Origin of the sequence: Dactylosporangium aurantiacum (assembly GCF_000716715.1) — a bacterium.
Taxonomy (GTDB): Bacteria; Actinomycetota; Actinomycetes; order Mycobacteriales; family Micromonosporaceae; genus Dactylosporangium; species Dactylosporangium aurantiacum.
Genome location: NZ_JNYJ01000009.1, coordinates 113241 through 169729 on the forward strand (window position 1 = coordinate 113241; position 56489 = coordinate 169729).

The 56489-nt window shown below is 74.0% G+C and carries 52 protein-coding genes (2 of these 52 cut by a window edge); 28 read left to right on the forward strand and 24 right to left on the reverse strand.

Translation table 11 applies throughout. The features are described 5' to 3' along the window. The 16 genes from OP18_RS12875 to OP18_RS12950 all read left to right on the forward strand — a co-directional run. A protein-coding gene (locus tag OP18_RS12875) for an STAS domain-containing protein (RefSeq protein ID WP_033359069.1) crosses the window boundary here: on the forward strand, nucleotides 1-57 show its final stretch. The gene continues 810 nt to the left of window position 1, outside the view; only the last 57 of its 867 coding nucleotides appear in the window; its start codon lies beyond the left edge, outside the window; the stop codon is at nucleotides 55-57. Then, on the forward strand, nucleotides 57-464 hold the full coding sequence (locus OP18_RS12880) for an STAS domain-containing protein (RefSeq protein ID WP_052386635.1): 408 nt from the start codon (nucleotides 57-59) through the stop codon (nucleotides 462-464). Before OP18_RS12875 ends, OP18_RS12880 begins: the two co-directional genes overlap by 1 nt. After that, nucleotides 461-862: an ATP-binding protein gene (locus OP18_RS12885; RefSeq protein WP_033359070.1), complete on the forward strand. Its 402-nt coding sequence runs from the start codon at nucleotides 461-463 to the stop codon at nucleotides 860-862. The genes OP18_RS12880 and OP18_RS12885 overlap by 4 nt, the downstream gene beginning before the upstream one ends. Further along, nucleotides 859-1878, forward strand: a complete 1020-nt coding sequence (locus OP18_RS12890; protein ID WP_245635362.1) for an ATP-binding protein — start codon at nucleotides 859-861, stop codon at nucleotides 1876-1878. Before OP18_RS12885 ends, OP18_RS12890 begins: the two co-directional genes overlap by 4 nt. Nucleotides 1879-1910: 32 nt before the next feature. Beyond that, nucleotides 1911-3599 carry an ATP-binding protein gene (locus OP18_RS12895; protein ID WP_313900911.1) on the forward strand — a complete coding sequence of 563 codons (1689 nt, stop codon included), beginning with the start codon at nucleotides 1911-1913 and terminating at the stop codon, nucleotides 3597-3599. 52 nt (nucleotides 3600-3651) lie between these two features. Continuing rightward, nucleotides 3652-5223, forward strand: coding sequence for a fused response regulator/phosphatase (locus tag OP18_RS12900; RefSeq protein WP_033359071.1), 1572 nt, complete (start codon nucleotides 3652-3654; stop codon nucleotides 5221-5223). Between the two features lie 61 nt (nucleotides 5224-5284). Beyond that, on the forward strand, nucleotides 5285-5545 hold the full coding sequence (locus OP18_RS12905) for a hypothetical protein (RefSeq protein ID WP_033359072.1): 261 nt from the start codon (nucleotides 5285-5287) through the stop codon (nucleotides 5543-5545). A gap of 77 nt (nucleotides 5546-5622) precedes the next feature. Continuing rightward, nucleotides 5623-6378 carry a polyphosphate--glucose phosphotransferase gene (ppgK, locus tag OP18_RS12910; protein WP_033359073.1) on the forward strand — a complete coding sequence of 252 codons (756 nt, stop codon included), beginning with the start codon at nucleotides 5623-5625 and terminating at the stop codon, nucleotides 6376-6378. Nucleotides 6379-6425: 47 nt separating this feature from the next. After that, nucleotides 6426-8075 (forward strand): serine/threonine-protein kinase, encoded by a 1650-nt coding sequence (locus tag OP18_RS52385; RefSeq protein WP_052386636.1) that lies wholly within the window; start codon nucleotides 6426-6428, stop codon nucleotides 8073-8075. A 235-nt stretch (nucleotides 8076-8310) separates the two neighbouring features. Beyond that, nucleotides 8311-9312 carry a LacI family DNA-binding transcriptional regulator gene (locus tag OP18_RS12920; protein ID WP_033359074.1) on the forward strand — a complete coding sequence of 334 codons (1002 nt, stop codon included), beginning with the start codon at nucleotides 8311-8313 and terminating at the stop codon, nucleotides 9310-9312. Nucleotides 9313-9438: 126 nt separating this feature from the next. Next, a complete protein-coding gene (locus tag OP18_RS12925) occupies nucleotides 9439-11112 on the forward strand; it encodes an ABC transporter substrate-binding protein (RefSeq protein ID WP_033359075.1) in 1674 nt (557 codons plus the stop codon). Nucleotides 11113-11205: 93 nt separating this feature from the next. After that, nucleotides 11206-12339, forward strand: coding sequence for an ABC transporter ATP-binding protein (locus OP18_RS12930; protein ID WP_052386637.1), 1134 nt, complete (start codon nucleotides 11206-11208; stop codon nucleotides 12337-12339). Continuing rightward, nucleotides 12336-13316, forward strand: a complete 981-nt coding sequence (locus OP18_RS12935; RefSeq protein WP_033359076.1) for an ABC transporter permease — start codon at nucleotides 12336-12338, stop codon at nucleotides 13314-13316. The genes OP18_RS12930 and OP18_RS12935 overlap by 4 nt, the downstream gene beginning before the upstream one ends. A gap of 1 nt (nucleotide 13317) precedes the next feature. Further along, nucleotides 13318-14445, forward strand: a complete 1128-nt coding sequence (locus OP18_RS12940; protein ID WP_156089483.1) for an ABC transporter permease — start codon at nucleotides 13318-13320, stop codon at nucleotides 14443-14445. After that, nucleotides 14442-15455: an ABC transporter ATP-binding protein gene (locus OP18_RS12945; RefSeq protein WP_081970699.1), complete on the forward strand. Its 1014-nt coding sequence runs from the start codon at nucleotides 14442-14444 to the stop codon at nucleotides 15453-15455. The genes OP18_RS12940 and OP18_RS12945 overlap by 4 nt, the downstream gene beginning before the upstream one ends. 45 nt (nucleotides 15456-15500) lie before the next feature. After that, nucleotides 15501-16895, forward strand: coding sequence for a GH1 family beta-glucosidase (locus tag OP18_RS12950; protein WP_033359077.1), 1395 nt, complete (start codon nucleotides 15501-15503; stop codon nucleotides 16893-16895). 4 nt (nucleotides 16896-16899) lie between these two features. Here the strand turns inward: OP18_RS12950 and dinB are convergent, their stop codons facing one another. The 4 genes from dinB to OP18_RS12965 all read right to left on the reverse strand — a co-directional run bounded on the left by dinB (nucleotide 16900) and on the right by OP18_RS12965 (nucleotide 21548). Next, the gene (dinB, locus tag OP18_RS12955; protein ID WP_081970718.1) at nucleotides 16900-18090 is read right to left on the reverse strand and encodes a DNA polymerase IV; all 1191 of its coding nucleotides are present in this window, start codon (nucleotides 18088-18090) and stop codon (nucleotides 16900-16902) included. 25 nt (nucleotides 18091-18115) lie between these two features. Further along, nucleotides 18116-18289: a hypothetical protein gene (locus OP18_RS57090; RefSeq protein WP_156089484.1), complete on the reverse strand. Its 174-nt coding sequence runs from the start codon at nucleotides 18287-18289 to the stop codon at nucleotides 18116-18118. Between the two features lie 179 nt (nucleotides 18290-18468). Next, nucleotides 18469-19899, reverse strand: a complete 1431-nt coding sequence (locus OP18_RS12960; RefSeq protein WP_033359079.1) for an ATP-binding protein — start codon at nucleotides 19897-19899, stop codon at nucleotides 18469-18471. Further along, nucleotides 19896-21548, reverse strand: a complete 1653-nt coding sequence (locus OP18_RS12965; protein WP_033359080.1) for an NAD(P)/FAD-dependent oxidoreductase — start codon at nucleotides 21546-21548, stop codon at nucleotides 19896-19898. Before OP18_RS12965 ends, OP18_RS12960 begins: the two co-directional genes overlap by 4 nt. Before the next feature lie 101 nt (nucleotides 21549-21649). Between OP18_RS12965 and OP18_RS12970 the strand changes: the two genes are divergently transcribed. The 3 genes from OP18_RS12970 (at nucleotide 21650) to OP18_RS12980 (ending at nucleotide 24311) form a co-directional block, all read left to right on the forward strand. Then, on the forward strand, nucleotides 21650-21940 hold the full coding sequence (locus OP18_RS12970; RefSeq protein WP_033359232.1) for a ubiquitin carboxyl-terminal hydrolase 14: 291 nt from the start codon (nucleotides 21650-21652) through the stop codon (nucleotides 21938-21940). 255 nt (nucleotides 21941-22195) lie between these two features. After that, entirely contained in the window at nucleotides 22196-22792 is a 597-nt protein-coding gene (locus OP18_RS57095) for a hypothetical protein (RefSeq protein ID WP_052386639.1), read from the forward strand. A 625-nt stretch (nucleotides 22793-23417) separates the two neighbouring features. Further along, nucleotides 23418-24311, forward strand: coding sequence for a maleylpyruvate isomerase family mycothiol-dependent enzyme (locus tag OP18_RS12980; RefSeq protein ID WP_211273523.1), 894 nt, complete (start codon nucleotides 23418-23420; stop codon nucleotides 24309-24311). Between the two features lie 33 nt (nucleotides 24312-24344). Here OP18_RS12980 and OP18_RS12985 read toward each other — a convergent pair whose 3' ends face one another. Both OP18_RS12985 and OP18_RS12990 read right to left on the reverse strand, forming a co-directional pair. Continuing rightward, nucleotides 24345-25217: an NAD(+)/NADH kinase gene (locus OP18_RS12985; RefSeq protein ID WP_156089485.1), complete on the reverse strand. Its 873-nt coding sequence runs from the start codon at nucleotides 25215-25217 to the stop codon at nucleotides 24345-24347. A gap of 19 nt (nucleotides 25218-25236) precedes the next feature. Then, complete coding sequence (locus OP18_RS12990; RefSeq protein ID WP_162189786.1) at nucleotides 25237-25845, reverse strand: DUF1275 family protein; 609 nt, start codon at nucleotides 25843-25845, stop codon at nucleotides 25237-25239. Nucleotides 25846-25985: 140 nt separating this feature from the next. Here OP18_RS12990 and OP18_RS12995 point away from each other — a divergent pair, with 140 nt between their 5' ends. Then, nucleotides 25986-26456 (forward strand): ATP-binding protein, encoded by a 471-nt coding sequence (locus tag OP18_RS12995; protein WP_052386640.1) that lies wholly within the window; start codon nucleotides 25986-25988, stop codon nucleotides 26454-26456. 27 nt (nucleotides 26457-26483) lie between these two features. On the opposite strand, the gene OP18_RS13000 is transcribed toward OP18_RS12995, so the two are convergent. The 3 genes from OP18_RS13000 to OP18_RS13010 are packed head-to-tail and all read right to left on the reverse strand — an operon-like array spanning nucleotide 26484 to nucleotide 28589. Further along, a complete protein-coding gene (locus OP18_RS13000; protein ID WP_162189787.1) occupies nucleotides 26484-27668 on the reverse strand; it encodes an MFS transporter in 1185 nt (394 codons plus the stop codon). Between the two features lie 55 nt (nucleotides 27669-27723). Then, on the reverse strand, nucleotides 27724-28134 hold the full coding sequence (locus OP18_RS13005) for a VOC family protein (RefSeq protein WP_033359235.1): 411 nt from the start codon (nucleotides 28132-28134) through the stop codon (nucleotides 27724-27726). A gap of 5 nt (nucleotides 28135-28139) precedes the next feature. Then, complete coding sequence (locus OP18_RS13010; RefSeq protein WP_033359085.1) at nucleotides 28140-28589, reverse strand: helix-turn-helix transcriptional regulator; 450 nt, start codon at nucleotides 28587-28589, stop codon at nucleotides 28140-28142. A gap of 36 nt (nucleotides 28590-28625) precedes the next feature. Here OP18_RS13010 and OP18_RS13015 point away from each other — a divergent pair, with 36 nt between their 5' ends. Continuing rightward, entirely contained in the window at nucleotides 28626-29438 is an 813-nt protein-coding gene (locus tag OP18_RS13015) for a class I SAM-dependent methyltransferase (RefSeq protein ID WP_033359086.1), read from the forward strand. Here the strand turns inward: OP18_RS13015 and OP18_RS13020 are convergent. The 6 genes from OP18_RS13020 to OP18_RS13045 are packed head-to-tail and all read right to left on the reverse strand — an operon-like array spanning nucleotide 29419 to nucleotide 35592. Continuing rightward, nucleotides 29419-30768, reverse strand: a complete 1350-nt coding sequence (locus tag OP18_RS13020) for an aldehyde dehydrogenase family protein (protein ID WP_033359087.1) — start codon at nucleotides 30766-30768, stop codon at nucleotides 29419-29421. The two genes, OP18_RS13015 and OP18_RS13020, sit on opposite strands and share 20 nt — an antisense overlap. Beyond that, entirely contained in the window at nucleotides 30765-32501 is a 1737-nt protein-coding gene (locus tag OP18_RS13025; protein WP_033359088.1) for an asparagine synthetase B family protein, read from the reverse strand. Before OP18_RS13025 ends, OP18_RS13020 begins: the two co-directional genes overlap by 4 nt. 32 nt (nucleotides 32502-32533) lie before the next feature. Next, on the reverse strand, nucleotides 32534-33034 hold the full coding sequence (locus tag OP18_RS13030; RefSeq protein WP_033359089.1) for a hypothetical protein: 501 nt from the start codon (nucleotides 33032-33034) through the stop codon (nucleotides 32534-32536). Nucleotides 33035-33044: 10 nt separating this feature from the next. Next, nucleotides 33045-33845, reverse strand: coding sequence for a hypothetical protein (locus OP18_RS13035; protein WP_033359090.1), 801 nt, complete (start codon nucleotides 33843-33845; stop codon nucleotides 33045-33047). A gap of 43 nt (nucleotides 33846-33888) precedes the next feature. Then, nucleotides 33889-34902, reverse strand: a complete 1014-nt coding sequence (locus OP18_RS13040) for a hypothetical protein (protein WP_033359091.1) — start codon at nucleotides 34900-34902, stop codon at nucleotides 33889-33891. A gap of 36 nt (nucleotides 34903-34938) precedes the next feature. Beyond that, on the reverse strand, nucleotides 34939-35592 hold the full coding sequence (locus OP18_RS13045; protein WP_033359092.1) for a cupin domain-containing protein: 654 nt from the start codon (nucleotides 35590-35592) through the stop codon (nucleotides 34939-34941). Between the two features lie 118 nt (nucleotides 35593-35710). Here OP18_RS13045 and OP18_RS13050 point away from each other — a divergent pair, with 118 nt between their 5' ends. Further along, nucleotides 35711-37333, forward strand: a complete 1623-nt coding sequence (locus OP18_RS13050; protein ID WP_052386642.1) for an ankyrin repeat domain-containing protein — start codon at nucleotides 35711-35713, stop codon at nucleotides 37331-37333. 82 nt (nucleotides 37334-37415) lie between these two features. Here OP18_RS13050 and OP18_RS51155 read toward each other — a convergent pair whose 3' ends face one another. Beyond that, nucleotides 37416-38036 (reverse strand): hypothetical protein, encoded by a 621-nt coding sequence (locus OP18_RS51155; RefSeq protein WP_043787485.1) that lies wholly within the window; start codon nucleotides 38034-38036, stop codon nucleotides 37416-37418. Nucleotides 38037-38132: 96 nt separating this feature from the next. Here OP18_RS51155 and OP18_RS13060 point away from each other — a divergent pair, with 96 nt between their 5' ends. Further along, complete coding sequence (locus OP18_RS13060) at nucleotides 38133-38894, forward strand: SDR family NAD(P)-dependent oxidoreductase (RefSeq protein WP_033359093.1); 762 nt, start codon at nucleotides 38133-38135, stop codon at nucleotides 38892-38894. 17 nt (nucleotides 38895-38911) lie between these two features. Here the strand turns inward: OP18_RS13060 and gntF are convergent, their stop codons facing one another. Both gntF and OP18_RS13070 read right to left on the reverse strand, forming a co-directional pair. Further along, nucleotides 38912-40171, reverse strand: coding sequence for a guanitoxin biosynthesis pre-guanitoxin forming N-methyltransferase GntF (gene gntF / locus OP18_RS61810; RefSeq protein ID WP_033359094.1), 1260 nt, complete (start codon nucleotides 40169-40171; stop codon nucleotides 38912-38914). After that, nucleotides 40168-41715 carry an AMP-binding protein gene (locus tag OP18_RS13070; protein ID WP_033359095.1) on the reverse strand — a complete coding sequence of 516 codons (1548 nt, stop codon included), beginning with the start codon at nucleotides 41713-41715 and terminating at the stop codon, nucleotides 40168-40170. Before OP18_RS13070 ends, gntF begins: the two co-directional genes overlap by 4 nt. A 130-nt stretch (nucleotides 41716-41845) precedes the next feature. Here OP18_RS13070 and OP18_RS52395 point away from each other — a divergent pair, with 130 nt between their 5' ends. Then, a complete protein-coding gene (locus tag OP18_RS52395) occupies nucleotides 41846-45088 on the forward strand; it encodes an ATP-binding protein (protein ID WP_156089487.1) in 3243 nt (1080 codons plus the stop codon). Nucleotides 45089-45165: 77 nt separating this feature from the next. Beyond that, nucleotides 45166-46329 carry a cytochrome P450 gene (locus OP18_RS13080; RefSeq protein WP_389253977.1) on the forward strand — a complete coding sequence of 388 codons (1164 nt, stop codon included), beginning with the start codon at nucleotides 45166-45168 and terminating at the stop codon, nucleotides 46327-46329. Nucleotides 46330-46332: 3 nt separating this feature from the next. Here the strand turns inward: OP18_RS13080 and OP18_RS13085 are convergent, their stop codons facing one another. Beyond that, nucleotides 46333-46767 carry a redoxin domain-containing protein gene (locus OP18_RS13085; RefSeq protein ID WP_052386645.1) on the reverse strand — a complete coding sequence of 145 codons (435 nt, stop codon included), beginning with the start codon at nucleotides 46765-46767 and terminating at the stop codon, nucleotides 46333-46335. 80 nt (nucleotides 46768-46847) lie between these two features. On the opposite strand from OP18_RS13085, the gene OP18_RS52400 reads away from it, so the two are divergent. Together OP18_RS52400 and OP18_RS13095 are read left to right on the forward strand one after the other, a co-directional pair. Beyond that, on the forward strand, nucleotides 46848-47324 hold the full coding sequence (locus tag OP18_RS52400; RefSeq protein WP_081970703.1) for a MarR family winged helix-turn-helix transcriptional regulator: 477 nt from the start codon (nucleotides 46848-46850) through the stop codon (nucleotides 47322-47324). Nucleotides 47325-47367: 43 nt separating this feature from the next. Further along, complete coding sequence (locus OP18_RS13095; RefSeq protein WP_033359096.1) at nucleotides 47368-47850, forward strand: hypothetical protein; 483 nt, start codon at nucleotides 47368-47370, stop codon at nucleotides 47848-47850. On the opposite strand, the gene OP18_RS13100 is transcribed toward OP18_RS13095, so the two are convergent. The 4 genes from OP18_RS13100 to OP18_RS13115 all read right to left on the reverse strand — a co-directional run bounded on the left by OP18_RS13100 (nucleotide 47805) and on the right by OP18_RS13115 (nucleotide 53134). Continuing rightward, nucleotides 47805-49049, reverse strand: a complete 1245-nt coding sequence (locus OP18_RS13100) for an ATP-binding protein (protein ID WP_052386674.1) — start codon at nucleotides 49047-49049, stop codon at nucleotides 47805-47807. The two genes, OP18_RS13095 and OP18_RS13100, sit on opposite strands and share 46 nt — an antisense overlap. A gap of 140 nt (nucleotides 49050-49189) precedes the next feature. Further along, on the reverse strand, nucleotides 49190-50386 hold the full coding sequence (locus OP18_RS13105; protein WP_052386647.1) for an amidohydrolase family protein: 1197 nt from the start codon (nucleotides 50384-50386) through the stop codon (nucleotides 49190-49192). Between the two features lie 22 nt (nucleotides 50387-50408). Further along, nucleotides 50409-51086 (reverse strand): response regulator, encoded by a 678-nt coding sequence (locus OP18_RS13110; RefSeq protein ID WP_211273524.1) that lies wholly within the window; start codon nucleotides 51084-51086, stop codon nucleotides 50409-50411. After that, nucleotides 51083-53134, reverse strand: coding sequence for a sensor histidine kinase (locus OP18_RS13115; RefSeq protein WP_162189788.1), 2052 nt, complete (start codon nucleotides 53132-53134; stop codon nucleotides 51083-51085). Before OP18_RS13115 ends, OP18_RS13110 begins: the two co-directional genes overlap by 4 nt. Nucleotides 53135-53313: 179 nt before the next feature. On the opposite strand from OP18_RS13115, the gene OP18_RS13120 reads away from it, so the two are divergent. Continuing rightward, complete coding sequence (locus OP18_RS13120) at nucleotides 53314-54039, forward strand: hypothetical protein (protein WP_033359098.1); 726 nt, start codon at nucleotides 53314-53316, stop codon at nucleotides 54037-54039. An 81-nt stretch (nucleotides 54040-54120) separates the two neighbouring features. Here OP18_RS13120 and OP18_RS13125 read toward each other — a convergent pair whose 3' ends face one another. Continuing rightward, nucleotides 54121-56489: the 3' portion of a GH92 family glycosyl hydrolase gene (locus OP18_RS13125; RefSeq protein ID WP_033359099.1), read on the reverse strand. 760 nt of this gene lie beyond the right edge of the window; the window shows 2369 of its 3129 coding nt (coding positions 761-3129); its start codon lies beyond the right edge, outside the window; it ends in the stop codon at nucleotides 54121-54123.

Genomic DNA, 56489 nt, shown 5'->3' on the forward strand with positions numbered 1-56489 from the left:
ATGCGTGCCAGCGGTGTGGAGGTCATCCGCCGGGCGAGCCGGGACAAGGCGGTCTGATGGACCGCGTCCCCGTCCTGAAGATCGGCGAGATCCTGCTCGTGTCGATCCAGATCGACCTCGACGACCAGTCCGCGCTGCAGCTGCAGGAGGACCTGTCCGACCGGATCGTCGAGACCGGCGCGCACGGCGTCATCATCGACATCTCGGCGCTGGAGATCGTCGACTCGTTCATCGGCCGGATGCTGTCGACGATCGCGGCCGTGTCCCGGGTCCTGGACGCCGAGACCGTCGTGGTGGGCATGCGCCCCGCGGTGGCGATCACCCTGGTGGAGCTGGGCCTGTCGCTCAACGGCGTGCGCACCGCGCTCAACGTCGACAAGGCCCTGGAGATCCTCGCCGACGCCCGCCAGATCCGCGGCGTCGGCCTGCTGCGAGTCAGCGGATCGGACGACGTACCCGAATGACGGAGCCGCAGGTGCTGCCGATCGCCGACGACAAGGACGTGGTCCGCGTGCGTCAGGCGGTCCGGGTGATCGCGCTCGCCGCGAAGCTGCCGCTGGTCGATCAGACGAAGCTCGTCACCGCGGCCAGTGAGCTGGCCCGCAACACGCTGATCCACGGCGGCGGCGGGCACGCGACCGTCGCGCAGGTGCACAACGGCCGCCGGGCGGGGGTGCGCGCCGAGTTCGTCGACACCGGGCCCGGCATCGCCGACCTGGGGCTGGCCTTCACCGACGGGTACACCACCGGCAGCGGTCTCGGCCTGGGCCTGAGCGGATCCCGCCGGCTCGTCGACGAGTTCGACATCGTCACCGCGCCCGGCGAGGGCACCAGGATCACGGTGACGAAGTGGGCCCGGTGACGACCCCGATCGAGGTGCCTCTGGTCGAGGAGCTCGGCTGGATCCCGGTCGACGACACCGCCGCGGCCAGCATCGCCCGGCGGGTCGCGGTGGACTGCGCCCGCCGGCTCGGCTTCAGCGAGGAGCGGACCGGCGAGGTCGCCATCGTCGCCGCCGAGCTGGCCAGCAACCTGCACCGGCACGCCGACGCCGGCGCGCTGTCGGTGCGCTGCCTGCGCACCCGCGCCGGCGGCGGGGTCGAGCTCGTCGCGGTCGACGCCGGCCCCGGCATGGCCGACCTCGTGTTCAGCGGCGTCGACGGCACGTCGACCGCCGGCACGCTCGGCATCGGCCTCGGCGCTGTGCGGCGCCTGTCCACGTCCTCCGGCGGTTACTCGCTGCCGGGCCGGGGCACCGTGCTCACCGCGCAGCTGTGGCAGGACCACCGCCCGGGCCCGCCGGCCGTGCCGGCCGTCGCGGGCCTGACCAGGCCGCTCACCGGCGAGCCGGTGTCCGGGGACCGGTGGGCGGCGCGCCGCGACGGTGCCGCGCTGCTGCTGCTCGTCGCCGACGGTCTCGGCCACGGCGCCCTCGCGGCCACCGCGGCGACCGCATCCGTCGACGCGTTCCTGGGCAGCTCCTTGGACGCGCCGGCGGCCATCCTGGAGCACCTGCACCGGGTCGTGTCGCACACCCGCGGCGCGGCGGTGTCCGTCGTCCGGGTGGACGGCGGCACGCTGCGCTTCGCCGGCCTGGGCAACGTGGCCGGCACGATCGCCACCCCGGACGGCGAGCGGCGCGGCATGGTGAGCATGCCGGGGATCGTCGGGCACCAGTCCCGCGGGATCCGCGAGTTCGCGTACGACCTGCCCCCGCAGGCCGTCGTGGTGCTGCACTCCGACGGCGTGTCGGACCGCTGGTCGCTGCGCGACTACCCGGGGCTCAGCCGGCAGGACCCGCTGCTCGTCGCGGCCACGCTGCTGCGCGACGCCGGCGTGCGCCGCGACGACGCCTGCGTGGCGGTGGTGCGGCCGTGAGCATGACCGGCCGGGGCGGCGGAGGTGACGGCGTGACCGCGGGTGCCGCCGGGGTGCCGGAGCCGCTGCTGCGGCTGGTGCTGCACACCGACCAGGATGTCTTCGTGCTGCGCCAGCGGGGCCGCGAGGCCGCCGCCGCCGTCGGCATGGAGCACCAGGACCAGGTCAGGGTCGCTACGGCGCTCAGCGAGATCGGCCGCCACGCCATCGGTGCCGTGGTGACCTTCGCCGTGGAGGTTTCCGGCCGGGCCCGGCTGGTCATCGTGGTAGCAGCGGACGGCATCGGGATCAGTCCGCCGGAGGGAACGGCGGCCGCGGGCCGGCTGATGGACGAGGTGCACGTGGAACGGGACCGGATCAGCCTGACGCGCAGGCTGCCCGCCCAGGTCGGACCGGACCGGCTGGCCGAGGCACGCGACACGCTGGGCAGGAGCCAGCCGACGACCGCGTTGGACGAGCTCAGCGTGCAGAACCGGCAGCTGGTCGCGGCCCTGGAGGAGGTCCAGGCGCACCGCGACGAGCTGCTCACCCTCAACGCGGAGCTGGAGGACACCAACCGCGGCGTGATGGCGCTGTACACGCAGCTGTCGGAGGAGCTGGAGCAGACCAACCAGGGGGTCGTCGCCCTGTACGCGGAGCTGGACGAACGCTCAGCCCAGCTGCGCGAGGCGAACGAGGCGAAGAGCCGGTTCCTGGCCAACGTGTCGCACGAGCTGCGCGCGCCGGTCACCGCGATCATCGGCCTGGTGCGGCTGCTGCTCGACCCGCGCTCGGAGCCGCTGACCGCCGAGCAGACCCACCAGCTGGAGCTGGTGCAGGGCTCCGCCGCGGACCTGCTGGCCCGGGTGAACGACCTGCTGGACCTGGCGAAGGCCGAGTCGAACCGGATCGAGCCCAGCTGGGCGCCGGTCGACCTGGCCGCGGTCTTCGGCCAGCTGCGCGGCACGCTGCGCCCCCTGGCGAAGCCCGGGGTGCAGCTCGACGTCGCCGACCCCGACGCGGTCGACCTGGTCACCGACGAGGTGCTGCTGACCCAGATCCTGCGCAACCTGCTCACCAACGCGTTGAAGTTCACCGACGCCGGCACCGTGAGCATGGGCGCGCTGGTGCTCGACGGCCGGCTGCACATCGCGGTCGCCGACACCGGCATCGGCATCCCGTTCGCCGAGCAGCGCCGCGTCTTCGAGGAGTTCCACCAGGTGCGCGGCGCCCACCAGGTGGGCGGCACGGGGCTGGGCCTGCCCTACGCGCGCCGCCTGGCGACCCTGCTCGGCGGCGGGCTGAGCATGGTCAGCGAGCCGGGGGAGGGCAGCACGTTCACCCTCGACCTGCCGCTGCGCCCGCAGCCGGAGGACGACGGGGACCTGCCGCACGTGCCGTCGGTGCTCGTCGTCGACGACGAGGCGGCGGCCCGGCAGGTGCTGCGCGAGCACCTCACCGGCATCGCCGGGCAGGTCCACGAGGCCGCCGACGCCAGGGCCGCCCTGGCGATCGCGTCCCGCGAGCGGCCGTCGGTGATCTTCCTGGACCTGCGGATGCCCGACGGTGACGGCGGCGACCTGATCGCCCGGATGGCCGCGGTGCCGCAGACCGCCGGCATCCCGGTCGTGGTCGTGACGGGCGCCGACGTGACGCGGGTGGACGGCGCCGCCGCGGTCCTGGCGAAGTCGTCGCTGACCCGGCGGCTCGTCGCCGACGCGGTCGCCCAGGTCATCACATGAGCGGCCGGCAGCGGCGCGGCCGGCAGGAGCGGCCCGCGGCGGAGATGATGCCATGAGCGAGGACGCCGCTGACATCCTTGTGGTCGACGACAGCCCGTCGAAGCGGTACGTGATCACCAGCTGGCTGCGCCGCGACGGGCACCGGGTCGTCGAGGCGGCGACCGGCACGGAGGCCCTGGCCCTGCTGCACGGCGGTCCGGACGGCGTCGCCCCGGGCACCGAGCTGGTCGTGCTCGACGTGCGGCTGCCCGACATCGACGGTTTCGAGGTCGCCGAGCGGATCAAGGAGGACCCGCGGACCACCGCGGTCCCGGTCATCCACATCTCCGCGACCGCGGTGCACGCGGTGGACCGCACCCAGGGCCTCAACCGGGGCGCGGACGCCTACCTCGCCGAGCCGATCGACCCGGACGAGCTGCTGGCCACGGTCCGGGCGAAGCTGCGGGAGTACCGGGCCCGCCGCCGCGCCGAGCGCCTCGCCGGGCGGCTCACCCGGCTGGTGGACACCACGACCGCGTTCAACGCCACGACGAGCCTGCCGGACCTGCTGCTGGCCGCCGCCACCGGCGCCGCGCGGGTCTTCGACGGCCCGGCCGCCGTCGCCGCCTCGTCGGAGGAGACCGGCCCGATCGCGGTGCAGGTCGACGCCGTGGCCGGCGAGCCGCAGGTGCGTGCGGCGATGCGCGAGGCGTACGACTACGATCCGCTCGACGGGCAGGCCGGCACCGTGCTGTTCCGGCAGGAGACCGGCCCGTGGTGGCCCGGCGCGGTGTGGCGGCTGGTGGCCCGCGCCAAGCCGGGCCGGGAGCCGCTGCACGTGGCGGTGCCCGCCGACGGGTTCCTCGACGACGACGCGGACCTGCTGCGCCAGTTCGGCCAGGCGGTCGCGCTCGCGGTGGAGGCGCTGCGCAGCTACGACGAGGAGCGGCGCACCGCGATCATGCTGCAGCAGAGCATGCTGCCGCAGCGGCTGCCGACCGTGCCCGGGGTGCAGCTGGCGGTGCGGTACCGGCCGGCGAGCGAGCACGCGTCCGTCGGCGGCGACTTCTACGAGATCATGGTGGTCGACGGGCAGCTCGTCGCGGCGATCGGCGACGTCGCGGGGCACTCGCTGCGGGCCGCGACGATCATGGCGGAGGTCCGGCACGCGTTGCGCGCGTACCTGGTCGAGGACGCCTCGCCGGGGCCGAGCATGGAGCGGCTCAACCGGATGATGCTGCGGCTGCTGCCGGAGGAGATCGCCACGATGTGCCTGCTGAGCATGGACCCGGCCAGCGGGCGGGTCCGGCTCACCAACGCGGGGCACCCGCCGCCGCTGCGGGTCCTCGACGGGCAGGTCACCCAGGTCCTGGGCCGGGTCGCGCTGCTGGGCGTGCCGACGCCGCACGACACCGAGACGCCGCTGACGCTGGCGCCGGGGGAGACCCTGGTGATGGTCACCGACGGGCTCATCGAGTCGCGCGGGCACACGTTCAACGAGGGCCTGGAGGCGCTGTGCGTCGCGGTCGCCGACGCCGAGGCGGACCTGGAGCAGTTCTGCGACCGGCTGCTCGCCGACCTCGGGGCCGGCTCCCGCGACGACGACGTGGCCCTGCTCGTGATCCGCCGGGTGGATTTCCCCTGAACCGGTTGCACGGCGGCCCGTCACCGCACAGGCTGCGGTGAGACGAACGGGGGGCTTCATCATGGCGGTCTGTGAGACCTGCGGCAACGACTACTACATGGCGTTCGAGATCCGGACGGTCGGCGGCGGCGTGCACGTCTTCGACTCCTTCGAGTGCGCGATCCACCGGCTCGCGCCGGTCTGCGAGCACTGCGGCACCAGGATCATCGGGCACGGCGCGGAGGTGTCCGGGAGCTTCTACTGCAGCGCGCACTGCGCCCGCACCGCCGACCAGACGCTCGGGCTGGAGATCCGCGACACGGTGGGGGCGTACCCCGCGTGAGCGTGCCCGGTGCCCCGCATGATTGGGTTTCCAAGCAGCAGGGCATTCGATGAGGCACGCGTCGCGGAGGAGCAGCAGTGGTGGTCCTGGGTATCGACATCGGCGGTTCGGGCATCAAGGGGGCGCCGGTCGACCTGGCGACCGGTGAGTTCACCGCCGAACGGCACCGCATCGAGACCCCGCAGCCCGCGGACACCACTGCCGTCGTGCGGACGGTCGCGGAGGTCGTCGCGCACTTCCCGCCGGCGAGCAGCGTCGGCATCACGTTCCCGGCGGTGGTCCAGCACGGCGTGACGAAGACCGCCGCCAACGTCGACGCCTCGTGGGTCGACGCGCCCGCGGAGCAGCTGTTCAGCGACGCGCTGGGCCGGCCGGTGACGGTCCTCAACGACGCCGACGCCGCCGGGGTCGCCGAGATGGAGTACGGCGCCGGCAAGGGCGTCGGCGGGCTGGTGGTCATGGTGACCCTCGGCACGGGCATCGGCAGCGCCCTGTTCATCGACGGGCGGCTGGTGCCCAACACCGAGTTCGGCCACCTGCAGCTGACCGGGCTGCACCTGCACGGCGGCGACGCGGAGGACTACGCCTCCGACCGTGTCCGCGAGGCCGAGGACCTGAGCTGGCCGGACTGGGCCGAGCGGGTCCAGGTGTACCTGCGGCATCTGCACGCGCTGCTGTGGCCGGATCTGATCATCATCGGCGGCGGCGTGAGCAAGAAGACCGACAAGTGGCTGCACCACGTGTCGGTGCCCACGAAGGTCGTCCCGGCGGCCCTGCAGAACAACGCCGGCATCGTCGGCGCGGCGCTGCTGGCCTCCAGACGGGCGCATTGACGCCGGCACCGGCCGCCGGGGTGCGCGCATAGGGCACGATGGGTCCCATGGGGGACGCGCCCGCGCCGTTGCGTGCCGGGGACCCGACCGCGGTCGGGTCCTACCGGCTGCTCGGCGTGCTCGGCGTCGGCGGCATGGGCACCGTCTACCTCGCCGCCGGGCCTGACGAGCGCCGGGTCGCGCTGAAGGTCATCAATCCGGTGTGGCACGGCGACCCGCAGTTCCGGCAGCGGTTCGCGGCCGAGGCCGCCGCCGCGTCGCGGGTCGCCGGCTTCTGCACCGCGCGGGTGCTCGACGTGGCCCTGGACGGGCCGGTGCCGCACCTGGTGACCGAGTACGTCCCGGGGCCGTCCCTGCACGACTACGCGACCGTCAACGGCCCGCTCGGCGGGCAGGTCGAGGCGGTCGCCGTGGGCGTCGCCGCGGCGCTGACCGCGATCCACGCCGTCGGGCTCGTGCACGCCGACCTGAGCCCGCGCAACGTGCTGCTGTCGCCGTTCGGCCCGAAGGTCATCGACTTCGGCGTGGCCCGCCCGTCGCGCCACAGCGGCCCGGTCGGGCAGCTGTTCGGCACGCCCGGCTGGCTCGCGCCCGAGCAGGAGCGGGGCGCCCCGCCGAGCCAGGCGTCCGACGTGTACGCGTGGGGCGTCCTCGTCGCGTGGGCGGGCACGGGCGTCATGCCGGCCGGTGCGGTGCCGGCGGGGCTGGCGCCGGGGCTCGCCGAGATCGTCGGCCGGGCGCTGCGGCACGACCCGGCCGCCCGCCCGTCGGCCCGCCAGATCCTCCTGGCGCTCGTCGGCGACGACGACCCCGCCGCGGTGCACGTCACCTCCCCCCGCGCCGATCCGGGCCGCCACGGCGGTCCTGGGGGCCCTGCCGGCGCCACCGCGACGGTGCGGGGCGCGGCGCCGCCCAGGCCGGCGGGTCGCCGGCCGGGCCGGTTCGCGCCCGGCGCGGCGCCCGTCGTGCCGGTGTCGCCGACCGCGGTGCACGGCGCGCACCCGGCCGGGGTGCCGGTGTCGCCGGTGCCGGTGAGCCCGACGATGCTCGACCCGGCCGCCGGGACGGGGTTCGCGGCCGGTCACGGCGGCGCGGGAGGGCCGCGGCTGCCGCTGCCGCCGGTGCCCCCGCCGCCGCGCGGGCGCCCGCGCCGCGTCGGGCAGGCGGTGAGCGCCGTGGTCGCGGTGCTCATCGTGCTCGGCTGCCTGTGGGGCGTGTTCAACCTCGCCGGCTCCGCCGGCTCCGGCGACCCGCAGGCCGGGCCGAGCAGCGCGGCGCCGGCGAGCAAGGCGCCGTCGCGCCGGCCGAGCCCGGTGGCGACCGACGGCGGGGTCCGCTTCACCGTCGTCGGCTTCGAGTGCGGCGCCGCCCAGGTCGGGCAGTGGCCGGTGGTCAAGCAGGCGCAGGGCCAGTTCTGCCTGGTGGAGCTGAAGGTGGAGAACCTCGGCACCGGCGGCACCCGCATCTGGCAGGGCTCGCAGCGGCTGCGGGACACCGAGGGCAACGAGCACAAGCCCGACGAGTGGTCGTGGCTCTACAACGAGGCGACCCGGCCGCTCTACGGCGAGATCAAAGCGGGCAAACCGGTCGTCGGCACGCTCGTCTTCGACGTGCCGAAGGGTCTCAGCTTCGACGTGCTGGTCGTCAAGCAGCAGCCGCTGAGCTCCGGCACGGTCATCCGCCTGCCCGGCCGGTAGAGCGCTTTCGCGACAGCCCCGCGACGCCGGGGCGAGCGCCCGCGCGCCGGCGTGCTGCCGAGCAAACACCACGGCCGGAGCGCTTGGCAAGCTTTTCCCGGACGTTAACTTTCGTTACCACCGTGTTATTGACACCACAGTCCGCGATCAGATTTAGTGTGCCGGAACCGGTTGCGGAACCGGTTCCAGAAAACGCTCTCTTGCCAGAAAGCGCTCTCACAGAGAGGATCGCGGCGTGCCGATCACCATCGCCGATGTCGCGTCCCGTGCCGGGGTCAGCAAGACCACCGTCTCGCGGGTGCTCAACGGCAAAGGAGAGGTCGACGAGTCGACCGCGGCACGGGTGCGGAGGGTCATCGACGAGCTGGGCTACACGCCCAGCGCGCGGGCGGTCAACCTCGCCCGTGGGCACACCAGGGTCATCGGGATGTTGGTGCCGTCGCTGATCTGGCCGTGGATGGGCGAGATCGTGCAGGGAGCGGTGGATGTCGTCGAGGCGGAGGGTTACGGGTTGCTGCTGTTCACGTGCAACCGTGGCGCCGAGTCCATGCGGCAGTTCTCCGCGCAGGTCTCCGGCAAGGCCTTCGACGGCCTGCTGGCGATCGAGCCGGAGGGCACCCTGGACTACCTCGCCGACCTGTACGCCGGCGGCCTGCCGGTGGTGCTCATCGACGACCGCGGGGACAAACCGCTCATGCCGTCGGTGGGGACCACCAACCGGGCCGGCGGGGCGCTCGCCGCCCGGCACCTGCTCGAGATCGGCCGGCGGCGCCCGCTCGTCATCACCGGATCCGAGAAGTTCGGCTGCACCCAGGACCGGCTCGGCGGCTTCGTGGACGTGTTCGCGGCCGCCGGACACCCGGTCGACCCGCGGTTCGTGATGGAGGGCGATTTCACGTACGACTGCGGCGCCCAGGCGATCCGGCAGGCGCTGGGTCTGGGCCTCGAGTTCGACGCCGTCTTCGCCCACAACGACCTGTCCGCCGCCGGTGCCCTCCAGGCGCTGCGCCAGGCGGGCCGCACGGTGCCGGGAGATGTCGCCCTCGTGGGCTTCGACGACATCGTCCACGCCGCGCACACCGAGCCCCCGCTCACGACCATCCGGCAGCCGATGCGGCAGATGGGCGAGACGGCGGCCCGGAGGCTCATCGCACACTTCGACGGCACGCCGTTGACGAGTGAGCCCAACATCCTGTCCACCACGCTCGTCGTGCGGTCCTCGACCGTGCCGGCGTAGCCCGAGCGCACCACCCAGCACCACCGACACCGCACCAAAGGGCGGGACCTGCCGCAAGAAGGCCCCGTCGTCATACCCCGAATGACCGCCCCACCTGTCGATCCAGGTACGTAAGGAGACACCCCCGTGCATACCAGACGCTCCGTTGTGCTCGGCCTCGCCGGGTTGCTCGCGACCGGCGCGCTCGCCGCTTGCGGCGAGTCGAAGAACGAGCAGAACGCCAAGCAGGGTGTGACGGTTCTCAACGTCGGCATGCCGAACGGCCCGCAGACCGAGAACCAGAACCCGTTCCTGAGCACGTCCGCGTCCTCGAAGTCGGGCTACAAGTGGGCCCTCTACGAGCCGCTGATGATGTGGAACCCGGTCAAGCCGGCCGACCCGATGAAGCCGTGGCTCGCCACGAAGGCGGAGTGGTCGAAGGACTACAAGTCGGTCAAGGTCACCGTCCGTGACAACGCGGAGTGGGGCGACGGCCAGAAGGTCACCGCCGAGGACGTCGCGTTCACCTACAAGCTGGTCCGCGACAACGACGCCCTCAACACCGGTGGTCTCACCATCGTCGACGCCACCGTCAGCGGCTCGGACGTGACCATCACGTTCAAGAACCCGCAGTTCGTCAGCCAGCACAAGGCCATCGCCCAGGTGCCGATCGTCCCGAAGCACATCTGGGAGAAGGTGTCGGACCCGAAGGCGGAGCTGGCCAAGGACCCGATCGGCTCGGGCCCGTACAAGCTGAAGTCCTTCACCCCGCAGACCGCCACCCTGGTGGCCAAGGACAAGGGCTACTGGCAGGCGCTGCCGGCCGTCAAGGAGCTGCGCTACACCTCCTACACCGACAACAACGCGCAGACCACCGCGCTGGCCAACGGTGAGTCGGAGTGGAGCTTCGTCTTCATCCCCAACGTGAAGACCGTCTTCCTCGACAAGGACGCCGCGCACCACAAGATCTGGGCCCCGCCGGTCCTGGGCATCCACGGCCTGTACATCAACACCACCAAGGCGCCGTTCGACGACAAGAACCTGCGCGTGGCCATGAGCATGGTCATCGACCGTGACGACATCTTCAACACGGCCGAGGCCGGCTACTTCCACCCGCTGGTGAAGAGCGTGACCGGTCTGCCCAGCCCCGCCGGCGACGCGTTCCTCGCGCCGGAGTTCAAGGGCAAGGACTACAAGATCGACGTCGAGGGCGCCAAGGCACTGCTGACCGCGAACGGCTACAAGTTCGAGGGCACCACCCTCAAGGACAAGACCGGCAAGGCCGTCACGCTCACGCTGACCGACCCCGCCGGCTGGTCGGACTACCAGACCTCGCTGGAGATCGTGAAGTCGAACCTCGCCAAGATCGGTATCGAGGCGACGGTCGAGAAGGCCAACCAGGACGCGTGGTTCAAGAACGTCGAGGCCGGTCAGTTCGACGCGGGCTTCCGGTGGACCAACGGCGGCAACACGCCGTACGACATCTACCAGACGATCATGGACGGCGACCTGCTCAAGCCGATCGGCACCGCGAGCCCGGCCGGTAACTTCGGCCGCTTCAACAACCCCGAGGCCACCAAGGCGCTGCGCGACTACCAGTCGGCGACCGAGGACTCGGTCCGGGTGCAGGCGATGAACACCCTGCAGAAGATCTTCGTGGAGCAGATGCCGATGATCCCCGTCGGCGCCGACAATGTCGGTGGTGCCTACTCCACCAAGAACTGGACCGGATGGCCGGACGACGCCAACCCCTACGGCGCCGCCCAGCCCACCCAGGCCAACGCGCTCGACGTGATCCTGCACCTCAAGCCGGCCTCCTGACCGGTCGCAAGTGACACCGCTCCCCGGGTGGCCCGCGCGGGCCACCCGGGGAGCGGCACCCCGTGACCACACCCCTAAGACAGGAACATCGGCATGACGTTGAGCGAAAGCGCGGCGGCGCCGGTCGGCGAGGTGGTGCTGGAGGCCGTCGGCCTGACCAAGCATTTCCCCGTCCGCAGGCGGCTGCGTGACCTCTTCTCCGGCACCAAGGCAGCGGTCCACGCGGTGGACGACGTCTCCTTCACCCTGCGACGGGGCAGGGTCACGGCACTGGTCGGCGAGTCCGGCTCCGGCAAGTCCACCGTCGCCCGGCTGCTCGCGCAGCTCTACCCGCGCACCGGCGGCGACATCCTGCTGCACGGCAAGTCGACCACCGTCAAGGGCGGCCGCGGCTTCCGCAGCTACGTCAAGCGCGTGCAGCTCATCTTCCAGGACCCCTTCGGCTCGCTCAACCCCGTGCACACCGTGCGCTACCACCTGACCCGGTCGCTGAAGATCCACGGCAACGCCGGCAGGACCGCCGCCGACCTCGAGGCGGCCCTGGCCAACCTGCTCACCCGGGTCAGCCTCACCCCGCCCGAGCGGTACGTGGACAAGTTCCCGCACGAGCTGTCCGGCGGCCAGCGCCAGCGCGTCGCGATCGCCCGCGCCCTCGGCGCCGACCCGGAGGCCCTGCTCGCCGATGAGCCGGTCTCCATGCTGGACGTGTCGATCCGGCTGGGCATCCTGAACCTGCTGCGGGACCTCAAGGAGCGGCTGAACCTCGCCATCCTGTACATCACGCACGACATCGCCTCGGCCCGCTACTTCGCCGACGAGACGATGGTGATGTACGCCGGCCGCATGGTCGAGGGCGGCGACAGCGAGACCGTCACCCAGAACCCCGCGCACCCCTACACGCGGCTGCTGATCGAGTCCGCACCCGACCCGGACCGCATCGAGGGCATCGCCGACCCGACGGTCATGGACCGCGGCAACGGCGAGCCGCCGAGCCTGATCCGGCCGCCGGCCGGCTGCCGGTTCAACCCGCGCTGCCCGCACGCCATGCCCCGCTGCAAGGTCGACCTGCCGCCGCGGCTGGAGATCGGTGACCGCGAGGGACACTGGGCCGCCTGCTGGCTGTACGACGCGGAGACCGTCGCCAAGGAGGGCATCGGCTCGGCCGCCGAGGGCAGCTCCGACATCCCCACGCCGCCGGCGCTGACGCTGACGGAGGAGGCACGATGAAGTTCCTGCTGCAACGCTTCGCCTTCTACCTGTTCACGCTGTGGGCGGCGATCACCCTCAACTTCTTCATCCCGCGGGTCATGCCCGGCGACCCGGTCAGCTCCCTGATCTCCAAGAACCAGGGCAAGCTGTCCAGCGACGCGATCCACTCCCTCGAGGTGCTGTTCGGCCTCGACAAGAACCAGAGCCTGTGGGACCAGTACCTCAACTACTGGAAGCAGCTGCTGCACGGCGACCTGGGCCTGTCGTTCACGTTCTTCCCCACGTCGGTGTCCGAGGTGATCGGCCAGAGCCTGCCGTGGACGGTCGGCCTGGTCGGCATCACCACCATCCTCAGCTTCCTCATCGGCACCGCCCTCGGCGTCGGCGCCGGCTGGAAGCGCGGCTCCTGGATCGACAGCCTGCTGCCGGCCACCACGTTCCTGTCGTCGGTGCCGTACTTCTGGCTCGGCCTCGTCGCCATCGCGCTGCTCGCCGGGCCGGGCAGCTGGTTCCCGTCCTCCGGCGGCTTCACCCCCGGACTGGTGCCGGCCTGGGACGCGTACTTCATCCCCAGCGCGATCAACCACAGCATCCTGCCGGCCGCCACGATCCTCATCTCCTCGATGAGCGGCTGGATCCTCGGCATGCGCAACATGATGGTCACCGTGTCGTCGGAGGACTACATCACCGTCGCGCACGCCAAGGGCCTGTCCGACCGTCGGGTCGCGTTCAGCTACGCCGCCCGCAACGCGCTGCTGCCCAACGTGTCCGGCTTCGCGCTGTCGCTGGGCTTCATCGTCGGCGGCACCCTGCTGGTGGAGATCGTGTTCTCCTACCCGGGCGTCGGCTACCAGCTCTTCCAGGGTGTGCAGGCCTACGACTACCCGCTGATGCAGGGCATCTTCCTGGTCATCACGATCTCGGTGCTGGTGGCCAACCTGCTGGCCGACGTGGCCTACCTGCTGCTCGACCCGCGCACCCGAAAGAGTGGTTGAGATGACCGTCACCCCGTCCAGCATCGAGCAGGTGATCCCGGGTCAGGGCTCGATGGCCCAGCCGAGCGTGAAGCCCGCGTCGAAGGCGAAGCGCAAGCGGCTCCGGTTCGTCTCCAACGGCAAGGCCGCGACCGGCCTCATCGTCCTGGGCATCTACGTGCTGATCGCGATCATCGGACCGTGGATCTCCCCGTACGACCCGGACCTGATCACCGCGGACAAGCTGCAGGCGCCGTCCGGGTCGCACTGGTTCGGCACCGACCACCTCGGCAAGGACATCTTCAGCCAGATCCTGGTCGGCGCCCGCGGCGTCGTGCTCGTCGGATTCATCGCCGGCATCGTCGCGACGATCCTGTCCGTCCTCATCGGCGTCACGTCCGGCTACCTGGGCGGCGCCGCCGACGAGAGCCTGTCCGCGGTGTCCAACGTCTTCCTGGTCATCCCGGCGCTGCCGCTCATCATCATCGTCACCTCGACCATCACCAACGCCGGCGACATCGTCGTGGCACTGGTCATCGGGTGCACGTCCTGGGCGTACGGCGCCCGGGTGCTGCGAGCACAGACCCTGTCGCTGCGCCGGCGCGACTACGTCGAGGCGGCCAGGGCCACCGGTGAGAAGACCTGGCGGATCGTGATCTTCGAGATCCTGCCGAACCTGACCGCGATCATCGCGTCCAGCTTCGTCGGCACCGTCATCTTCGCGGTCATGTCCGAGATCACGCTGGCCTTCATCGGCATCTCGTCGGTCTCCACCTGGAACTGGGGCACCATCCTGTTCTGGGCCCAGGGCCAGCAGGCCCTCGCGCAGGGCGCCTGGTGGTGGTTCGTGCCGGCCGGTCTGGCCATCGCGTTCCTCGGCACCGCGCTCAGCCTGATCAACTTCGGCATCGACGAGTTCGTCAGCCCCCGGCTGCGCACCGCCGGCGCCGGCTCCCGGCGCGCCCCGAACGGTGACAAGGTCACCATGCGGGTCGGGTTCACGCCCGTCATCCGCGGCCGCGCCGACACCACCCCCGAGATCGAGATCAAGCACCCGCGGGCGACCGACGACCTCGACGACGCGGTCGGCGCGACCGAGTACGCCGCGGTCGAGGGGCACGGCACCGGCACCGATGGAGCGAAGCGATGACCCAAGTCCTGACCCGGCCGCTGCTGGAGATCAAGAACCTCGACGTCGACTACGGTCTCGGCGAGGAGTCGGTCAAGGCCGTCCGCGACGTGAGCCTCACCATCCACCGCGGCGAGGTCGTCGGCCTCGCCGGGGAGAGCGGCAGCGGCAAGTCGACCCTCGCCTACGGCGTCACCCGGCTGCTCCCGCCGCCCGGTGTCGTCTCCAACGGCTCGGTCGTCTACCACCCGCCGACCGGCGACCCGTACGACGTGCTCAACCTGTCCAACCAGGAGCTGCGCAAGTACCGGTGGGCGGAGACGTCGATCGTGTTCCAGGGCGCGATGAACTCGCTCAACCCGGTGCACAAGGTCTCCGTCCAGCTCATGGACGCGATCAAGGCGCACGACCCGTCCTCCACGAAGGCCGGGCGGCTGGCCCGGGCCAAGGAGCTGCTGCGGCTCGTCGGCATCGCCGAGGACCGGCTCGACGCGTACCCGCACCAGCTCTCCGGCGGCATGCGCCAGCGCGTCATGATCGGCATGGCGCTCGCCCTGGAGCCGCAGCTGGTCATCATGGACGAGCCGACGACCGCGCTCGACGTGGTCATGCAGCGGCAGATCCTCGGCCAGCTCGTCGAGCTGCGGGAGCGGCTCGGCTTCTCCGTCCTGTTCATCACGCACGACCTGTCGCTGCTGGTCGAGTTCTCCGACCGGATCGCGATCATGTACGGCGGCCGGATCGTGGAAGAGGCACCCTCGGCGGCGATCTACCGCGACCCGAAGCACCCCTACAGCGAGGGGCTGCTGCGTTCGTTCCCGGCGCTGCGCGGCGCACGGCGGGAGCTGACCGGCATCCCCGGCTCGCCGCCGGACCTGCGCGGCATGCCGAGCGGCTGCTCGTTCCACCCGCGCTGCCCCAAGGCGTTCGAGCCGTGCCCGACCAAGCTGCCGATCCTGGGCAAGCCCGACGATCACGTCGGTGAGCCCCGTACCGTCGCCTGCTGGCTGCATCCGGTCACCGCCGGTTGAGCCAGTCACTGGCACAACGTCCCAGTAACTGAAAACAGGAGAACCATGGACACGACCGCGACACCCCTCGACGTGCAGAACCCGATCGCCACCCTCCCGCCTTCCTTCCGTTGGGGAGTGGCGACCTCGGCCTACCAGATCGAGGGCGCGGTCGACGAGGACGGGCGGACCCGGTCCATCTGGGACACGTTCTGCGAGGTGCCGGACGCCATCGACAAGGGCGACACCGGCGAGGTCGCCTGCGACCACTACCACCGCATGCCCCAGGACGTCGCGCTGATCCGCGACCTCGGCGTCGACCTGTACCGCTTCTCCGTGGCGTGGCCGCGGGTGCAGCCCCGCGGCCGCGGCCCGGTGAACCCGGCCGGGCTCGGCTTCTACGACCGGCTCACCGACGAGCTGCTGGCCAACGGCGTCGAGCCGTGGATCACCCTGTACCACTGGGACCTGCCGCAGGAGCTGGAGGACGCGGGCGGCTGGCCGGCCCGCGACACCGCCTACCGCTTCGCGGACTACAGCATGCTGGTCTTCGACGCCCTCAAGGACCGCGTCAAGACCTGGACGACGCTCAACGAGCCGTGGTGCTCGGCGATGCTCGGCTACGCCTACGGCGTGCATGCCCCCGGCCGGCGCGACTTCGCGGCCAGCATGCACGCCGTGCACCACCTCCTGCTCGGCCACGGCCTCGCCACGCAGCGCATGAAGGCGGCGGCCGCCGAGCACCACGAGTTCGGCATCACCCTCAACATGGGCGTCAGCACCCCCGAGACCGACAGCGCCGCCGACCGCGACGCGGCCCGGCGCAGCGACGCCCTCAGCACCCGCATCTACCTCGATCCGCTCGTGCACGGCCGGTACCCGGCGGACCTCGTCGCCGACCTCGCCGCGCAGGGCATCGAACTGCCCGTCCAGGACGGCGACCTCGACATCATCAAGACGCCGCTGGACGTCCTCGGCGTCAACTACTACTTCAGCGAGACCGTCTCCGGCGTCGACGAGGACGGCAACACCCACGACGCGGCCGGCCTGCCCGTCAGCCGCCCCATCCCGACCGGCCGCCCGATCACCGCGATGGGCTGGGAGATCGTCCCCGAGGGCTTCACCCAGCTGCTGGTGCGCCTCTGGGAGGACTACCGGCTGCCGATCTTCGTCACCGAGAACGGCTCCGCCTTCCACGACGAGCCCGACGAGACCGGCTTCGTCCGCGACGACGACCGCATCGCCTACTTCGACTCCCACATCGGCGCGGTCGCCCTCGCCCGCCAGCAGGGCGCGGACATCCGCGGCTACTTCGCGTGGTCGCTGATGGACAACTTCGAGTGGGCGTACGGCTACGACAAGCGCTTCGGCATCGTCTACGTCGACTACGACACCCAGGAGCGCACCCCGAAGCAGTCGGCGCTCTGGTACCGCGACACCATCCGGTCCCTGCGCGCCTGACGCTTCAGTCCGGCAGCAGGGGAGCTGTGGGCCCCTGCTGCCGGCCCAGCAGCGACGCGCGGGTCAGCGCCGCCGCGCCGAACCGGTCCCGGACCTGGTCCATCGCCGAGTCCAGCTCCCCGCCGGTGTGCGCCCGCAGCGGCAGCTCCAGCTGCACCGCCCCGTCCCCGTCGAGGTTCGCCACGGCGACGCCGACCAGGGTCAGCCCCCGGGTGGCGATCAGGCTCTCCGCTTCCCTGTGCAGCCGGTGTACCGCGGCGAGGACCGTCGCGGTGTGCCACGTCTCCTTCGCCAGGGTGTGCGAGCGGGTGACCCTGGTGAAGTCGGCGAACCGCAGCCGCAGCACCACCGTGCGGCCACCCCGCTCGGCGGCCCGCAGCCGCCGGCAGACCCGGTCGACCAGCTCGGCGAGGACCGCCTCGACGAACGCCGGCGGGTGCGGCCCCCGCCCGAGCGCCCGCTGCGCCCCCATCGACCGGCGCCGCCGCCCGGTCTGCACCGGCCGCGGGTCCCGGTTGTGCGCCAGGGCGTGCAGGTGCCGGCCCGCGCCCTCGCCGAGCATCGACACCAGGGTCGCCTCACCGAGCCGCGCGACCTGCCCGACGGTCAGGACCCGGTGCGCGTGCAGCTTCGCCGCGGTCACCGCCCCCACGCCCCACAGCCGCTCCACCGGCAGCGCATGCAGGAACGTCAGCTCCTCGGCCGGCTCCACCACCAGCAGGCCGTCGGGTTTGGCGACCCCGCTGGCCACCTTCGCCAGGAACTTCGTGCGCGCCACCCCGACCGTGATCGGCAGCCCCACCAGCCGCAGCACGTCGGCCCGCAGCCGCTCCGCGATCCGCCGCGGCGTCCCGGCTATGCGCCACAGCCCCCGCACGTCGAGGAACGCCTCGTCGATCGAGATCCCCTCGACCACCGGCGTGGTGTCGCGGAACACCTCGAACACGCGGCGGCTGGCCTCCGCGTACGCCCGCATCCGCGGCGGCACCACGACCGCCTCCGGGCACAGCCGCCGCGCCTGCCGCCCACCCATCGCGGTGCGCACCCCACGCCGCTTCGCCTCGTAGCTGCACGCGAGCACCACGCCGCCGCCGACGATCACCGGCCGTCCCCGCAGCCGCGGGTCGTCGCGCTGCTCCACCGACGCGTAGAACGCGTCGAGGTCGGCGTGCAGGATCGAAGCCCCGTCGGACACGAACACATGTTCGCATGGGCCGCCCTTACCTGGGCAAGGATCGCCGCCGTTCGACGAGGACCGCCCCGGCCGACACGGGCGGCAGCACCCGGGACCGCACCGCCCGGCGCATCCCGGCCCAGCCGAGGCCCAGCCCCACCAGGCCGCCGAGCGCGACCAGCGGCCCGACCGGCGCCGGCTCCCGCCGCCCGATCTCCACCGTGAGCCCGCCCGGCCGAGCGCGCCGAGGGTCGGCGCCCCGGCGACCCCGGCGGGCCAACGGCCGCCCCGCCGTCGCCGCGGCATGTCCGGGGTGCGGGCCGTACGGTCGCCTGATCCATGCCGTCTCCGATGATGATCGAACGACGGCGATCATCATCGCCGGACCCGGGCGCGCCGTCAGGCCGCCGGGACGGGCTCCGTGAGGGGCAGCAGGACCGTGAAGCGGGTGTCGCCGGGGACGGACGTGACCCGGATGTCGCCGTGGTGCTTCTTCACCACGATCCGGTACGAGATGTCCAGACCGAGGCCGGTGCCCTCGCCGACGGGCTTCGTGGTGAAGAACGGCTCGAAGATGCGCGGGCGCACGTCGTCGGGGATGCCGGTGCCGGTGTCGGCGAACTCGACCGCGAGGCACTCACCGTCCTGCGACGTGGTGATCGTCAGCGTCCCGGAGCCGTGCATGGCGGCGACCGCGTTGTCGATGAGGTTCGTCCACACCTGGTTGAGCTCGGCGGCGTACGCGGGGATCGGCGGCAGCTCCCGGTCGTACTTCGTGACGACCCGGACACCCTGCTTGGTGATCTTCGCGTTGAGCATGATGAGGGTGGCGTCGAGCAGCTCGTGCACGTCGACGACCTGGAACGGGCCGCGGTCCAGCTGCGAGTACTGCTTCGCCGCGCTCACCAGACCCGAGATGCGGCTGACCGCGTCGTCGATCTCGCCCATGAGCAGCTCGGTCTCGATCGTGTACACCAGCCACCGTACGGCGGGCTCCAGGTCGAGCTTGCCGACGCAGAGCTTCACATCCTCCAGCCACGGCACGTCGACGCCGCCGGCGACGAGGGTCGGGGCGAGGTCCCAGGCGCCGTTGACACCGCGCTCGTCGAGCCAGTCACCGATCGCGTCCTCGGCGTCGCTGGTGTCCAGGGGGGAGCGCTTCGGCGCGTTCGCGGCCAGCTTGACCGCCCGCTCCTGCAGCTCGACCAGGCCGTGCAGCTGCTCACCGTCGAGCCGGCCGTCGGCGATCATCGCGAGCTTGTGCCGCATGCCGGCGATGCGGTCGCGCAGCACCGCGGTGGCCCGAACCGCCGCGGCGGCCGGGTTGTTCAGCTCGTGCGTGAGCCCGGCCGACAGGGCGCCGAGCGCGAGGAGCCGCTCGCGTTCCGCGGCCGCGTTGTTGGTGTTGCGCATGCCGAAGAACAGGCCCTCGAGCAGGTGCATCGCCATCGGGAACCACTGGCGCATCGCGGCGCCCAGCTCGACGGCGGGCAGCTCGTACACCTCGACGTCGGTGATCGCGTGCATCGTGTTGTTGTAGACCTGCGGGACCCGGTCGCCGAGATACGCCTGGGTCGCGCCGCCGTAGACGCCGACCTGGTCGGTGCGGCTGAGCTCGATGTCGTCGCCGCGCACGTTGCGGCTGAGGCTCACCATGCCGGACAGCAGCACGACGAAGCACGTCGCGGTCTCGCCCTCCCGGTAGACGGGGTCGCCGGCGGTGTACGGCACGGCCACGCCACGGTCCGCCAGCCACTGCAGCTGCGTGTCGTCGAGGGCCTCGAACAGGAACAGCTTGCGCAGCTCGTCGGTCCCCAACCGCCTGCTCATTGACCCTCCACCAAATACCGGTGCACCAGCGACACCGCCATCGCGCCCTCGCCGACGGCGGAAGCGACCCTCTTCACCGAGTCTGCGCGTACATCACCCGCGGCGAACACTCCCGGGACGCTGGACTCCAGGTGATAGGGGTCACGGCCGAGCGCGACGTGCTCGGTGCTGGCCGCGATGTCCGGGCCGGTGAGCACGAAGCCCCGCTCGTCGCGCTGCACGACGCCGTCGAGCCAGTCGGTGCGCGGCTCGGCGCCGATGAAGATGAACAGCCAGGAGCTCTCGACGGTGCGTTCCTCGCCGGTGGTCATCGACCGCAGCGTGAGCCGCTCCAGGTGCTCGTCGCCGTCGGCCCCGACGACCTCCGTGCACGGGTGGACCTCGATCGTCGGCACCGCCGCGATCTGTTCGATCAGGTACCGCGACATCGACGCGTCCAGGTCGGGGGCGCGGATGACGAGGTGGACACGGCGGGCGTACCGGCTGAAGAACATCGCGGCCTGCCCGGCGGAGTTCGCCCCGCCGACGATGTAGACGTCCTGGTCCGAGCAGCTCGGCGCCTCCGTCGCGGCGGACCCGTAGTACACGCCGCGGCCGTGGAACTGCTCCAGGCCGGGGGCGTGCAGCCGCCGGTACGACACGCCGGTGGCCAGGATGACGCTGTGCGCCGCGATCGTCGTGCCGTCCTCGAAGTGCAGCACGCGGGCCGAGCCCTGCACGGCGAGCCGGGTCACCTTGCACGCGGTGAGCAGCTCGGCGCCGAACTTGACCGCCTGCCGGCGGGCCCGGTCGGTGAGCTGCGCGCCGGAGACCCCGTCGGGGAAGCCGAGGTAGTTCTCGATCCGGCTGCTCTGCCCCGCCTGCCCGCCGGTCGCCCGCTCCTCCAGCAGCACGGTGCGCAGCCCTTCGGAGGCGCCGTACACCGCCGCGCCGAGGCCCGCGGGCCCGCCGCCGACGACGACGAGGTCGTAGAAGTCCGACGCCGGGGTGGTGGTCAGCCCGACCTGCACCGCCAGCTCCGCCTCGCTCGGCGCCACCATCGTCTTGCCCTCGGGGGTCACGACCAGCGGCACGTCGGCCTCGGTGAGCCCGGCCGCCGCCAGCAGCCGCTGCCCCTCGGCGTCGTCGGTGGTGTACCAGCGGTACGACACCATGTTGCGGGCCAGGAAGTCCCGGACCTTGAACGACGGCGCCGACCACCGGTGCCCGACGACCTTCACGTCGGCGACGGGCCGGTCCGGTGCCGCCTTCCACGCCTCCAGCATGGCGTCCATCACCGGGTACAGCTTCTCCTCCGGCGGGTGCCACGGCTTGAGCAGGTAGTGGTCGAGGTCGACGATGTTGATCGCCTGGATCGCGGCGTCGGTGTCGGCGTACGCGGTCAGCAGCACCCGGCGGGCGCGCGGGAACAGGTCCATCGCGTGCTCGAGGAACTGCAGCCCGGTCATGTTCGGCATGCGGTAGTCGGCGAGCAGCACCGCGACCTGCTCACCGCGCAGCTTCAGCTCCTTGAGCGCGTCGAGGGCCTCCTGGCCGGAGTCGGCGCGGATGATGCGGTATTCCTCCGCGTACTGCTTGCGAAGGTCACGGGCGACCGCCCGGGACACCGCGGGGTCGTCGTCCACGGTCAAGATCGCTGGCTTGGCCATGGACCTAATCCAACCACGCGTTTCGGCGTTCAACGAATACTGCCCGCCGCGGGTGAGACGACCGGCGCTGCGACGCCCGCCGACCGGATACGGTGTGCTCCGTGAGTAACCCGTGTGAGCACCTCGACCTGATCAACGACGTCCAGCCCAGCGCCGAGGGCTGCGAAGACTGCCTCGCCTCCGGCGGCCGCTGGGTGCATCTGCGGCTCTGCCTGACCTGCGGGCACGTCGGCTGCTGCGACTCCTCACCCGCCAAGCACGCCACCGCGCACTACCACGGCGTGGGCCATCCCCTGGTCCAGTCGTTCGAGCCGGGCGAGGAGTGGGTGTGGTGCTACGCCGACGACGCGCTGCTCAAGGTCTCCGGCCTGCCGGAGCGCTCCCATCCCTGAGCTGTGGCTTCTGCCGCCCTTTTCGCGGTCGAGAGTGACGTTCGGGAGCGGCGGCACCGGTCCGTTGTCGTAGGGGCGGCTGGACATCTGGCTGAAGGTGGCGACCCTCGGCCGAGACCTCGGTCCGCCGCGTCGAGTTCCGTTCTGGTATCGGTCCGCCTCGGCAGGTCGTGCACGGCCGCGGCGAGATCGACCCCGAGGTGCTCGACGCTGCCGGGCCGCGACTCGGCGCAGGTCGGCACGGGTCGAGGCGAGGTGCGACACTACCCCGACCACGTCCACGAGTGGCCCGTCCGGATGGCCGTCGTCCACACCGACGGCGAGTGCCACTACGCCGTGGGCGTCATGTCCCACCTCGTGCTCAACGCCGCCGGCGCCGTCCTTCCACGAGACCGATCCCCGCACCGCGACCCCCTCCCGCTCGAACGGGCCCGTCGCCAGTCCTTGCCCTCCGGCACCCACCAGAACACCGCCGCGCTGCGACACTGGGGCCCTGCCCGATTTCGCCGTGCCGCGACGCCCGTAGCCCTCGCCACTGGACCGGCGTCCTGCACGCCACGGCCCTGCCCGTGGGGGTGCGCACGGTCGACCCAGCGCGTCGGCACCGAACCCGCCTCCGCGCTGCTCGCCGCGTTCGCCGTCGTTGCCGCCGTCACTGTCGCCGTTGCCGTTGCCGTTGCCGCCGCCGTCGCCGTTGCCGTCGCCGCCGTTGCCGTTGCCGTCGCCGCCGCCGTCGCCATCGTCGTCGCCGCCGTCTTCGCCCAGCTGACCGGCGCTGCCGTCATCGTCCCGGCGGCTGCCGTCATCGTCCCGGCTGCCGTCATCGTCCCGGCGGCCGCGGCGACCACGTAGCCCGGCGCTCCGCTGTGTCCGCTGCGGCTCAACCTGCTGGAGCCCAACACCTGCTGGGCCCAAACGGGGTCAGTGCTCCTGCGCGGCGAGTGCTCCCGCAAGGCAAGCGACGGTCGATGCTCGTGATCTTGCGGCGCGTCGTCACGGCACGCCGCAACGTCCGGCGCGGGTTCGGCGAGCTTCCCTCGATTCCGGCGAGCGTCCGTCGCCACCGGCGAGCGTCCGGCGGGCTTCCGTCGCCGACTCCGTGAGTGCTTGCGCGGATCGTCGTGCGACCGGCGAGCCGTCAACAAGTCCGGCGATCCGTCACAGGACCGGGAAGTTGGCGCCGAGCCGGGTCCGCGAGCGCGCCGCCCTGCGTTACGTCCGGCGAGATCCCGCTTGCCCGGAGCTTGCCGGAGCTTGCCGGAGCTTGCCGGAGCTTGCCCGGAGCTTGCCCGGAGGTGGCGCTTGCCGTGGTCGGGCGGCGTCGGGGGAGTCGGCGAACTCGTCGGGGAAATTTCGCGGACCGATGTCGAGGCCGCGGGTGGTGGCTCCGACTGTCTCTGGCAGCAACGCCTGGTCGAGGTCGTGCCGGGCGTCCGCTGTATCAGCACTCTACACCAGCGTTGCAAGTTGATCTCTGGTGTGGTTGCTGTCGGTAGTTGATAGTGGAGAAGAGGGGTCTGGCGTGTTGTTCGAGCATCACCATACCTGGATCGTCGGGCAGACCGAATTGCTCGTCGAGGCGTTGGCGGGTGGGGCGGATCTGCGGGCGGAGGTGCCGTCCTGTCCGGGCTGGAGCCTCGGGGCGTTGCTGCGGCACATCGGGGGTGGGCACCGGTGGGCGGCCGAGGTCGTGCGTACCAGGGCCACCGGCTGGCTGCCCGACGGCATTGTCCGGGACGTCGCCGGGGACGACGGCGGGCGGGTGCCCGGTGGCTGGCTGCTCGACGGGGCCCATGAGCTGGCCGCGGCGCTGGCTGAAGCGGGGCCGGACGCGCCGGTGTGGACGCCGTTCGAGCTCGGCGGGATGCCGTTCTGGGCGCGGCGGTTCGCGCACGAGACGGTGATCCACCGGGCCGACGCGATGCTGGCGGCCGGTGTGCCGTTCGAGGTGGCGACGGAGGTGGCGGTGGACGCGATGGACGAGTGGATGCAGCTGGACGCGCATCCGGTCCATTTTGACCTGCGACCCGAGAAGCGCGCGGTCCTCGGGGCCGGGCGGACCATCGCCCTCGTCGCCGCCGAGATGCCCGCCGAGATGCCCGCCGAGATGCGCGCCGAGATGCCCGCCGAGATGCCCGCCGAGATGCCCGCCGAGATGCCCGCGCGGCTGGATGGTCAGGGCTGGTTCGTCGACCTGACCGGCGAGGTCAACACGTGGCGGCGCGGTGGTGGTCCGGCCGCCGTGACCGTCCAGGCGCCCCTTCAGGATCTGCTGCTCATGGTGTACCGCCGCCGCACCCCCGACGACATGATCATCACCGGCGACGAGGAGATCCTGCGCCACTGGCTGAGCCACGTGGCCTTCGGCTGACCAGCACCCGAAGGTAGCCGAGACCGCAACGGCTCACGCCGGCTCCTCGGCCTCCAGGCTGCCGTTGACCTGCAGCTTGCGCCGCGCGCGTTCGTAGAAGGTGGTGTACCCCAGGCGCACCACCTTCGCCGCGGACGGGGCTGCCGAGACGGTGAGCATGTCGCCGGGTTGCAGCTCGGCGCCGAGGATGCCGTCGATCTCCATGACGAGCCGGCCGCTGCTCGGTAGAAGCTCCAGGTCGAGGTCCTCGCCGGGGGAGAGCACCATCGCCCGGTTGAAGGCGGAGTGCGCCGCCGCCGGCACGACCAGGATGCCCTCGACGGTCGGGGAGACGATCGGGCCGCCGGCGGAGAAGCTGTACGCGGTCGAGCCCGTGGGCGTGGCGACGATGAGGGCGTCCGCGGAGTACCGGACGAACGGGTAGCCCTGCATGGAGATGCCGATGGCGGCCAGGCCCTGCCCGGGCACGCGCACCAGGGCGATGTCGTTGAAGGCGGTCACGTCGGTGCCGTCGGGCAGCCGGGTGCGGATCGCCATGCGCGGCTCGACCGTGTACCGGTGTGCGTCGATCGCGCTCAGTGCGTCGGCGAGCTCCTCGACGGCGACCTCGGCGAGGAACCCGAGGCGGCCGAGGTTGACGCCGAGGACCGGGGTGGGCTTGCCCGACAGCAGCCGCATGCTGCGCAGCATGGTGCCGTCGCCGCCGAGGCTGACCACGAGGGACGCCCGGCTGACCAGCTCGTCGGCGTCGACCGCGACGGCGGTGCAGTCGATGCGGTCGACCTCGTCGGGCAGGCCGAGCACCGTCACGTCGCGGGTCCGGGCCCAGTCGATGATGGCGTCGATCGCTGGTTTCGAGTCGCGCCGGGGATGCAGGACCAGCCCGACCGTGTGCACCATGCCCATGGCGCAACTGTACGACCGATCACAACCGCGCCGGCTCGCGATGCCGGGCCGGGGGTGCCGGCACGGTGGGCGGGCGCCGGGATCCCACCACGAGGGCGGTGGCGACGAGCAGGACCGCGGGCAGTGGGCCGGCCCACGGCACCCGCTCCAGCAGCAGCCCGGCGCCCAGCGCGCCGGCGGCGACGCACGCCAGCGGCAGCAGCGCGGGCAGGCCCGCGTCGGCGCCGGCGTGCGGGTCGAGCGTGGCGGCGGCGGTACGCGCGTCACGGCCCGCGGCGTGCTGCAGGCCGGCGGCGATGGCGGCGAGCGCGAGCAGCGGCAGCTGGGTGAGGCCGCGCGGGTCGTGCTGCGCCACCATCCACCCGCCGCACAGGGTGCACAGCGCGAGCAGCGCCCCGAGCAGGCAGCGGCTGGGTGCGACCCGGCGGGCGAGGAGCACGGTCCCGCCGTACACGGCGACGGACAGCGCCGCGCGCAGTGCCGTGTCGGGCAGCCGCTGCACGCCCGCGACACCCAGCACGACGAGGTTGCCGGCCGCGACGCTGCCGAAGACGCCGCCGAGGTACAGCAGGCAGATGCCGTCGACGTACCCTGCCGCGAGGGCCAGCAACCAGTGTGTTCGTCGCATTCGCGACCCGTTCCCAGATCCACGCGACCCACCCTCACCCGGACCGGATGAGGATGTTTGCCGTGTGACAAACATGAAACCGGTGGTGCTGAGGGTACGGTCGCGGGGAAACATCACAGAGGAAAGGGGGCGATGACACGGTGTCGATCGCGCTACGGCTCGCACTGCACCTTCCGCGGGACGCCGCGACGGTGCCGATGGCGCGACGCCTGCTCGACCAGGCGCTGCGGACGCTCGGCGTCGAGCCCGGCTGCCGCGACGACATCGGGCTGATCCTCACCGAGGCCTGCGCCAACGTCATCGAGCACGCCCTGGACACCGACGACTACGAGATCAGCATCGACATCACCGACGTGCGCTGCGTGATCCACGTCGTCAACGACGGCTCCGTGATCGACCCCGCCAGGCTGATCCTGGCGACCGAGATGACCGACCGCGAGCTGGCCGCCATGGACCTCGCGGTGCTCGACGAGCACGGCCGGGGGCTGCACATCATCCGGGCCCTCGCCGACGAGCTGTACCTGACCCCGGCCACGTCCGGCGGCCTGGTCCTGCAGGCCGTCACCACCCTGCGCTGGACCAGCGACGCCGAGATCTGGCAGCGCCGCTGAGCCGAAGAGGGGCCGAGCCCGGCGCGTCTAGGCGGTCGGTAGCGGCGCGGCCGCCGCCGACGTCACCGCCCGCCGGCTCAGCAGCGTCACCGCCGCCGCCACCGCCGCCCCGCCCAGCGCGACGAGCACCGCCGAGCGCGCCGACGCCCCGTCGACGGCCGCGCCGGCCAGGGCGCTGCCGAGCGCGGTCCCGGCCGCCGTCGCCGTGCCCGTCCACATCCGCGCCTCGGTGCCGGTGCCCGCGGGCGCGGCGCGGTCGGTGAGCTCGTAGGCGATCGCGTTCAACGGCGCCAGCGGCGCCCCGGCCAGCACGAACAGCGCCGCCAGCCACCACGCCCCGACGGGCAGCAGCAGCGGCGCGAACGCCACGCACATCGCCGCCGACAGCGCCCCGAACGCCGCCGGTGACACGTGCGGGGTGAGGCTGCCCAGCAGGCTGCCGGCGGCGAAGCCGCCGAGCAGCACCCCGGCGAACCCGGCCCGGCCGCCGGCGGTGGCGAACGCGGCCGCCGCCACCTGCACCGCGCCGATCGCGACGCCGAGCGCGGTCCGCGAACCGACCAGCGACAGGATGGCGCGGGAGCGCAGCGGGCCGAGCACGCCCCGGGCCGCGCGGGCCGGCGGGCGCCACGCCCGGGCCGGCGGCAGCAGCGCGAACCCGACCGTCGCCAGCGCGGCGAGGCCGGCGGTGAGGGCCAGCCCGAGCGCCGGGCGCCCGACGGCGACGACGGCGCCGGCGACCACCGGCCCGGCGATGAACCCGACCTCCAGCAGCGCGCTCTCCAGCCGGTACGACGCCCGCAGCTGCGGACCGTCGCCCAGCAGCGCGATCCAGATCCCGCGCATGCACGCCGCGACCGGCGGGCGGGCCGCACCGGCGGCCCCGGCGAGGACCATGAGGACGGCCAGCGGCGCCGACGGCCGCCACGCCACCGCGAGCAGCGCCCCGCCGTGTACGACGGCCGTGGCCAGCAGCACCCGCGTCTGCCCGAACCGGTCGACGAGCCGGCCGACCAGGGGCGCGCCGGCGCCGGTGCCGACGGCGAACACCCCGGCGACGAGCCCGGCCGCGCCGAACGACCCGCGCTCCTGCTGCACGAGCAGCACCAGGGCGAGGGCGACCGCCCCCGCCGACAGCCGGGTCAGCAGGTTCGCCCCGGCGAGGGCCTTCGCGTACGGCCGCCGCAGCACCGCCGTCCAGAGTCGCACCACCCGGGCAGTTCTACGCGAACCGCCCGCGCGGCGCACCCGGTTTCCGCCGGGGCGCTCAGGACTGCTGGATGCGGATCAGGTTGCCGGCGGGGTCGCGCACCGCGCAGTCACGCACGCCGTACGGCTGCTCGGCGGGCTCCTGCACGATCTCCGCGTCGTGCTCGCGGAGCCGGGCGAACAGGGCGTCGAGATCGCCGGTGGCCAGGTTGACCCCGGCGTAGGTGCCCTTGGCCATCATCTCGGTGATGGTGCGCCGCTCGTCGTCGGTGATGCCGCAGCCGGGCGGGGCGACCGGCTCCAGGACGAGCGCGGTGCCGGGCACGCCGGCCGGGCCGACGGTGATCCACCGCAGGCCGTCGTGGCCGACGTCGCTGCGGACCTCGAAGCCGAGGGCGTCGCGGTAGAACGCGAGGGACGCGTCCGGGTCGGTGTGCGGCAGGTACGCCGAATGGATGTGGATGTCCATGCCGGTCACGCTAGATCCGCCCGGGCGGCGGCGGCTTCTCGATTCCTGACCGGCCTGGTGACCCGTTTGGCGACGCACGGCGGCAGGCCTGCGGTCGCGTCCGCGGCGCGGGCCCGGTAGGCGCTGGGCGGCATCCCGACGAGCTCGGTGAAGCGGGTGCTGAAGGTGCCCAGCGACGAGCAGCCGACGGCGAAGCACACCTCGGTGACGGTGAGGTCGCCACGGCGCAGCAGCGTCATCGCCCGTTCGATGCGGCGGGTCATCAGGTACTGGTACGGCGACTCACCGTACGCGGCCCGGAACGCCCGGCTGAGGTGCCCGGCGGACATGTGCGCGGCACGGGCGAGCGCCGCCACGTCGAGCGGCTGCGCGTGGTCGCGGTCGATACGGTCCCGGACCCGGCGCAGCCTGGCCAGGTCACGCAGGTGCGGCGCGGTGGCGGGCGGGCTGGTCATACGGCCGATCGTGCCACATCCCGCTACGGTGGCCGGGTGCCTGACGCGATCTTCGACCATCCGCGGCTCGCGGCGATCTACGACGCGTTCGACGGTGCCCGAGCCGACCTCGACCTGTACACCGGGATCGCTGGGGAGCTGGGCGCCGGCCACGTGCTCGACGTCGGCTGCGGCACCGGCTGCCTCGCCGTGCGGCTGGCCGGGCTGGGCCTGCGGGTGACGGCCGTCGACCCGGCCGCCGCGTCCCTCGATGTGGCCCGCGCCAAACCCGGCGCGGACCGCGTCACCTGGATCCACGGCGACGCCACCACCCTGCCCAACCTGGCGACCCCGCCGGACGGAACCGGCCCGCCCGGCCCGCCGGACGAGGCCGACCCGCCCGGCCCGCCGGACCTCGCCACGATGACCGGCAACGTCGCCCAGGTGTTCCTCGCCGACGAGGACTGGGCCGCCACGCTGCGCGGCGTGCACGGTGCGCTGCGCGACGGCGGGGTCCTCGTGTTCGAGACCCGCCGCCCGCACCGCCGCGCGTGGGAGGCATGGGCCGCCGACACCGGGCCCGTCGTGCGGGACGTGCCCGGCGCCGGCGCCGTCGAGCAGCGCCGGGAGGTGGCCCGGGTGGCGCTGCCGTTCGTGTCGTTCCGGTACACGTACACCTTCGGCGACGGCACCCGGCTGCGGTCGGACTCGACGCTGCGCTTCCGGGACCGCCCGGAGGTCGAACGGTCCCTCACCGCCGCCGGGTTCGCCGTCGAGGAGGTCCGCGACGCGCCGGACCGCCCGGGCCTGGAGGATGTGTACCTGGCCCGGAAGGACGCGGCCCGGAAGCTCAGTCCAGCCGGACCGTGACCGTCTTCGGGCGCTGGTACTCGGTCAGCGCCAGCACGCTGAGGTCGGTGCCGTGCCCGGAGCCGCGCCGGCCGCCGTGCGGCAGCTCCGCGGTCTGCTCCAGGTGGCAGTTGACCCAGACCTCGCCGCAGTCGAGCTGCCCGGCGACGCGCAGCGACGTGCCGACGGCGGTGCCCCACACGCTCGCGGCGAGCGCCTGCGGCACCGAGTTGGCGAGGGCGACGACCCCGTCGAGGTCGTCGGCGGCCTGGACGGTGAGCGCCGGGCCGAACATCTCCCGGGTCACCGCCGGGTCGTCCGGCGGCAGGTCGGCGAGGATCAGCCCGGCCCGCCAGAACCCGCCGGCCTCGCCGTCGCCGACCGCCACGTCGCCGGTGCGGCGGACCGCGGCGCGGGACCCGGCCACGATCGCGTCGAACCGGGCGGCCTGGTCGGGGTTGTTCAGCGGGCCGAAGTCGGGCCCGGCGCGGCGGGCCGCCATCGCCGCGGCGAGCCGCTCGACCGTCTCGTCGACGTGGGAGCGCAGGGTGATGACCCGGGCCGGCGCCGCGCAGGACTGCCCGGCGTTGTACGTGCACGCCCCGACGAGCGCGTCGTAGGTGTCCTCGGGCGCGTCGGGCAGCACGACCGCGGCGCAGTTGCCGCCGAGCTCCAGGCTGACCCGGCGCAGCCCGGCCCGGGCGACGACGTCGAGGCCGCCGGCCTGGCTGCCGGTGAACGCGACCGCGTCGACGTCGGCGCCGACGAGCAGCCGGCCCGTGTCGCGGTCGCCGGGCAGCGCGACCAGGACCCCGGGGCCGAGCGTGTCCGCGGCGTGCCCGGCGAGCAGCTGCGCGGTGTCCGGGGTGGTCTCGGCCGGTTTGAGCACGACCGTGTTGCCGGCGGCGAGCGCCGGCCCGAGCCGCCACGCCGCCATCAGCAGCGGATAGTTCCACGGTACGATCGCCGCCACCACCCCGAGCGGCTCCCAGCGCACCCAGCTCTCCCGGCCCGGCAGCCGGTGCCCGGCGGCGGGGGCCAGGTCGGCGCGGACCGCCCCGGCGTAGAAGCGCAGCACGTCGGCGGAGTTCAGCACCTCCGCCTGGGCGTCCACAGTGGACTTTCCGGTGCCGGCGACCTCGGCCTGGACGTAGGCGTCGACGTGCTGCTCGACGAGCGCGACCAGGGCGAGCAGGCGGTGCGAGCGTTCCCTGGCGGTCAGGCCGGCCCAGCCGGGCAGCGCCGAGCGGGCGGCGCCGGCGGCGGCCGCGACCTCGGCGGGCCCGCCGGGCCGCAGCCGGGTGCGGACCAGGCCGGTGCGGGGGTCGGTCAGCTCAAGCCATGTGTTCACGCCACATCGTAGGCACGCAGCCACAGCTCGAGCGTCAGCACCAGCCACACCTTGCCGCCCTGCCGGGGCAGCAGCGCGCCCTCGCCGCGCAGCCACGCGCGGATCGTCACCGGGTCGAACAGGCCGCTGGTGCGGCTGCCGAGCAGCACGTCGTCGGCGAGCTGCCGCAGCGGCCCGCTCAGCCACTGCTGCACCGGTACCCGCATGCCGCTCTTCGGCCGGTCCACGATGGTCGCCGGCAGCAGGTCCCGCACCGCCTCCTTGAGGATCCACTTCTCCTCGGTGCCGGCGAGCTTCAACCGCGGCGGCACGGTGAACGCGTGGTCGATGACCTGCCGGTCGAACAGCGGGGACCGGCCCTGCAGGCCGCGGGCCGCGGTGAGCCGCTCCACCTTCGTCAGGATGTGGTGCGCGCCCTTGGTGCGCAGGTTGCAGTGCAGCAGCCGGTTCAGGTGCGCGCGCATCGTGCCGGGCGACAGGTACGGCGCGACGAACCGCTCCGGGCCCGGCGCGTCGCGCAGGGCGCGCAGCGTGTCCGCGGTCAGCAGCGCCGGCAGGTCCCCGTAGCACTTGCGGTAGGAGCGCAGGTACGCCAGCGACCGGGCGTCCGGGGACGGGTCGTCGCGGTGCAGCTCGAACAGCAGCATCGGCAGGTTCTTCGGCCCGCCGAACACGGGGTCGCCGCCCTCGCCGTTGAGCACGACCCGCATCCCGTCGCCGGCGACGGCCTCGGCGAGCATGAGGTTCGGCACCGTCAGCGGGTCGCCGACGGGGCTGTCCAGCAGCGCGACCGTGTCCGCCAGCCGCGCCGCGACCTGCTCGCCGGAGACGCTGAGCACCTGGTGGCGGGTGTTGCAGTGGGTCGCGACGAGTCCCGAGTACGCCAGCTCGTTCGGCAGGTCGTGGCCGAAGCTTATCGAGTACGTGCGGACCTCCTGGTCGTGCAGCTTCGCCGCGAGCGCCGTGACGAGGCTGCTGTCAACGCCGCCGGACAGCAGCACCGCGACGGGTTCGGCGGCCGGCAGCCGCCGGCTCGTCGCCCGCTCCAGCAGCGCCCGCAGCGTCGCGGCGTGCCCGGCGGCGCCGGTGGTGTCGTCGGTGCCCTCGATGGCCTCGGTCGCCTCCCAGAACACCTCCTGCGTGACGGTGCCGTCGGCGCGCAGCCGCACGATCCGGCCGGGCAGCACCTCGTGCACGCCGCGCAGCAGGGTCTCCTCGCCCGGCAGGTACGCGAAGGTGAGGAACGAGCGGACCGCGGCCAGGTTCAGCCCGGTGTCCAGCGCCGGCCAGTGCCGCAGCGCCCGCAGCGACGTCGACGCCGCCCAGCCGCTGCCGCTGCCCGACCGGGCGTGGAACACGGTGCGGGCGCCGACATGGTCGCGGATGAGGACCAGGTCCGTGCCGTCGGTGACGGCCAGGACGAACATGCCGTCGGCGGCGCGGATCCCGTCGGCGCCGAGCCGGGCGTACAGGCGCAGCAGCAGCGCACCGTCAGGGGTGTCCGGCGGCGCCGGGTCCCCGGCCCGGGCCAGGGCGGCGAGGAGCTCGGCCCGGTTGTGCAGCACGACCTCGCCGGCGGCGCGCAGGTCACCGGCGCTGAACGGGCCCTCGGCGAAGCCGGGCTCGCCCTCGACGATGCCGAGGGCGGCGGCGCCCGCCCGCGCCACGGGCCGGGCGCCGAGCCCGGTCAGCGCCTGCGGGTCGCCGCCGAGCGTCGCTGCGATGCGTGGCACGTCTGCTCCTTCTGCTCTGCTGGGCGGCCGGTTCAGCCGAAGTCGTCGTCGGAGCCGCCGTCGTCGCCGTCGTCGGACCAGCTGCCGCCGTCGTCGCCGCCGCCGTCACCGCCGTCGCTGCTGGACTGCTGTTGCTGCGCCTGCCGGCGCAGCTCCTCCTCCTCGAACTCCGTCATCAGCAGCGGCGGCGCGACGATCGCGCCGAGCAGCGCCCCGGCGCCGACGGCGGCGAGGATCGCGCCGGTGCGGCCGCCGAACGACGTCCGGTTCACCGTCAGCGTCCCGTCGCCCCACGCGGTGCGGCCGTAGCCCTGGTCGCGGCCGTACACGACCTGGCCGGTGGTGTAGGTGCGCTTGATGATGCGGTCGCCGAGGACCTCGTCGACGCCGCTGCGCCCCGAGTTGTCCTGCCACTGCACGTACCGGTCACCGGAGCGGCGCCGCCACTCCTCACGGCCGTCGGCGAAGCGGCGGTGGACGCTGCGGTCGCTGAGCAGCTCGTCGGTGTACTGGACTTCGCGGTACTGGCTCACAGCACTCCTGTCATGCGGCCGGCCAAGTCATGAAACCCGCCGCCTGCAGCTGGCGCAGCCGGGCGGTCCTGCGGCGGTGCCGGGTCTGGCCCCGGACCAGGCGGTGCACGGTGCGCAGCAGCCGCGCGGGGTTGACCGCGGCGACCTCGACGCTGCGGCCGGCCCGCAGCCGGCGCAGCTCCCACAGCGCCAGCCCGGCCGGCGCCGCCGCGGACCCGGCGGCGGACCGCTCGCGCGGGGCGGTGGTCAGGTGCAGCGCCGCGGCGTGCACGGGGCGCAACCCCAGCGGGTGCACCCGCAGGTCGCCGGCCCACGCCCGGACGTCCTCGACGGCCGCGTACCCGGCTCGGGAGGCGTCGTGCAGCACGTACACGGCGGCGTCGCCGGTGCGCCGCAGCGCCTCGGCCAGCCGCGGGTCGAGCGGCAGGTCACGCAGCGCGAACACCGGGCACGCCGACTCCATGTGCAGCTCGTTGGCCAGCAGCATCCCGGCGATCCCGGCGTCCTGGCAGACGAGCAGCCGGGGCAGCCCGTAGTCGTACAGGTCGGGCACGTCGTCCCTGGGCGCGGTGCGCCGCTCGGCCGGCTCCTCCAGCAGGCCGGGCACCGGGCCGTGCCGCTCCAGCGCGGCGAGGAACCGTGCGTAGCCGACGGGTGCCGGCAGCGTGAACTTGAGAGTCCGCGGCAGCCGGTGTACCGGCAGCAGCCCGCGGCACACCTCGTAGTACAGCTGCCGACGGGTGAACCGGATCCGCCCCGGCGCGCCCGCACGGACCACCGCCGCCGCCACCGCCCGGTCCAGCACGCTCATGCCACCACCTCCGCTGCGCTCCGGCGGCGGCGCTGCGGTCCGCTCATGCCGCGGGCCAGGTCATGAAGCCGATCGCGGCGGCGGCGCGGCGGGCGGGGTCGTCGGCGCCGCCGAAGTGGGTGGCGACCTTCCGCACGCGGGTGAGCAGTTGCGCGGGGCGCAGCGCCGCCACGGGCGAGGACCAGCCGTCGTCGAGCCACTCCAGCTCCCGCGGGTTGAGGTCGGTGTGGTTCTTCAGCCACGCGACCCGCTGCGGGTCGCGGGCCTTGGTGCGCAGCTTGAACGGGTCCTTCGCGGCGAGCACCGTGCGGGGCCGCAGCCCCAGGTCCACGACGCGCCGGCCGGCCAGCTCGTGCCGGGCGGTGGCCAGGAAGATCTCGCCGTCGAGGCTGGCGTCGCGCAGCACCGCGACCGGGGTCGCCGGCGGCAGCCCCGCGACGTTCGCGGCGAGCGCCGCGTTGAACCGCCGCTCGACGTCGTTGACCCGCAGGCAGGCGAGCACCGCCGGGTCCGGGCAGAGGATCGCGAACGCCGGCTGGGGTGGCGGCGGGCCGGGCCGCACGTTGGGCTCGTCGACGATGCCGCCGGGCGGCTGGCCGTACACCCGGGTCCAGCCGCCGAGGATCTCCTTGCGGAACTGCTGCAGCGGCATCTTCACGGCGACCTCGCGCTTGATGACGCCGGCCAGCCGCAGCGCGATGACGGTGGCGCTGATGAGCAGCAGCACGACACCGGCGACGGCGAGCGCCGGGGTGTCGCCGAACAGGCCGATCGCGAGCAGCACCGTGCCGATGAGGATCGGCACCGCGATCCCGCACCCGGCGGTGCCGTCGTTGGCGGACTTGTTCGCCTTGCGGGCGGCCGCGTACCACAGCTGTGTCGTGGTGTACCAGTGCCCGTCCTCGGACAGTTTCGCGACGAGACGGCGCACCTTCACGTCGTGCAGGGCGAGCGGGTTGTCCTTCGGCTCGAACACGAACGGCTGCTTGCACGTGCCGCACCGGGAACCGGTGCGCTCCGTGCGTTTGAGGTTCGCGGTGCAGTGCGGGCAGATCATGCCGACCCCTCCAGGCTCACGCCGTCGCGTCCAAGCTCATGCCGGTCCTTCCAACCGCACGGCGAGGCGGCGGGCGGCCCGCGCCGCGCGCTCCCGCCAGCTGATCCCGCCCGGTGCCGGCGCCGAGCCGACCGCGTGCAACGCCTTGGCCAGCGCCGGATAGTCCAGCCCGTCCGCCGGCCCGTCCGCCGCGCGCCGCTCGGCCTCCTCGGCGGTGATCGCGTAGTCCTCGTGGTCGATGCCGAAGCCCGTGTTGGCGGCCAGGATCAGCAGCCGGCCCTCGCCCCGGTTGACGAACGAGTGCGGCAGCAGCGCCGGGATGCGGATCATGACGCCGGGGGTGAGGCGGACCGTCACCGGCTCCTGCCGGTCCTCGTCGTACAGGCCGCACGCCGCGTAGCCGAGGCTCAGCACGAAGTGCTCGCCGCCGTGCGCGTGCGGGGTGAACGCGCTGTGCCCCCGCATCAGCCCGAGCTTGTACGTGGCGTTGCTCGGCCGCTCCGGCGACGTCGACGCGTCACCGATCAGATACCGGGCGTGCTGCCCGCTGTCGATGAACGGCAGCAGCGCCGCGGGGTCGAGCAGGTCGCCGCGGCCGGTCCGGGACGTCAGCAGCGCCGTGCCGTCGGCCGTCAACGAGTACAGCTCGACGCCGGCCGGCAGTGCGGCGGATGCCTCGGTACCCCTCACACTGGGCACTGTACGAAACGCGCACACCCTTGCCTACCAACCCATCGGCCGGATGCCCGACAGGGCTGAACGACCGGTGAACGGGCGGTGGCGCGGTGCTGACCCCGGGGGAGGACGCGTGCGGCGGTACGGTGTGCCGGCCGGCATGATCGAGGCGGCCACGCAGCGGCGGTCCGCCGGCGACTGGCGCGGCGCGTGCCGGGCCGCGAACGTCGACGCCGGCGTCGACCTCGCCGCGGTCCGGCGCTCGCACGGCGCCGAGCTCGCCGCCCGGGTCGCCGACGACCTGGCACACCTCGTGCCGGACCTGCTGCGCTGGCACCTGCCGGCCGCCGCCGAGCCGGTCACCGCCACCGGCACGGTGACGGCACTGCGCCGGTACGAGGACGGCAGCGGACTGTTCGTGCGCACCGCGACCGCCTGGGACCAGCCGCAGCGGCTGCGGCTGCGCTTCGGCCCGCTCGACGCCGCCGACCTCGGCCACAGCCTGCACCTGTCCCCGGAGCGCTGGGACGACCGGCACACCACCGAGCTGCTGGCCCGCTGCGGCGGCCGGACCCGGCTGCCGTTCTTCACCGCCGACGGCACCCCGCTGCCGCCCGACCGGCTCGGCGGCGACGACCACGAGGGCCGCACCGAGCGGGTCGTGCGGCTGTTCCAGGCCGACCGGGCCGCGGAGGCGTGGACCGTGGCCGGGTTCACCGTCGACGCGCCCGCGTACCTGCTGCGCCACCCCCGGCCCGGCCTCACCATGCTCGCCGAACGGGCCCGGCACCTCGCCGCGGCCACCGGCAGCGACACGGTCACGGCGCCGCTGCCGTCGTGGTACGCGATGCTGCTCGACCGCCTCGACGGGCCCAGCCCCCGGGTGCGGGTCGTGCCGGCGCACGACGGCCTGCCGCCCGGGGTGCCGGTGCTGCCGTACGCCGCGCACCAGTGGCCCACGGTCCTGGACGACCTGCGCGGCGGCGCCCTCGACCCGGCGCAGCTGCACCCGCTCGCCGGCGCCGCGCTGTTCCCGGCCCGGGCCGCACCCACCATGCCGGCCCCCGCCCGGCTGCCGGGCCCGGTGGAGATCCGCTGCGGCGCCACGTGGCACGAGGTGGCCGTCCGCGACGGCGCGCTGCGGGTGCCGCACCCGCCGCAGGAGCTGACCCGGGAGCTGGCGCTGCACGCCCTCGCCCGCCGGGTCGAGCCGGGCTGCGCGGTCGCGGTGCAGGGCTGGCGCACCTGCGGCGGCTGGCTGCCGACCGCGCTGATCCAGCTGCGCAAGGAGGTGCTGGGGTACGTCATGCACGGCGAGGGCGGCACCGTCGAGGCGCTGCTGGATGCCGGCCTGGACCCGGCGCTGCTGGACCCGATGGGCCGGACCCTGCTGCACCTGCTGCCGTGGCTGTTCCCCGCCGACGCCCGGATGCGGGTCCTGGACCGGCTGCTCGCCGCGGGCCTGGACGCCGACGCCCGCGACCGGCACGGCCGCACCCCGCTGCACTACGCCGTGCAGCGCGGCGCGCCGGCGGCGCTGATCCGCGCGCTGCTCGCCGCGGGTGCCGACCCGGCCCCGCCGGGCCCGCCGCTGCCGACCCTCGCCGCGGCGGCCCGCCGCGAGGAGGTGGCCGCGCTGCTGGCCGCGGCGGCGCCCCACCCGTCCGGTGACGGCCGGGGCGACCACGGTCCGGCCGCGGAGGGCCGGGCGACCGACGGCCCGCCGGAAGGGCCCCGCCCTGAACCGCCGCGGTGATCACTCCAGGGAGGCCGCTCGCCGCCGCGGAGGAACCCCGCGCTGACGGCGAACCCGGCCCGGACGGCGGCGGAGGACCGGGTCAGCAGCCGCCCTTGCCGAAGTCGAGCACGGCGCGGGCGGCGCCGCCCGGCCAGGTGACGTCGACGGCGAGGCAGGCGGGCTCGCGCAGGGCGAACCCGCCGGCGAACTCGACCACCGGCGGCGGGTCCGCGGCGTCACCGCAGGCGGCGAAGGTGACCGTGTCGTCCAGGCCGTTGCGGTACGTGAGCGCGGCGACCCCGCGCTGCGGTGCGGCGACCGTGACGGTGGCGGGCGTGCCGGGCCGCAGCCGCATCGCGACCTTGAACCGGCGCCAGCCCTGCCCGTCGGCGGCCCTGGCCGCGAACCCCGCCCGGTCACCCCACGCGTAGTCGAGCGGGGCGAACACGGCCGGCCCCGCCGACGGTGCCGCGCGCCACGCCTCGTCGCCGAGCCCGACGCTGACCAGGCTCGCGCAGTCACGGTCGGCCGGCGTCGCGGCGGGAACGGCAGTGGCGGGAGCGGCAGTGGCGGGCGCGGCAGTGGCGGGAGCGGCAGTGGCGGGCGCGGCAGTGGCGGAGGGGCCGGCGGTGGGATCGGTGGTGGCGGCCGGGCCGGTGGCGGTGCAGGCGGCGAGCAGCAGCGCGCCGGCGAGGGGCGCCGTGCGTGGCAGGACGGGCATCGGCGGTGACCTCCGTGCGGTGTGCGTACCGTGGAGAATCACAGCAGAGCCGGCCGGTTCCCGCCGGCCGCGGGGACGGGACGTGAAGGTGGCGGCATGTTCGACCTGACGGGCCGGCGGGCGCTGGTCACCGGCGCCGGGCACGGCATCGGCGCGGCGATCGCGGTGGCGCTCGCCGAGCACGGCGCCGACGTCGTCGTCCACTACGGGCACTCGGCCGGCCGGGCCGCCGCCGTGGTGGACCGCATCGCCGCCCTGGGCCGCCGGGCGGTGGCGCTGCCGGCCGACGTGACCGACACCGGGCAGGTCGACCGGCTCCTCGCCGAGGCCACCGGGCACCTCGGCGGCCTGGACGTCCTCGTGTGCAACGCCGGGCACCTGGTCGGCCGGGTCGCCGTGGGGGAGATGAGCGACGAGCACTTCGCGCGGGTCACCGACGTGAACCTCACCGCCACGTTCCGCACCGTCCGCGCGGCGCTGCCCGCCCTGCGCGCCGCCGGGTCGGGCCGGATCATCACGATGGCGTCGCTGGCCGCGCACAACGGCGGCGGCCCCGGCGCGGTCGCGTACGCCGCGGCGAAGGCCGGCGTCATCGGCCTCACCAAGGGCCTGGCGAAGGAGCTGGCACCGGACCGCATCACCGTCAACGCGCTCGCCCCGGGGTACATCGGCGACACCGACTTCCACGCGACCTTCAGCACCCCGCAGCGCCGCGCGGCGACCGTCGCCGCCCTGCCGGTCGGTCGGGGCGGCACCGCGGCCGAGGTCGCCGCCGCCGCCGTCTATCTCGCCTCGGCCGAGGCGGCGTTCGTCACCGGCACCACCCTGGACGTCGACGGCGGTGCCGCGCCGCGCTGACGGCCGTTCAGCCCGCGTCAGTCCGCGGCCGGGTCGGTGCGCCGTCGGGCGTGGCACAGCACGATGCCGCCGTAGCCGTGCGCCGCCTGCTGGGGCACCTGCCGGACCTCGATCGCCGGGGGCGCGAAGTCGGGGCGCAGGACCGCCCGCAGGTCGTGCTCGTCGACGTCGGCGCTCGGAAACGACCGTCCGGCGACGGTGTAGCCGCGGCAGCGGCGCAGCGCCGCGGTCACGAACAGCCCGCCGGGCTCGACGAGCCCGCCGATGTGCCGCATGAACCGTGCCCAGGTCGCGCGGTCGGCGGTCGCGGAGTCGGCGCAGTAGGCGCTGACCACGGTCGCGTACCGCGACGGCAGGGGACGGGGCCGCGCCGCGTCGACCTCGACCAGGTCGGTGATCTTCTTGCGGGTGAGCTCCTCCCGCGCGGTGACCTCCTCGTCGGTCGGCTCGGCGTCGCCCTCGCAGCGCAGGGTGTACCGGACGAACGGCCGCCAGTCGTGGGCGCGCGGGTCCCGGTCCAGCCACCGCCGGATCTGCGCCAGGTTCCCCGGCAGGTAGTCGCCGAGGTGCAGCTCGGAGGCGGTCTCGGCGGCCGCGAACACGTGGTGCAGGGTCGGCCCGACGCCGAAGAACAGCACCGGCCGGTCGCGCTCGGCGCCGCGCAGCGCGTCGACCAGGAACGCGATGGTGGCGACCTCGTCCGGCTCGACCGTGCGGTAGTAGCCGTTTAGGTACGCCGCCGGGTCCCAGTCCGTGTCGAACGACGCGTACCGGCGCCGCCGCAGGAACGCCCGGGTGAGGCGGGCCAGGCCGTACTCGTAGCCGGCGGCGCCGAGGTTCGCCCCGGCCAGGAACAGCATCGCCCCGGTGGCGGTGACCGGGTCGGTGAGCGCCGCCGCGCCGAAGGCACCCGCGTAGTAGGGGACCTCCTTGGCGACCTCGGTCGCGGTGTACCCGGCGGCGGCCGCGACCCGCGCCGCCCGCGGGCCGGTGCGGTGGCGGCGCGCGAGGTCGTGCGCCGCCTTCGACAGCACGTTCGTGCTGGTCCCGGTCGCCGTGAGCAGCGCCTGGTTGGCGCGCAGGTTCGACCGAAGGCCCCAGGCCCAGACCGCGTAGCTGCCGGCGAGCACCGCCAGCGCCCACCGGGGGCCGAGGTCGCCGAGGACGCCGGAGGCGACCACCGCCACCCCGGCCGCCGTCGCCGTGGCGTCCAGCGCGTACGCCGACGCGACCGTCGCGGCGAGGCTGACCACCCAGGCGCGCGCCCCGCCGGTCACCGCGGTGCCCGTTCGGCCTCGGCGAGCAGCCGGCGCAGCGGCTTGCCCGTGGGCGAGCGGGGGACGGCCGGGATGACGGTGACGGCGGCGAGCCGCTTGAACGGGGCGACCCGCTCCGCCACGTACCGCAGCAGCTCCTCGGCGTCCACGGGCGAGCGCAGCACCACGTGGGCGACCGGCACCTCACCGGCGTCCGGGTCGGGCCGGGGGACCACGACGGCGTCGGCGACCGCCGGGTGCGTGCACAGCAGCTGCTCCAGCTCGGCCGGCGGCACCTGCTGGCCGCGGTACTTGATCAGCTCCTTGAGCCGGTCGACGACGTACACGTGGCCGTCGTCGTCGACGTGCCCCAGGTCGCCGGTGTGCAGCCAGCCGTCGGCGTCGAGGGTCGCCGCGGTCTCCTGCGGCCGGCCGCGGTAGCCGCGCATCAGCTGCGGGCCGCGGACCCACAGCTCACCGGTGCGGCCGGGGCCGAGGTCGGCGCCGGTGCCCGGGTCGACGACGCGGACCTCGGTGCCGGGCAGCGGCCGGCCGACCGACCCGCGCCGCGGCGCCCGCGGGTCGCCGACGGCGATGAGGGCGGTGGTCTCGGTCATGCCCAGCCCCTGGCTGACGCCGCACCCGAGCCGCTGCGCGCAGCGCTGCTCGGTGGCGGCGTCCAACGGTGCCGCGCCGACCCCGACGTTGCGCAGCGACGACAGGTCGAAGCGGTCGACGAGCGGGTGCCCGGCCAGCGCCCGGACCACCGGCGGCACCACGATCGTCAGGGTCACCCGCCGGTCCTGGATCGCGCGCAGGAACGGCTCGAGGTCGAAGCGGGGCAGGGTCACCACGGTCGCCCCGGCCGCCAGACCACCCGTCATCAGCAGGTTGAGCCCGATCACGTGGCAGAACGGCGCGACCGCGAGCACGACGTCGTCCTCGGTGAAGTCGAGCACCGCCAGGGCCTGCCGCACGTTGGCGACCACGGCGGCGTGGGTCAGCTCGACCCCCTTCGCCAGGCCGCTGGTGCCGCTGGAGTACGGCAGCGCGGCGACGGCCCGGTCCTGGCCGGCGACGGCGGTCGCCGGCGGGTGGTCGTGCTCGACCAGGGCGCCGAACGTGCCCCCGAACACCAGCACCTCCTCGACGCCCGCGCGCCGCGCCGCCTCGGCGGCCGGCTCCAGCAGCGGCGCCTCGGTGACCAGCAGCCGCGCGCCGGCGTCGGCGAGCCGGGTGGCCAGCTCCGCGACGGTCAGCGACGGGTCGGAGCCGGTGGCGGTGCCGCCGGCGGCCATCGCGCCGTACACGGCCAGGGCGTAGTCCGGCCGGTTCGTGCTGTGCACGGCCAGGACGTCACCCGGCCCGAAGCCGCGCGCGGCCAGCGCGGCGGCGACCCGCTCGACCCCGCGGGCGAGCGCGGCGTAGGTGATCACGTCGCCGGTGGCGGCGTCCAGCAGGGCCGGCTTGCCGGCGAGCCGGGCGGCGTGCCGCAGGACGAGCTGGTGCACGGCGGCGACCTCGACCTCGGGCGGTCCGGCGGGCACGGTAGGGACGGCTGACATGGTGGCTCCTTCGACTCGGGTCCTCGGTGCGGTGCGGGGACCGTAGGCGGCGGAGCGTGTGCGCGACGTTTCCCCATCGTGTGCGGGGCGTCGCACGCGATATGGTGCTGTGCGACGACGGCGGGTGGCGATGACGGAGCGACGGCTCACGGTGCACGTGCTCGGCCGCGCCGACCTCGCCCTGGGCGGGCACCCACTGACGGACCTCGCCTCGGTCAAGGCGTCGGCGCTGCTGATCTACCTGTCCGTGACCGGCACCGCGCACCCCCGCTCGGCCCTCGCCGGGCTGCTGTGGAGCGACCTGCCGGAGGCGACCGCCCGGGCCAACCTGCGCCTGGTGCTGACCAAGCTGCGCCGGGTCGTGCCCGACCACCTCGACGTGACCAGGCAGCGCGTCGCGGTCACCGGCGTGTGGGTCGACGCGGTCGAGGTCGCCCGGGCGGTCACCGCACCGGGGCTCGACGACGCCGCGGTGCGGCTGTGCCGGGGCGAGTTCCTGCATGGTTTCGACGTGCCGGGCGCCGCGCTGTTCGACGACTGGGTGGCCGCGCGCCGGGCCGAGGCCCGCACCGACATGCTGGCGCTGCTGGACCGCGCCGTCCGGCAGGCCCGCGACCGGGCCGACCCGGCCGCCGGTGTCGAGGCCGCCCGCCGCATGCTCGACGTCGACCGGCTGCACGAGGAGGCGCACCGCACCCTGATGTGGTTCCTCGCCGCCGGTGGGCAGCGTGCCGCCGCCGTCGCCCAGTACGAGACCTGCCGGTACCTGCTCGGTGAGGAACTCGGGGTCGACCCGTCGGCGGCGACGACCGCCCTGCGCGACGAGATCGCCGGTGCCGCCGAGGCGCCGCCACCGGTGCCCCCGCAACCGCCGGCTCCCGCACCGCCCAGGCCGCTGACCGCGCTCATCGGCCGGGCCGCCGAGCTGGCCCGGCTGCACCGGCTCCTCGACGACCCCGCGTGCCGCCTGGCGACGCTGATCGGGCCGGGCGGCGTCGGCAAGACCCGCCTCGCCGTCGAGCTCGCCGACGCCCGGCGGGACCGCCGCCGCCACGGCGTGGTGTTCGTGTCGTTCGCCGGCCTCGGCGCCGGCACCGGCACTGACGCCGACGTCGTGGTCGCCGGCCTCGCCGCCGCGTTCGGCGTCGGCCTCACCGTGCCGCGCGACCCGCTGGACCTGCTCGTCGACCACGTCCGCGGGCGGGAGCTGCTGCTGGTGCTGGACAACCTGGAGCACCTGCCCGGTGCCGCCGCCCCGATCGCGGCGCTGCTGCGCCGGGCCCCGGGCGTGCAGCTGCTGGCGACCTCGCGCCGCCCGCTCGGCCTCGGCGTGGAGTGGCTCGTCGAGGTGCCCGGCCTGCCGTTCCCGCCGGCCGGTGCGGGCGGCGCGGCGGCCGGCTATGCGGCCGTGCAGCTGTTCCAGGAGCGGGCGCGGCTGCTGCGCCCGGGCGTCGAGGCCGACGTCGAGGGCATCGCCCGGATCTGCCGCCTGGTCGCCGGCCTGCCCCTGGCGATCGAGCTGGCCGCCCGCTGGGTCCGCTCCGCCGCCCCCGGCGTCATCGCCGACCGGCTCGCCCACGGCCTCGAACTGCTGGAGACCGGCGCACCCGACGTGGAGCCACGGCACCGCAGCATCCGCTCGGTGATCGACGCGTCCATGCGGCTGCTCACCGAGGAGGAACGCCGCGCCCTGCGCCGGCTGTCGGTGCAGCACGGCTTCGACCTGGCCGCCGCCGAGGCCGTGGCGGACGCCGGCCTGCCGCTGCTCGCCGGCCTCATCGACCAGTCACTGATCACCGCCGGGCCCGACGGGCGGTACGCGATGCACGAGCTGCTGCGCCAGTACGCCGCCGGACGGCTCGCCGAGGACCCCGCCGAGGAGGCGGAGACCCGCCGCCGCCACGCCGTGCACTACGACGCGCTGCTCACCGCCGAGCCGGCCGGCGTGCCCGCGCTGGACGCGGCGAACCTGCGCGCCGCCGGCGAGTGGTTCACCGCCACCGCCGACCCCGACGCGCTCGACGCCCACCTGCGGCGCGTGTGGATCGTGTACCGGCGGGCCGGCTGGTTCCGCGAGGCGCAGGCGGTCATCGGCACCGCCCTGCGCCGGCCGGACGTGCCGGAGCTGTACCGCGGCCGCTGGCACCGGCTGCTCGGCGAGGCCCACCAGCAGCTCGGCGAGGCGGGCGCCGCCCGGCAGGAGTTCGAACGGGCGCTGGCCGTCCTCGGTGCCCCGGTCCCCGGCTCGGGCGGGGGCCTGCTCGCGATGCTCGTGGTGCAGTTCGCCCGCCGCCTGCGCCCCGGCACCCCCGCCCCGGCCGGCGGGCGCCGCCGCGAGGTCCACCAGGAGCGCGCCGCCACGTGTTTCGCGATCAACGAGGTGTACTGGGTCCTCGACGAGCACCGGCTGATGCTGCCCGTCTCGCTGCTGGGGCTCAACGACGTCGAACGGTCCGGCGACGCGGACCTGACCGCGCTGATCCGCGCCGGCCACGGCATGATCGTCGGCAGCCTCGGGCTGCGCCGTCTCGCCCGCCGCCACCTCGCCCTCGCCGTCGCCACCGCCGAGCGGCGCGGCGAACCCGTCGTCGCCTGCTGGCTCGGCATCGTCGGCGGCCTGCACTGGACCGGGGTCGCCGACTGGGCCGCGGTCGACGCGGCCGCCGCCCGGGCCCTGGCGCGGCCCGCCGCGCCGCTGCACCGCTGGGCCGACGACGTCCGCCTGGTCGCCGGCGTGGCCCAGCACCTCACCGGCCGGCACGCCGAGGCGGTCGCCGCCGCGGCCGAGTGCGTGGCGGCCGGGCGCGAGCGCCGCGACCCGGTCGTGCACCTGTGGGGCCTGCTGCTGCTCATCGAGGCGACCCTGCGCGCCGACCCGGCCGACCCCGCGCTCGACGGGTGGCTGCTGGAGGCGTCCGCGCTGCTGCCGCACGCGGCGACGGTCGACGCCGCCCGGTGCCACACGGCCGCCGCCCGGGCGCACCTGGCCGCCGGCCGGCGTGAGCAGGCGTGGCAGGCGGTGCGCACCGCCGACCGGCTCCTCGGCCCGCGACCGGCGCGGGCGCAGTACGGCCTGGACGCCCACGCCGGCGTCGCCGAGGTGTGCCAGGCCCTGCTCGACGACGGCGGCGACGTGCCCGCCGAGCTGCGCCGGGTCGAGGCCACCGCGGTGCGGCGGTTGCGCCGGTACGCCCGCAGGTACCCGATGGCCGGCCCCAGGGCGCTGCTCGTGCTGGGCCGGCACCTCGCGCTGCGCGGGCGGACCCGGGCCGCCCGCCGGGCCTGGTCCCGCGCCGCGCGGGACGCCGAGCGGCTGCGGATGCCGCCGGAGGCGGCCCGGGCCGCCGACCTGCGCGGGTCGGCGCCGCCGTGACGCCCGCCTAAAGTGGGCGAATGCCCGACATCGTGCAGAACCCGGAAGTGCTGGCCCTGCTCGACGAGCTGACCCGGATGCCGGGCCGGGCCGACCCGTACCCGCGCTACGCCCGCCTGCGGGAGATCTCGCCGGTCGTGCGCGCCGACGACGGTGCCCTCGTGGTGACCGGCTACGGCGACTGCGCGACGGTCGTGCGCGACCCGCGCCTGCAGCACCTGCCCGCCGACATGCTGGCCTTCGTCGGCTTCCCCGACTGGCGCGAGCACCCGGCGCTGCACCAGCTGTTCACCAGCATGCTGACGCTCAACCCGCCGGACCACACGCGGCTGCGGCGGCTGGTGAGCTCCGCGTTCACCCCGCGGCGGGTCGAGGCGCTGCGCCCGGCGATCGAACGGATGGTGCAGGACCTGCTCGACGGCATGGACGGCCACGACGAGGTCGACTTCGTCGAGGCGTTCGCGTTCCCGCTGCCGGTCAACGTGATCGGTGAGCTGCTCGGCGTACCGGCGCAGGAGCGCGCCGGCTTCCAGACCCTGGTGCGCGACTGGACCCAGGTCCTCGAGGTGATCACCCCGGACGTGCTGGCGCGGGCCGACCCGGCCGCCGCCGCCATCCGCGACCACCTCGCCGGCCTGGTCGAGCAGCGCCGCCAGCGGCCCACCGACGACCTGCTCAGCGCCCTCGTGCAGGCGCAGGCGGCCGACGACCGGCTCACCGACGAGGAGGTCCTCAGCAACGCGGCGCTGCTGTTCGCGGCCGGTTTCGAGACCACCACCAACCTGCTCGCCAACGGTGTCGTGGCCCTGCTGCACCACCCGGAGCAGTACGCGCTGCTCGGCCGGCGCCCCGACCTCGCCCAGCCGGCGGTCGAGGAGCTGCTGCGCTACGACAGCCCGGTGCAGCTCAGCAGCCGGGTGGTCACCGCGCCGCTGGAGCTCGGCGGGGTCACCGTCGGGGAGGGGGAGCGGGTCGTGGCGTACCTCGGCGCCGGCAACCACGACCCGGCCCGCTTCCCCGACCCGGGCGCGCTGCGCCTGGACCGCGCCGACAACGCGCCGCTGTCCTTCGGCGGCGGCATCCACTACTGCCTGGGCGCGCCGCTGGCCCGGCTGGAGGCGCAGATCGCGCTGCCCGCCCTCGCCCGGCGCTTCCCGTCCCTGGCGCTCACCGGGCAGGCGCAGCGGCGCGACAGCCTGAGCCTGAAGGGGTACACGAGCCTGCGGCTGCGCACCGGGTGACGTTCACAGCGCGGCGACGGCGGCGTTGAGCGCGGCGGCGTCGAAGCTGCCCGTGGGCAGGGTCGCGCCGAGCCGGTACCGCACGTCGCCGGCGGCGTCCACGAGCAGGGTGCCGCTGTGCTGCAGCAGCAGCGTCCTGGTCAGCCCGACGGCGTGGTGCGCCCCGGCGCCGGTGGACGACACCACGCGGACGTCGCCGGCGGCGCGGCGCACCCGGGCGGCCTCGGCGGCGCCGCCCGGCACGACGACGACCGGGGTCACGTCACGGTCGGCGAGCCGCAGCGCGGCGAGGGCCCGCGCGTGCCGCAGGCAGACCGGGCAGCTCGCGGCCCGCATGAAGTAGAGCACGACGCCCCGGGCGCCGCCGCGTAGCTGCGCGACGGTGACCTCGGCGCCGGTGGCGTCGGCGAACCCGACCCGGTCGGCCTGGACCAGCATGGCTCCTCCTATTAGTAACTCAGTTACGTAGATTAGATACGTAACCGAGTTACATAGTCAAGGCCGGTAAGGTCGTCGGCATGAGCCCGCAACCACCCGCCGAGCCTGATCTGGGCATGCTGCTGGCGATCTGCTGCGAGCGGCTGGTGCGCACCGTCGTCGGCGAGCTGGCCACTGTCGGCTACGGCCACCTGACCCCGTCGCAGTCGCTGACGGTGCTGTTCATCGGCGACGGCGTCGACACCGTCACCCGGCTCGCGGACCGGCTCGGCATGACCACCCAGGCGATCAGCAAGATCTGCGCCACCCTGCACACCGAGGGGCTCCTCGCCCGCCAGGCCGCCACCGCGGGCGACGCCCGGGTGCGCCGGCTGGAGCTGACCGGCGAGGGCGACCGCGCCGTCGCCGCGATGCGGGCCGCGGGCGCCGCCGCGGAGCAGCACTGGGTGGACCTCGTCGGCGCCGACACGCTGGGCGTCGTGCGGGCCGCCCTCGCCGCGTTCGCGTCGGCACCGCAGCGCGACCCGGTCAGCCCGGTGCACATCCGCTTCGCCTGACCGTTCGGCCGGCGGCGAACGGTGCGCCCCCTAGCCTCGGCGCATGAGCGACGACATCCCCGCCACCGACGACCGGGACCCCGCGGCCGTCATCGAGGCCGCCGTTACCGAAGCGCTCAGGCTGGCGCAGACGTGGACCGCCTGGGACGGCCGGCCGATCGCCGCCGGCGACCGCGTGTACACCCCGCACAAGGCGGTCCGGCGGCTCGCCGACCACCTCGTGGACCACCTCGCGGAGCTGGAGGCGCGCCTCGCCGGGCAGGTGCCGCCACCGGACCACTGGCACGCCTCGGCGATCAACACGCCCGCTGATCTGGCCCCGTTCACGGCGGCCGACCTCGACGAGGCGCGCAGCCGGCTGACCCGGCTCGCCCGGATCTGGGCCCTGCGCCTCGGTGCCCTCGACGCGCGGCGGCTCGACCGGGCCGAGGGCGGCGCCTGGACGCTGCGGCAGGTCGCGTTCCACGTCGGCAGCGCGTACTACGCCGAGGCCGTCGGCGACCTCACCGCTCCGGCTGCCGGCTGAGGCGCGAGCGGCAGGGTCAGCCGGACGGTGGTGCCCTCCCCGGGCGTGCTGGCGACGGTGATGTCGCCGCGGTGGGCGTCGATGATCGCCTTGACGATGGTGAGGCCCAGCCCGGCGCCCTGGGCGGCGAGGTGGTCCGCGGCGCTGCTGCGGTGGAACCGGTCGAAGACGTGCGGCAGGTCCTCGGCGGGCACGCCGATCCCGGTGTCCGCGATCGACAGCGTCGGGCCCGGGTCGGCGCCGATGGTGACGGTGATGCGCCCACCGGCGGGGGTGAACTTGATCGCGTTGAACAGCAGGTGGTTGAGCGCCTGCCCGAGCCGCTCCGGGTCGCCGGCCGCCGGCACCGGCCCACCGGCGTCGACGGTGAGCGCGAGCTGCTTGTGCTCGGCGATCGGCCGGGACGTCAGCGCCGCCTGGTAGGCCAGCTCGGCCAGGTCGACCTCGACGACGTCCAGCTGCAGCCCCGTCTCGTGCAGCCGGGCGACGAGCAGCAGGTCGTCGATGAGGCGCAGCAGGCGGTCGGCGTTGCGCTGCATGACGGCCAGGAACCGGCGGACCGTCTCCGGGTCGCCGGCGGCCTCGTCCTCGTCGAGGAGCACCTCGATGTAGCCGCGCACCGACGTCAACGGCGTGCGCAGCTCGTGGCTCACGCTGGCCAGGAACGAGTCCTTGAGCCGGTCGAGCTCGCGCAGCCGGTCGGCGGTGTGGCCGACGGTGCGGGCGTACCGGCGCAGCTCCAGATGCGCGGCGGCGTGCCGGGCCAGCGACCGCAGCGCCCGCCGCTGCTGCAGGGTGAGGTGCCGCGGCCGGCGGTCCATCACGCACACGGTGCCGGCCGCGTGCCCGTCCTGCAGCAGCATCGGCGCGCCGGCGTAGAACCGCACGCCGTGCTCGGCGACGGCCGACAGCGTCGAGTACCGCTGCTCCACGGCGGCGTCGTCGACCTCCAGCAGGTGCCGGTCCCGCACGAAGTCTGCGCAGAACGAGTCGTCGCGGCCGCCCTGGAGGGCCTCCCACCCCACCCGCGCCTTGAACCACTGCCGGTCGGCGTCGACCATCGACACCATCGCGATCGGGGTGTCGCAGATGTCCGCGGCGAGCGCGGCGATGTCGTCGAAGTCCGTCTCCGCGCCGGTGTCGAGGATCCCCGTCTCCCGCAGAGCGGCCAGACGCTGCGGCTCATCGTCCGGCTGCATGATGTTGATCATCCCACCGCGGGCGGGGCCGGGAGTCGATTTGCCGAGAAGATCCCCGGCTAGCCTCCTAGGATGCTGTACGCGCTGTGGTCCGCCCCACGACGCCACCGACGACCGGGAACCCGCGGCCGGCGTCGGGTCTACGTGGACGCGACTGTGACTCCGCGGGCGAAGACCGCGCGGACATGCTGCAGCGCGGCCAGGTCGAGAAGCGGGTTTCCCTGCACGGCCACGATGTCCGCGTCGAAGCCGGGCGCGAGGCGACCCTTGCGGTGGCCGAGGCCGCACGCCTCGGCCGCCGTCGAGGTGGCCAGGCGCAGCGCCGTCGCGGCGTCGAGACCGATCCTCGACGTCTGGGCCAGCGCGTGCCGGAGCACGTCGTGCGGTTTCACCGGCCCGATGCCCGCGTCGGTGCCGATGATCATCCGGGCGCCGGCCTCGTGCATGGCCCGGGTGTTGGCGATGATGCGCGGCATCCGCATCGCTACCACCGGCGGCGGGACGGCGCCGGGCGCCGGGGCGACGCCGGCGGTGATACCCACCACCACGCGGCTGTCGACCATGCGGCCGAGCAGGTCGCCCGGGTCGTCCACCCCGTCGGCGCTCCAGAACGAGACGTGCTCCATGCCGTCCACGCCGGCGTCGAGGGCCGCACGGATCGCGCTCGTGCCGTGCGCGTGCGCGGTGACCGGCAGGCCGAGGCGGTGCGCCTCGTCGACGACCACCGTCAACTGCTCTCGCGTGAACTGGGCGATCTCCTGGCGGGTGCCCGGTGTCATGGTGCCGCCGCTGGCCATCACCTTGATGATGTCCACACCCCGATCGGCACGTTCGCGCACCGCTGCCCGCAGCGCCTCGGGCGTCGGCCCGGTCGCGCCGCCGAGGAAGTGGCAGTGCCCCGCCGGCGTGGTGACCGGTGGGCCGGCCGTGACGATCGTGGGCAGGTCGGGGGCGCCGCGGAGGCGCAGGGAGAGGTAGTCCCGGTCGCCGAGGTCACGCACCGTGGTGATCCCGGCGCGAAGGGCGGTGCGGCCGGCGGTGGTCATCGCGGCGAGTGCGGCGGTGTCGTCCCGCGCGGCGAGGGCGGCGACCGGGTCGGGGCCGGCGTCGAACGCGAGGTGGACGTGCGTGTCGATCAGCCCGGGCAGCAGGGTCGTGCCGGGCAGGTCCACCACCTGCGCGCCCTCCGGCACGGTCGGCTGGTCGACCCTGACGATGGTCGGGCCGTCGAGCACCAGCACCGGATCGTGGACGAGTGTCGTGGACACGCCGTCGAACAGGGCGCCGGCTCGGATCGCCACCAGCCGTGGCCGGTCGGACAGGTATGTGCTTGGCATGCGTACCGCCTCGAAGAGATGTCTATTGCTTGCCGAGACCGGCGCGCCGTGCGCGGACGATCGCCTCGCTGCGGTCGACGGCCTGCAGTTTCGTCAGGATGTTGGAGACGTGGTTGGCCACCGTCTTGACGCTCAGGTGCAGCGTCGCGGCGATCGTGGCGTTGTTCGCGCCGTCGGCGATGAGGTCGAGCACCTCACGTTCGCGCGGGGTCAGCGCCGGAAAGGCCTCGGCGGCGGCCCTGCCGTCCGCCGGGGGCGTGGTCGAGCCGTCCGGCAGGGCCGGCGGTGCCGACAGCCGGGCGACGATCCTGTTGGCGACGGACGCGGAGAGCAGCACACCGCCGGACGCGACCGCCTCGATCGCCTGCCGGATCTCGCGTTGGGTCGCCCCCTTGATCAGGTAGCCGCGGGCCCCGGCGAGCATGGCGGCGAGGACGGACCGGTCGTCCTCGAACATCGTGAGGACGAGCACCCTGGTTTCCGGGATCGTCGCGGTGATCTCCCGGGTGGCGTCGATACCGCTGTCGGCCATCTGCAGGTCCATGAGGACGACATCGGGGCGGTGCTCGCGCGCCGCGGCCACCGCGGCGACGCCGCTGTCGACGTCGGCGACCACCGAGAGGCCGGGAACGCTGCCGATGAGGGCGATCAGCCCTTCGCGCACGATCGGGTGGTCGTCGGCCACCACGAGCCTGATCACGAGGACGCCCGCGCCAGTGCGAGAGGGAGCGTGACGGCGACGCGCCCGCCTTCACGGGTCGGCCGGGCCTCGAACGTGCCGCCGAGCTCGGCGGCCCGCCGCCGCATGCTGGTGAGACCGAACCCGTCCGGCCATGAGGCCGACACGGAGGTGCCGTCGTCGACGATGTCGAGCCGGACGACGCTGTCGATGGACAGCCGGACGGTCACGCTCGCCGCGGTCGAGTGGCGGGCCGCGTTGGTCAGCGCCTCGGCGGTGATGCGGTAGGCGGCGACCTCCACGGCCGGGTCGAGCCGGGGCATGTCGGCCGGCACGTCGACGGTCGTGGCGAGCGGGTGGCCGTCGAGCCGGCGGGTGAACCGGGCCGCCTCGTGGGCGAGCGCGGTCGGCAGGTCGACGTCCTCGAGGTCGGCGGGGCGCAGGTCGTAGGCGATGCGGCGGACCTCGCCGATGGCGGTTCTCGCTTCGGCGGCGGTCTGGTCGATCAGCCGACCGGCCGCGTCCGGGTCGTCGGTGACGAGGTTGCCGGCGGCGTCCGCCTTGAGCGCCACGGCCGTCAGTTGGGGCCCGAGGCCGTCGTGGAGGTCGCGGTAGAGTCGCTGCCGTTCCTCGGCCCGGGCGGTGATCAGTCGCTGCTGGGAACGGCGCAGGTCGGCGCCGAGCCCGTCGATGTGGACGGCGGCGGCGAGTGGCGCCGCCACGAGCAGCAACGCCGCATGGTCGCCGCGGGTCAGCGACGCCTGGCCCCGGCGGGCCCAGTAGCGCATCCGGCCCACCGGCTGGCCGCGGTAGCGCAGGACGATCTCACCGGCGGGCTCGCCGAGGCCGCGGTCCTCGCCGATGCGCCGGCCGTCGACGTCGACCAGCACCTGCGGCAGGCGGAGGCTGTCGCGGACAGCCGCGACGGCGGCCTCCAGCTCGTGCCCTTCGGGCCCTTCGAGCGACGCCGCGACGCTCGACAGGGCATGTACGGGATCGTTGCGTAGCCCGTACAGCAGGACGTCGACGCGTCGCTGCAGCCAGTGCCGGACCGGGCCGAACGCCGTGGCGACGACGGCCGTGGCGACGAGCGAGCTGCCGAGGCCCCGGCCGAGCACGGCGGCGACCGCCTGCACGACCAGCAGATACCCGCCGATCAGCGACGCGGTGAGTGCCACGTACACGAAGGTGCGGTTGATGACCAGGTCGATGTCGAAAAGCCGGTAGCGCAGCAGGGCCACCGCCGCTGCCGCCGGCAGCACGATGATGCCGATCAGCAGCATCGTGCTCCACACCGTCTGGACGTTCGCGGCGGTCGGGGCGAACAGCACCACCGCGACGCCGATCCCCCAGAGCAGCCAGGACAGCTGGTCCCGTTGCCGGCCCGTGGAGCGTCGCCGGCGGATCGTCATCGACGCGAGCGCTGCGAGGACCGCCAGGCTGACGCTGACGTTCGCGGCCGTGTCCACGGCGTTGACCGCTTCGCCGACCCGTCCGTGCAGGACCACCGGCGGCTCGGTGACGTAGAAGTTGATCGGGACCTGGCGGGGATCCAGCGCCCACGCCACCGGCCACACGACCGTGTTCGCCGCGCAGCCGTACACCAGCAGCCGCCAACGCCGCGAGGGAAGCCGGTCGTCGGGAAACAGCAGAATGGCCAGCGGCAGGCACAACGTGATTGCCGGGGTCCAGATGGACGCCCCGATCCAGCCGAGCGCGGAGCTCGTCGCGTCGGGCGAACCGGCCGCATACCGTTCCAGGCTCAGGCCCAGCATCGCCGCGGAGACGCCGTAGCACAGCGCGTAGGCGGCGAACAGCCATCCGATCGCCAGACTCGGCCGGCGCAGCGCGACGACCGCACCGAACGGTGCGAACGCGAGCGCCATCCACGCGTTGGTGACCGCATACGTCGGGAAGAGGGTCCGCCACGGCAGTCCCGAGGCGACCAGCGTCACGACGGCGACCGTCACCGCCGCGAGCGTGACGGTCAGCAGCCCCCACGCCAGCGCTCGGAGCGCGGCCTCGCCGCGCACCGGACGCGGCACCACGTCCGGTTCTGTCCATGCCATCGACACGAGCACAGTGTGACCGACGGCCGGCCGCCGCCACATCGGATCACAGTCCCGATCGACCGGGAACGGATTCCCGGCCGGATCTCCCGGACGGATCGTGAACCCGTCCTCTGGGCCGGGCGTCGCCGGGCCCGGACGCTGGAACCCTCAAGAGCTTCAGCGGAGAGGATCATGCCATGCGTTCCCAGCCTGTCGATCTGCGTCGCGCCCGGCGGTTCGCCATCGCGCTCTGCGTGGTCGCCGCACCCGTGTCCGTCGGCGTGATCCGGACGATCACGCCGGTCGTCGACGCCGACACGGCCGCCCGCGTCGTGCCGGCGTTCGCCGATCACCTCGGCGCCGTCCGCGTGACGTTCGTCTTCGACGTGATCGCGGCGATGCTGCTGCCGTTCCTCGTCATGGGCCTGTACCGCCTGACAGCACGCCGGGTGCCGGTGCTGGCCGCGGCCGGTGCCGTCCTGGCCCTCGCCGGGTGGGTGATGCTGCCGTTCCTCGCGGCGCAGGACATCCTCGGCTACGAGCTGGCCCGCGCGGGCGGCGACCCGGCGATCTGGGACAGGTTCACGGCGAGTCCCGCGTTCGCGGCGTCCCTGTTCATCTTCATCGTCGCTCACGAACTCGGCATGGTGCTGTTGGGCGTGGCGCTGTGGCGCAGCCGGGCGGTCGCCGCCTGGGCCGGCGCGGCGGTCGCGGTCGGAACGGTCGCCCACCTTGCCGGTGTCGTCAGTGACACCCGTGCTGTCGACGTCATCGGCTTTGCCGTGATGATCGCCGGCTGCGTCGCGGCCGCCCGCGCCATCCTGGCCACGCCCGACGACGAGTGGGACCTGCGCCCGGCCGCCACCGCACCGCATACCGCCGCCGCTGACAGCGTCACCGCAGGTGCCGCCGTCACACGGTGATCTCGCGGGGAGGTGGTCGCGAACCCGTGACGCGAGGCGGCGGCCGCCACCGCAGGTCGTGCGGGGGCGGCCGCCGGTGGGTCAGCTGTACGCCTCGAACTCGTAGATGCGCGCGGCGGTGTTCGTGTTCTGCGTCGGGGTGATGACGTTGAGCCGGATGTAGCGGGCGTTGACGTTCGTCGTGGTGGTGGTGACGTTGGCGGTGTTGGCGCGGACCTGGGCGGCGGTGGTCCACGTGCTGCCGTCGGTGGACGTCAGCAGGTCGTAGTCGCGGGTGTTCCAGGCCGCGTCCTCGCCGCCGGCGCCGGCGTGGCGGACCACCAGGGATCCGATGTGGACGGTGCTGCCGAGGTCGACCTGCAGGAACTTGGTCGTGCCGAGCGAGCACCACTTGTCGGCGGTGCCGCCGGAGACGCTGCCGTTGACGGCCTTGTCGGGGCCCTCGGTCGCGGCGCAGGAGGAGTCGGCGGTGGCCGGGCGGCCGAGGGCGAGGTTGCCGGTCGGGGCCCCGCCGCCGTACACCTCGAACTCGTAGATGCGGGCCGCGGTGTTGCCGTCGTTGGCCGGGGTACCGATGTCGACCTTGACGTAGCGGGCGGTGCGCGGGGTGACCTGGTGCAGGGTGCGGCTGGCGCGGTTGCCGGTGACGGACACGGCCTGGGTCCAGGTGCTGCCGTCGGTGGACGTGGAGATGGTGAAGGCGCCGGTGTTCCAGCCGGTCGTCTCGCCGCCGAGGCCAGCGTGCTTGAGCACGAACGAGCTGACGGTCTGGTTGGCGCCGAGGTCGACCTGCAGGAAGCGCGGGGCGGTGCCGGTGCAGAACTTGCTGTTGCCGGCGAGGCTGCCGTCGACGGCCTTGGCCGCGGACTCGGCGGTGGCGCAGGCGGCGGAGCCGGTGGCGGTCTTGTTCAGCGCCAGGTTCGTGCCGAGGTTCGGCGCGGCCGGGGGCTGGGTGGCGCCGTCGGTGAAGGACGGCGGGACGTTGCCGGCGCCGGTGCCCCAGCTCGACTCGCTGCCGCCCATCGTGTACTGCAGGGTGCCACCCGCGGCGAGGTCCGGGTAGCGCAGGTAGTTGTTCGCCACGGCGGCGCCGTTGAGGGTGAGGCTCTGCACGTACTGGCTGGACGAGCTGCCGCCGTTGATCTGGATGTTGCCGGCGGCGCGCTGGATGAGCACCGACGGGAACGTCGGGCCGTGGATGGCGAGGGTGTCGGCGCCGGGGGTGACCGGGTACATGCCCATCGCGGACCAGACGTACCAGGCGGAGGTGGCGCCGAGGTCGTCGTTGCCGGGCAGGCCGCCGGCGCCGGTGGTGAACGACTCGGTCATGACGCGCCGCACCGCGGCGGCGGTCCTGCCGGGCCGTTGGGCGAAGTTGTACGCCCACGGCACGTTGTGCTCGGGTTCGTTGCCGATGTAGAAGTACGGCCGCGACAGCCCGCCGTTGAGCTCGGTGAAGTGGTGGTCGAGCCGCTGCACCGCGGTCTGCGGGCCGCCCATGAGGTTGATGAGGCCGCCCAGGTTGTAGGGGACCATCCAGGTGTACTGCGAGGCGTTGCCCTCGGTGTACGGGCTCTCCTGTGCGGGGTTGAGCGGCCACGGCCAGGTGCCGTCGCTGTTGCGCGGGTGGATGTAGCCGGACTCGGTGTTGAAGGTGTTGCGCCAGTACTGGGCGCGGGTCATCGCCGAGTTGTAGGTGGCGGTGTCGCCGGTGGCCCGGGCGAACTGCGCGACGGCGAAGTCGGAGGCCGAGTACTCCATCGAGTCCGAGGGTGCGCCGGGGATGTACGTCTTGGACGCGTACTCCGACTGGCGGCCGCGGATCGGTGAGCCCTGCATGGTGCCGCCGGCGATGGCGTTCTTCATCAGCTGCAGCGCGGCGGCGGTGTCGAAGGTGCGGGCGCCGAACGCGTACGCGCTGGCCACGATGATCGGGCCGGGGTCGCCGGTCATGACGAAGTCCTCGTTGGTCTGCTGCGACCACTTGGGCAGCAGGCCGCCCTGCTGGCCGTCGAGGACCATCGACTTCATGATGTCGCTGGCGACGTCGGGGGCGATGAACGCGATGAGCGCGGCCCACGAGCGGTAGATGTCCCAGCCGGAGTAGTTCTGGTAGACGGGGTGGCCGGCGGTGTGCACGGCGTTGTCGAAGCCGCGGTACTGGCCGTTGACGTCGCTGGCGACGTTGGGGTTCTGCATCACGTGGTACAGGGCGGTGTAGAACTTCTGCAGCTCGGTGGCGCTGCCGCCGGTGGCCTGGACCCGGTTGAGGGCGGTGTTCCAGGCGCTGTTGGCGTTGGCGCGCACGGTGTCGAAGGCGGCCGTCTCCGCGGTGAGGTTGGCGGTGGCGTTGGCGACGCTGACGAAGGACAGCGCGACGGTCGCGTTGACGGTGCGGTTGCTGCTCGTGTCCCAGGTGATGATCGCGCCGGTGTTGACGCCGCTGGTAC

What these genes read in the sequence shown, in the direction of transcription:
- OP18_RS12880 (WP_052386635.1), top strand. Translation starts at nt 57, where the DNA reads ATGGACCGCGTCCCCGTCCTGAAGATCGGCGAGATCCTGCTCGTGTCG.
- OP18_RS12885 (WP_033359070.1), top strand. Translation starts at nt 461, where the DNA reads ATGACGGAGCCGCAGGTGCTGCCGATCGCCGACGACAAGGACGTGGTC.
- OP18_RS12900 (WP_033359071.1), top strand. Translation starts at nt 3,652, where the DNA reads ATGAGCGAGGACGCCGCTGACATCCTTGTGGTCGACGACAGCCCGTCG.
- OP18_RS12905 (WP_033359072.1), top strand. Translation starts at nt 5,285, where the DNA reads ATGGCGGTCTGTGAGACCTGCGGCAACGACTACTACATGGCGTTCGAG.
- OP18_RS52385 (WP_052386636.1), top strand. Translation starts at nt 6,426, where the DNA reads ATGGGGGACGCGCCCGCGCCGTTGCGTGCCGGGGACCCGACCGCGGTC.
- OP18_RS12930 (WP_052386637.1), top strand. Translation starts at nt 11,206, where the DNA reads ATGACGTTGAGCGAAAGCGCGGCGGCGCCGGTCGGCGAGGTGGTGCTG.
- OP18_RS12935 (WP_033359076.1), top strand. Translation starts at nt 12,336, where the DNA reads ATGAAGTTCCTGCTGCAACGCTTCGCCTTCTACCTGTTCACGCTGTGG.
- OP18_RS12940 (WP_156089483.1), top strand. Translation starts at nt 13,318, where the DNA reads ATGACCGTCACCCCGTCCAGCATCGAGCAGGTGATCCCGGGTCAGGGC.
- OP18_RS12945 (WP_081970699.1), top strand. Translation starts at nt 14,442, where the DNA reads ATGACCCAAGTCCTGACCCGGCCGCTGCTGGAGATCAAGAACCTCGAC.
- OP18_RS12950 (WP_033359077.1), top strand. Translation starts at nt 15,501, where the DNA reads ATGGACACGACCGCGACACCCCTCGACGTGCAGAACCCGATCGCCACC.
- OP18_RS12960 (WP_033359079.1), bottom strand. Translation starts at nt 19,899, where the DNA reads ATGAGCAGGCGGTTGGGGACCGACGAGCTGCGCAAGCTGTTCCTGTTC.
- OP18_RS12965 (WP_033359080.1), bottom strand. Translation starts at nt 21,548, where the DNA reads ATGGCCAAGCCAGCGATCTTGACCGTGGACGACGACCCCGCGGTGTCC.
- OP18_RS12985 (WP_156089485.1), bottom strand. Translation starts at nt 25,217, where the DNA reads ATGGGCATGGTGCACACGGTCGGGCTGGTCCTGCATCCCCGGCGCGAC.
- OP18_RS12990 (WP_162189786.1), bottom strand. Translation starts at nt 25,845, where the DNA reads ATGCGACGAACACACTGGTTGCTGGCCCTCGCGGCAGGGTACGTCGAC.
- OP18_RS13005 (WP_033359235.1), bottom strand. Translation starts at nt 28,134, where the DNA reads ATGGACATCCACATCCATTCGGCGTACCTGCCGCACACCGACCCGGAC.
- OP18_RS13010 (WP_033359085.1), bottom strand. Translation starts at nt 28,589, where the DNA reads ATGACCAGCCCGCCCGCCACCGCGCCGCACCTGCGTGACCTGGCCAGG.
- OP18_RS13035 (WP_033359090.1), bottom strand. Translation starts at nt 33,845, where the DNA reads ATGAGCGTGCTGGACCGGGCGGTGGCGGCGGCGGTGGTCCGTGCGGGC.
- OP18_RS13040 (WP_033359091.1), bottom strand. Translation starts at nt 34,902, where the DNA reads ATGATCTGCCCGCACTGCACCGCGAACCTCAAACGCACGGAGCGCACC.
- OP18_RS51155 (WP_043787485.1), bottom strand. Translation starts at nt 38,036, where the DNA reads ATGCCCGTCCTGCCACGCACGGCGCCCCTCGCCGGCGCGCTGCTGCTC.
- OP18_RS13060 (WP_033359093.1), top strand. Translation starts at nt 38,133, where the DNA reads ATGTTCGACCTGACGGGCCGGCGGGCGCTGGTCACCGGCGCCGGGCAC.
- OP18_RS13070 (WP_033359095.1), bottom strand. Translation starts at nt 41,715, where the DNA reads ATGTCAGCCGTCCCTACCGTGCCCGCCGGACCGCCCGAGGTCGAGGTC.
- OP18_RS52395 (WP_156089487.1), top strand. Translation starts at nt 41,846, where the DNA reads ATGACGGAGCGACGGCTCACGGTGCACGTGCTCGGCCGCGCCGACCTC.
- OP18_RS13080 (WP_389253977.1), top strand. Translation starts at nt 45,166, where the DNA reads ATGCCGGGCCGGGCCGACCCGTACCCGCGCTACGCCCGCCTGCGGGAG.
- OP18_RS13085 (WP_052386645.1), bottom strand. Translation starts at nt 46,767, where the DNA reads ATGCTGGTCCAGGCCGACCGGGTCGGGTTCGCCGACGCCACCGGCGCC.
- OP18_RS52400 (WP_081970703.1), top strand. Translation starts at nt 46,848, where the DNA reads ATGAGCCCGCAACCACCCGCCGAGCCTGATCTGGGCATGCTGCTGGCG.
- OP18_RS13095 (WP_033359096.1), top strand. Translation starts at nt 47,368, where the DNA reads ATGAGCGACGACATCCCCGCCACCGACGACCGGGACCCCGCGGCCGTC.
- OP18_RS13100 (WP_052386674.1), bottom strand. Translation starts at nt 49,049, where the DNA reads ATGCAGCCGGACGATGAGCCGCAGCGTCTGGCCGCTCTGCGGGAGACG.
- OP18_RS13105 (WP_052386647.1), bottom strand. Translation starts at nt 50,386, where the DNA reads ATGCCAAGCACATACCTGTCCGACCGGCCACGGCTGGTGGCGATCCGA.
- OP18_RS13115 (WP_162189788.1), bottom strand. Translation starts at nt 53,134, where the DNA reads ATGGCATGGACAGAACCGGACGTGGTGCCGCGTCCGGTGCGCGGCGAG.
- OP18_RS13120 (WP_033359098.1), top strand. Translation starts at nt 53,314, where the DNA reads ATGCGTTCCCAGCCTGTCGATCTGCGTCGCGCCCGGCGGTTCGCCATC.